The organism is Microcoleus sp. K5-D4 (genome assembly GCF_036704575.1).
Classification (GTDB): domain Bacteria; phylum Cyanobacteriota; class Cyanobacteriia; order Cyanobacteriales; family Microcoleaceae; genus Microcoleus.
In genome coordinates this window covers 1-42,649 of sequence record NZ_JAUBSD010000007.1, presented here as the reverse complement: position 1 = coordinate 42,649, position 42,649 = coordinate 1, and the positions used below count along the sequence as shown (strand labels likewise).

Annotated in this window: 39 protein-coding genes and 2 pseudogenes; 22 read left to right on the top strand and 19 right to left on the bottom strand. The window is 45.6% G+C overall.

All coding sequences use genetic code 11. From position 1 onward, the window contains the following. On the bottom strand, positions 1-3,234 hold a 3,234-nt coding region (locus tag QUA77_RS04055), incomplete at its 3' end, for a HEAT repeat domain-containing protein (RefSeq protein ID WP_333449327.1). A gap of 521 nt (positions 3,235-3,755) precedes the next feature. Here QUA77_RS04055 and gor point away from each other — a divergent pair. The 8 genes from gor (at position 3,756) to QUA77_RS04015 (ending at position 11,347) form a co-directional block, all read left to right on the top strand. Beyond that, positions 3,756-5,099 (top strand): glutathione-disulfide reductase, encoded by a 1,344-nt coding sequence (gene gor / locus QUA77_RS04050; protein ID WP_333449326.1) that lies wholly within the window; start codon positions 3,756-3,758, stop codon positions 5,097-5,099. Positions 5,100-5,198: 99 nt separating this feature from the next. Then, complete coding sequence (locus QUA77_RS04045; protein WP_333449325.1) at positions 5,199-5,735, top strand: opioid growth factor receptor-related protein; 537 nt, start codon at positions 5,199-5,201, stop codon at positions 5,733-5,735. Between the two features lie 274 nt (positions 5,736-6,009). Further along, complete coding sequence (locus QUA77_RS04040) at positions 6,010-6,600, top strand: sigma-70 family RNA polymerase sigma factor (RefSeq protein WP_333035709.1); 591 nt, start codon at positions 6,010-6,012, stop codon at positions 6,598-6,600. Then, positions 6,597-7,043: a hypothetical protein gene (locus QUA77_RS04035; protein WP_333035710.1), complete on the top strand. Its 447-nt coding sequence runs from the start codon at positions 6,597-6,599 to the stop codon at positions 7,041-7,043. The genes QUA77_RS04040 and QUA77_RS04035 overlap by 4 nt, the downstream gene beginning before the upstream one ends. A 19-nt stretch (positions 7,044-7,062) precedes the next feature. Next, positions 7,063-7,548: a Spy/CpxP family protein refolding chaperone gene (locus QUA77_RS04030; protein WP_333035712.1), complete on the top strand. Its 486-nt coding sequence runs from the start codon at positions 7,063-7,065 to the stop codon at positions 7,546-7,548. A 503-nt stretch (positions 7,549-8,051) separates the two neighbouring features. Continuing rightward, positions 8,052-9,710: an ABC transporter substrate-binding protein gene (locus QUA77_RS04025; protein ID WP_333449324.1), complete on the top strand. Its 1,659-nt coding sequence runs from the start codon at positions 8,052-8,054 to the stop codon at positions 9,708-9,710. A 65-nt stretch (positions 9,711-9,775) separates the two neighbouring features. Further along, positions 9,776-10,327 carry an AAA family ATPase gene (locus QUA77_RS04020; protein WP_333449323.1) on the top strand — a complete coding sequence of 184 codons (552 nt, stop codon included), beginning with the start codon at positions 9,776-9,778 and terminating at the stop codon, positions 10,325-10,327. Between the two features lie 9 nt (positions 10,328-10,336). After that, positions 10,337-11,347 (top strand): ABC transporter permease, encoded by a 1,011-nt coding sequence (locus tag QUA77_RS04015; protein WP_333449322.1) that lies wholly within the window; start codon positions 10,337-10,339, stop codon positions 11,345-11,347. 11 nt (positions 11,348-11,358) lie between these two features. Here the strand turns inward: QUA77_RS04015 and QUA77_RS04010 are convergent, their stop codons facing one another. Then, complete coding sequence (locus QUA77_RS04010) at positions 11,359-11,769, bottom strand: hypothetical protein (RefSeq protein ID WP_333035717.1); 411 nt, start codon at positions 11,767-11,769, stop codon at positions 11,359-11,361. A gap of 517 nt (positions 11,770-12,286) precedes the next feature. On the opposite strand from QUA77_RS04010, the gene QUA77_RS04005 reads away from it, so the two are divergent. From QUA77_RS04005 to QUA77_RS03990, 4 genes are all read left to right on the top strand, one after another. Continuing rightward, positions 12,287-14,155, top strand: coding sequence for an efflux RND transporter periplasmic adaptor subunit (locus QUA77_RS04005; protein ID WP_333449321.1), 1,869 nt, complete (start codon positions 12,287-12,289; stop codon positions 14,153-14,155). Positions 14,156-14,441: 286 nt separating this feature from the next. Beyond that, the gene (locus tag QUA77_RS04000; protein WP_333449320.1) at positions 14,442-15,659 is read left to right on the top strand and encodes an ABC transporter permease; all 1,218 of its coding nucleotides are present in this window, start codon (positions 14,442-14,444) and stop codon (positions 15,657-15,659) included. A gap of 165 nt (positions 15,660-15,824) precedes the next feature. Then, positions 15,825-17,045, top strand: a complete 1,221-nt coding sequence (locus tag QUA77_RS03995) for an ABC transporter permease (protein ID WP_333035721.1) — start codon at positions 15,825-15,827, stop codon at positions 17,043-17,045. Between the two features lie 321 nt (positions 17,046-17,366). Beyond that, entirely contained in the window at positions 17,367-19,097 is a 1,731-nt protein-coding gene (locus QUA77_RS03990; protein ID WP_333449319.1) for a chemotaxis protein CheB, read from the top strand. A gap of 143 nt (positions 19,098-19,240) precedes the next feature. Here the strand turns inward: QUA77_RS03990 and QUA77_RS03985 are convergent, their stop codons facing one another. Beyond that, positions 19,241-22,150 carry a glycerol-3-phosphate acyltransferase gene (locus tag QUA77_RS03985; RefSeq protein WP_333449318.1) on the bottom strand — a complete coding sequence of 970 codons (2,910 nt, stop codon included), beginning with the start codon at positions 22,148-22,150 and terminating at the stop codon, positions 19,241-19,243. Positions 22,151-22,361: 211 nt separating this feature from the next. On the opposite strand from QUA77_RS03985, the gene psb35 reads away from it, so the two are divergent. Then, a complete protein-coding gene (psb35, locus tag QUA77_RS03980) occupies positions 22,362-22,574 on the top strand; it encodes a photosystem II assembly protein Psb35 (RefSeq protein WP_333035758.1) in 213 nt (70 codons plus the stop codon). 241 nt (positions 22,575-22,815) lie between these two features. On the opposite strand, the gene QUA77_RS03975 is transcribed toward psb35, so the two are convergent. Further along, positions 22,816-22,938: a hypothetical protein gene (locus tag QUA77_RS03975; RefSeq protein ID WP_333449317.1), complete on the bottom strand. Its 123-nt coding sequence runs from the start codon at positions 22,936-22,938 to the stop codon at positions 22,816-22,818. A gap of 68 nt (positions 22,939-23,006) precedes the next feature. Then, entirely contained in the window at positions 23,007-23,303 is a 297-nt protein-coding gene (locus tag QUA77_RS03970; protein WP_333449362.1) for a SpoIIE family protein phosphatase, read from the bottom strand. A gap of 543 nt (positions 23,304-23,846) precedes the next feature. On the opposite strand from QUA77_RS03970, the pseudogene QUA77_RS03965 reads away from it, so the two are divergent. After that, positions 23,847-23,966: pseudogene (locus QUA77_RS03965) on the top strand (histidine kinase); the annotation flags it as partial. Between the two features lie 233 nt (positions 23,967-24,199). Here the strand turns inward: QUA77_RS03965 and QUA77_RS03960 are convergent. Together QUA77_RS03960 and QUA77_RS03955 are read right to left on the bottom strand one after the other, a co-directional pair. Beyond that, positions 24,200-24,772: a DUF6658 family protein gene (locus QUA77_RS03960; protein WP_333449316.1), complete on the bottom strand. Its 573-nt coding sequence runs from the start codon at positions 24,770-24,772 to the stop codon at positions 24,200-24,202. A gap of 234 nt (positions 24,773-25,006) precedes the next feature. Then, entirely contained in the window at positions 25,007-25,744 is a 738-nt protein-coding gene (locus QUA77_RS03955) for a DUF2993 domain-containing protein (protein ID WP_333449315.1), read from the bottom strand. Positions 25,745-26,020: 276 nt separating this feature from the next. Here QUA77_RS03955 and QUA77_RS03950 point away from each other — a divergent pair, with 276 nt between their 5' ends. The 5 genes from QUA77_RS03950 (at position 26,021) to QUA77_RS03930 (ending at position 30,179) form a co-directional block, all read left to right on the top strand. Then, positions 26,021-27,430, top strand: coding sequence for an HD domain-containing phosphohydrolase (locus tag QUA77_RS03950; RefSeq protein WP_333035728.1), 1,410 nt, complete (start codon positions 26,021-26,023; stop codon positions 27,428-27,430). Between the two features lie 101 nt (positions 27,431-27,531). Next, positions 27,532-28,125: a pentapeptide repeat-containing protein gene (locus QUA77_RS03945; RefSeq protein WP_333035729.1), complete on the top strand. Its 594-nt coding sequence runs from the start codon at positions 27,532-27,534 to the stop codon at positions 28,123-28,125. 127 nt (positions 28,126-28,252) lie between these two features. Continuing rightward, the gene (locus tag QUA77_RS03940; RefSeq protein WP_333035730.1) at positions 28,253-29,008 is read left to right on the top strand and encodes a DUF2993 domain-containing protein; all 756 of its coding nucleotides are present in this window, start codon (positions 28,253-28,255) and stop codon (positions 29,006-29,008) included. Between the two features lie 235 nt (positions 29,009-29,243). Continuing rightward, positions 29,244-29,534 carry a DUF1816 domain-containing protein gene (locus QUA77_RS03935; protein ID WP_333035732.1) on the top strand — a complete coding sequence of 97 codons (291 nt, stop codon included), beginning with the start codon at positions 29,244-29,246 and terminating at the stop codon, positions 29,532-29,534. Between the two features lie 369 nt (positions 29,535-29,903). Next, positions 29,904-30,179 (top strand): DUF1816 domain-containing protein, encoded by a 276-nt coding sequence (locus QUA77_RS03930; protein ID WP_333035734.1) that lies wholly within the window; start codon positions 29,904-29,906, stop codon positions 30,177-30,179. A gap of 162 nt (positions 30,180-30,341) precedes the next feature. On the opposite strand, the gene QUA77_RS03925 is transcribed toward QUA77_RS03930, so the two are convergent. From QUA77_RS03925 to QUA77_RS03915, 3 genes are all read right to left on the bottom strand, one after another. After that, positions 30,342-31,352, bottom strand: a complete 1,011-nt coding sequence (locus tag QUA77_RS03925) for a J domain-containing protein (protein WP_333035736.1) — start codon at positions 31,350-31,352, stop codon at positions 30,342-30,344. Between the two features lie 86 nt (positions 31,353-31,438). Further along, positions 31,439-31,666, bottom strand: coding sequence for a hypothetical protein (locus QUA77_RS03920; RefSeq protein ID WP_333449314.1), 228 nt, complete (start codon positions 31,664-31,666; stop codon positions 31,439-31,441). Positions 31,667-32,648: 982 nt separating this feature from the next. Continuing rightward, complete coding sequence (locus tag QUA77_RS03915; RefSeq protein WP_333035737.1) at positions 32,649-33,938, bottom strand: glucose-1-phosphate adenylyltransferase; 1,290 nt, start codon at positions 33,936-33,938, stop codon at positions 32,649-32,651. Positions 33,939-34,705: 767 nt separating this feature from the next. Between QUA77_RS03915 and QUA77_RS03910 the strand changes: the two genes are divergently transcribed. After that, positions 34,706-36,172 (top strand): glycoside hydrolase family 13 protein, encoded by a 1,467-nt coding sequence (locus QUA77_RS03910; RefSeq protein WP_333035738.1) that lies wholly within the window; start codon positions 34,706-34,708, stop codon positions 36,170-36,172. A 189-nt stretch (positions 36,173-36,361) separates the two neighbouring features. Here QUA77_RS03910 and QUA77_RS03905 read toward each other — a convergent pair whose 3' ends face one another. Beyond that, positions 36,362-36,775, bottom strand: coding sequence for a fasciclin domain-containing protein (locus tag QUA77_RS03905; RefSeq protein WP_333182001.1), 414 nt, complete (start codon positions 36,773-36,775; stop codon positions 36,362-36,364). 163 nt (positions 36,776-36,938) lie between these two features. Continuing rightward, entirely contained in the window at positions 36,939-37,364 is a 426-nt protein-coding gene (locus QUA77_RS03900; RefSeq protein WP_333035761.1) for a DUF2358 domain-containing protein, read from the bottom strand. Positions 37,365-37,422: 58 nt separating this feature from the next. Between QUA77_RS03900 and QUA77_RS03895 the strand changes: the two genes are divergently transcribed. Continuing rightward, the gene (locus QUA77_RS03895; protein ID WP_333035741.1) at positions 37,423-38,001 is read left to right on the top strand and encodes a hypothetical protein; all 579 of its coding nucleotides are present in this window, start codon (positions 37,423-37,425) and stop codon (positions 37,999-38,001) included. A gap of 34 nt (positions 38,002-38,035) precedes the next feature. Here QUA77_RS03895 and QUA77_RS03890 read toward each other — a convergent pair whose 3' ends face one another. Next, on the bottom strand, positions 38,036-38,431 hold the full coding sequence (locus tag QUA77_RS03890) for a VOC family protein (protein ID WP_333035742.1): 396 nt from the start codon (positions 38,429-38,431) through the stop codon (positions 38,036-38,038). 53 nt (positions 38,432-38,484) lie between these two features. Further along, a complete protein-coding gene (locus tag QUA77_RS03885; protein ID WP_333035744.1) occupies positions 38,485-39,672 on the bottom strand; it encodes a histidinol-phosphate transaminase in 1,188 nt (395 codons plus the stop codon). Positions 39,673-39,854: 182 nt separating this feature from the next. Here QUA77_RS03885 and QUA77_RS03880 point away from each other — a divergent pair, with 182 nt between their 5' ends. Then, positions 39,855-40,139: a WGxxGxxG family protein gene (locus QUA77_RS03880; protein WP_333119608.1), complete on the top strand. Its 285-nt coding sequence runs from the start codon at positions 39,855-39,857 to the stop codon at positions 40,137-40,139. A gap of 154 nt (positions 40,140-40,293) precedes the next feature. On the opposite strand, the gene QUA77_RS03875 is transcribed toward QUA77_RS03880, so the two are convergent. The 5 genes and pseudogenes from QUA77_RS03875 to QUA77_RS03855 all read right to left on the bottom strand — a co-directional run bounded on the left by QUA77_RS03875 (position 40,294) and on the right by QUA77_RS03855 (position 42,378). Next, positions 40,294-41,001 (bottom strand): ROK family protein, encoded by a 708-nt coding sequence (locus QUA77_RS03875; protein WP_333449313.1) that lies wholly within the window; start codon positions 40,999-41,001, stop codon positions 40,294-40,296. A 32-nt stretch (positions 41,002-41,033) separates the two neighbouring features. Continuing rightward, positions 41,034-41,183 carry a hypothetical protein gene (locus QUA77_RS03870; RefSeq protein ID WP_333449312.1) on the bottom strand — a complete coding sequence of 50 codons (150 nt, stop codon included), beginning with the start codon at positions 41,181-41,183 and terminating at the stop codon, positions 41,034-41,036. Positions 41,184-41,283: 100 nt separating this feature from the next. Continuing rightward, positions 41,284-41,382, bottom strand: a pseudogene (locus QUA77_RS03865) (HNH endonuclease); the annotation flags it as partial. Between the two features lie 267 nt (positions 41,383-41,649). Beyond that, complete coding sequence (locus QUA77_RS03860; RefSeq protein WP_333449361.1) at positions 41,650-41,802, bottom strand: group II intron maturase-specific domain-containing protein; 153 nt, start codon at positions 41,800-41,802, stop codon at positions 41,650-41,652. Positions 41,803-42,066: 264 nt separating this feature from the next. After that, positions 42,067-42,378, bottom strand: a complete 312-nt coding sequence (locus QUA77_RS03855) for a reverse transcriptase domain-containing protein (protein WP_333449360.1) — start codon at positions 42,376-42,378, stop codon at positions 42,067-42,069. Positions 42,379-42,649: the final 271 nt, after the last annotated feature.

The window sequence follows — 42,649 nt, the reverse complement described above, 5'->3', positions numbered from 1 at the left end:
ATTATCATCAGATTGAGCCAGTTGTTTGAGGAGAGGTAAGGTTTCCGGGTCATCTTTCCACCCCCGTGCTAATTCTTGGACTGCTGTACGTCGCACAGCCGAATCATCATCAGATTGAGCCAGTTGTTTGAGGAGAGGTAAGGTTTCTGGGTCATCTTTCGATCCCTCTGCTAATTCTAGGACTGATACCTGCCGCACACACAAATCATCATTTGATTGAGCCAGTTGTTTGAGCCAAGGTAAGGTTGTCAGGTCATCTTTCCACCCCCGGGCTAATTCTTGGACTGCTGCCACTCGCCCAGCATAATTACCATCAGATTGAACCAGTTGTTTGAGCCAAGGTAAGGTTTTAGGATCATTTTTCCACACCAGTGCTAATTCTTGGACGGCTAAAAATGCCACAATCGGGTGATGATTCGATTGAGCCATTTCTTTGAGCCAAGGTAAGGTTTCCGGGTCATCTTTCCACCCCCGTGCTAATTCTTTTACTGCTACATACTGCACAGTATTAGTATCATTAAATTGAGCAATTTCTTTGAGCCAAGGTAAGGTTTCCGGGTCATCTTTCCACCCCCGTGCTAATTCTTGGACTGTTGCCAATCGCATAGTTTTATTATCATTAAATTGAGCCAGTTGTTGGAGGAAAGGTAAGGTTTCCGGGTCATTTTTTCCGCATCGTGCTAATTCTTTGACTGCTGCAAGTTGCACAGTATCATTATCATCAGATTGAGCCAGTTGTTTGAGGATAGGTAAGACTGCTGGGTCATCTTCCCACCACCGCGCTAATTCTAGGACTGCTGCAAGTCGCACATCCGAATTTTCATCAAATTGAGCCAGTTGTTTGAGGATAGGTAAGGTTGCTGGGTCATCTTTCCACCCCCCTGCTAATTCTAGGACTGCGACAAGTCGCACAGCCCAATTATCATCAGATTGAGCCAGTTGTTTGAGCCAAGGTAAGGTTTCTGGGTTATTTTTCCAAGTATAGGCGATCGCACTTACTGCTTGAGTGCAAATTTGAGTAACTAGCGTTCTCTCTTCTTCATAAGCCTCATAATAATAATTGAGGTCGTATTTGATTAATTCTTTTAACCGTTCAAGCAATTGACTCTCAACCCCAGCAATCTCTTTTCTATCCCTCACCTCATTCAAACACTTCGCTGCCACAAACAGATTGCTGAAGTTTTTGGCTTCCCCATCCTGTTCAATCAAAAACTCAATCAATTTCCCGGTCAAGTTTCCCGCAATCAATCCGGCAATCAAGCACAAAACTTCCTGCCAAGATTCATCATCCCAGTGCTTGCCAAAAACCTCGGTTTTTAACTCCTCCAGTAAAATTTCTGGTGTCTTATAAAGCCTTTCCACCACCTCCGACGCACAGAAATATTCCAAAAAAGTTCGATGCACAAACCCATAAGTATCCGCACCCAAAAAACATAAAATAAAGTTGCGAGTTCGCAGTTGGTTAATTATCAACTTTGCCCGCTCTTTCGGTCGATCGAAATCTTTATTCTTCAGATATGCTGTCAGGGTATTCTCCAAATCTTCCGCACTAATAATATTGCCAGCCAACCCTTCAGGTGCTGCTTGCATCTTGTAAGCGACTCGCCGCAGCATTTCTTGCTTATCTTTAGCATCAATAGTTTTCGGATCGAGCCTGCTATCCTCTACTAAAGACCTTTCCACATCCCATTGATAAAGCAATACCCGCGAAGCTTGATTGTAAAGTTCCGCCCTGTCTCTCGGCAATTCTTGCCCGCGATTTAAAATCGCCATAATCGTCAACAATAACGGATTACCCGCTAAATCTCGAATCGTTGATGAATACGCTAATGCTCTTTCCATGCGATCGCGAATTCGCGCTTTTTCCCCAGAATCAGTAAAAGTTAATTCGTGCCAGCGGTGAACAAAATCCTGAATTTGTTCCGCATTCAAATCTTGGAGAATAAAGTGATGAAACTCTGCATCTTGCAAGCGTTGAGGTTTGTAACCAATAATCCGAGACGTGACAATCACTGGCACGCGGGGATACTCATTGGTAAACCGATGAATCGCCGTAATTACATCTTCTCGTTTCCCGGCATCGAAAATTTCATCTAACCCGTCGAACATCACCACAGCCTCGCCTGCTTTTAGCTGTCCCTGCAATTGATGCTGATTCAAGTGACAAATTGAACCCGGACTTTGATGAAAAAATTCCAGGAAATTCTTGCAATGTCCTGATTCCCCGCTGCGAATGTAAGTCCGCAATTCTATTAGCAGCGGAATCGGCAGAGATGTCACGCTATTTAAGGGCGATCGCGCCCAGTTTAAAGCTAAATATTGTAACAGAGTAGATTTGCCCGAACCCGGATCGCCTAAAATCACAATGTAGGGATAATTTTGCCGATCATTGATAACATCTAACACGGATACGATCGGCTGAGAAAAATAACCGCGCCGATATTTCTCTAAATTTTCAAGCTCGATCGCGTCTAATTGATTGCTGTCTTGCAGCCGCCGTTGATGTTCTTTAGGAATTTCGTAAGCTTGGGGCAGAAATGATTCGTAAATCGATCGCACATCTTGAAAAATAAAGATTTGCCAAACCTTCAGCTTTTCGCGATAATCGTAGGTATTGGGATCGACGCTGCTTAAATTGAGATTGCTGTAACGCTCGCACAGAGCTTCTTGATATTGCCTCAAGTCAAAATCGGGGATAATCCCCGCCGTTTCTTGAGTATTTTTATGAATGCTATCCAGCTTTTGATCCCTCAAGATATCGCGCAACTCTTTTGAGTCAAAGAGAATTTCTTGAACTTCTGCCAGATACTGATTGGCGATGGTTTGCCACTTAAATCTTGCGGGTAAAGAAGTTAAACCTAGTTTATCCCAGGTTTGTTCGAGAAGTTTTGCATCGAGAGATTCGCGATCGCTCTCAAAAGCCTTACCCAAAATTTCCTTAACAGACTTGTTATTTATAAACTGTTTAACATCTTTAATATACAGCTTTCTTTGCTCTGGGGAAAGTCCGCCAATTTTTAACTGCTGTTCTACCAACTTCAAAAACTTTGTGATCGCTTTGCCCGCTGCGACTTGTCGCGGGTCTTTTTCGCCAAATAAGACGTTTTTTAGGGAATCTTTAAAAAAATCTTTTACCAAATCCTTCGCGCCGTCTACTGCCAACTCTTCTAAGATGGGTTTGACGAGAATGCCAACTCCCTGCGCCACTCCCCAGATCACAAGCCACTCGCTCATAAAGCTAGCCCGATAATTAATTTATGTTTATAATATAGCAATTATCAAGGATTGATGAAATTATCAAAAACTGTAGGGTAATCTCCCGTGATTGCCCCGATAGGTTAGGGTAGTATCAGTTTTCTATCGCTGGGCTGCGATTAGCCCTGCTCCCGCCTGATTGTTGCCCCCTACTACCACTTAAAAATCGGGAAGAGCATCTAAGTTGCGCTTTTTTACAGGGATTTACGGGAGTTCGACTCGACTATAACGAGCGATCGACAATTAGGTCCTTCCTTCTTGGTAGCGCTCTCAAAAGAGTAAAATTTTTATATTTTTTTGTCGTTCGATTGTGTTATACTCTAATAATGGGATTGTGAGCAAATTAATATTAACACACAGATTCCTATTATTTAATAATACCTGGTTCAGGGCAAAAAGTAAAGTAGTTGACTCCAAAAAAAACAAAAAATTTTTGAGATATCATTAAGAAAAGTAAAGCGTAAAATTGGTAAGTTGGCGATAAAAAGGTACAGACAATTATGACATACGACTACGACTTGTTTGTGATAGGTGCGGGTTCCGGCGGATTGGCGAGTTCCAAGCGAGCAGCATCCTACGGCGCAAAAGTGGCGATCGCCGAAAATGACTTAGTAGGCGGAACCTGCGTAATTCGCGGCTGTGTCCCCAAAAAACTCATGGTGTACGCCTCAACATTTTCGCACCTTTATGAAGATGCGGTGGGCTACGGTTGGAGTCCAGTAGAAAGCAGCTTTGATTGGGAAAAACTTGTCACCACCGTAGATGCAGAAGTGCGGCGGCTGAGCAAACTGCACATCAGCTTCCTCGAAAAAGCCGGAGTCGAATTAATCTCAGGATACGCCAAATTTATTGATCCCCACACCGTCGAAGTTGGTGACAAGAAATTTACCGCAGCCAAAATCTTAATTGCAGTCGGCGGAGAAGCGCAAAGAGTCCCAATTGTCGGCATCGAACACGCGATTACCTCTCGCGAAATATTCCTCCTAAAAGAGCAGCCAAAACGGCTGGCAATTTGGGGCGGCGGCTACATCGGCGTCGAATTTGCTTGCATTATGAACGGATTGGGGAGCCAAGTAACTCAAATCATCCGCCGCGACTTAATTTTGAACGAATTTGACACAGAAATTCGCACCAACGTGCAAGAAGGAATGATTAAGCACGGAATAAACATTTTGACAGAAAGCTCAATCAACCACATTGAGAAAACCCCAGAAGGCTTAAAATTAACTCTGTCGGGGACATCCGAAGGAACGCTAATAGTAGACGCGCTGTTGTGCGCTACCGGGCGTCAGCCTAATTTAGAAAAATTGGGTTTAGAAAATGCGGGAGTAGAAACAGATAAAGGTGCGATCGCAGTTACCAAAGACAGCCGCACCAGTCAGCCGCACATTTTTGCAGTCGGAGATTGCACCAACCGCATCAATTTAACGCCAATTGCGATCGCCGAAGGACGCGCTTTTGCAGATACTGAATTTGGCAACAATCCGAGAGCAATCACTCACGAAAATGTCCCGTCAGCGGTATTTTCCCAGCCGGAAGCTGCTACAGTCGGCTTAAACGAAGTGCAGGCTAGAGCAAAGTTTCCCGACTCAATTAAGTGCTATACAGCCAAGTTTCGACCGATGTTTCACGCTTTGACAGGTGCAGACGAGAAAACTTTTGTTAAGTTAATTGTTGAGACTAATACTGACAGAGTTTTGGGCGTGCACATGGTGGGGAAAGACGCGGGCGAGATTATTCAAGGAATGGCGATCGCTGTTAATATGGGAGCTACGAAGAAAGACTTCGACGCGACTATTGGCATTCACCCATCGACTGCTGAAGAGTTTGTTACTTTGCGGTAAAGCGGGGGAAGCAGCCAGGGGTTTAAACCCCTGGCTAATAGCTAAAGTCGCTTTTAACCGACTGAATATCATTGTTTTGATGTTTTGTATAGCAGATTAATGAGTGATTCAACCAAACACAACAAAATTTTAGCATTCTATCTCGGTCAGCAGCCTGATTCACAAGGTCGGGCGATAGAGCATATTTGGTCGTGGGATTACCAGAAGCTGGAATCTGTGCACAATTACATTCAATGGCTGTTTCCGCTGAGGGAAAAGAGTCGCTTTAATTCCACTGCTCCTACTTTAAATGATGAGGTGATTCAAGCTTTTAGAACAAGTGAAGAGTTGACAAATCGCTTACTCCATTCGTTCAAAGTCATGCTGGCGTTTTACGGATTGGAATGCCACGAAGGGGACAACGCAGAAATTGTAATTGCCAAATCCGCCGAATATTTCTCAAGAAAAAGAGAGTGGATTGAAAAAATTAATCACAATTACTTGCGGCTGAGTAGGATTCTTACAAGTTTGACCGAGTTGGGATTGAAAAATTACGCTTTAGCTCTTTTCAAGTGTTTAGATGAGATTTATAATGAAGACAAAGAAAGTATTGGTTTAGAAACTTATACTTATTGGAAAAAAGCTGTAAATAGTTAGAATTTATATTGGGGACTTGCCGCCATAGCCAACCATACGCCCCACAAAAAAATTAAATTTTTGTAGAACGGGCCGGAGAACTTGTTCAGACCCACGACCCACAATCTGCTGTATTGGTTTTGGAAGAGGCCGGAAAGCCTGTTACTGACCTTGGTGCAGCTTTCCGCCCCAGACGGATTAATGCTCAAAATAATATTTTAAATAATTTGAACCTTTTTTAGAGCTGTCCTGTCTAAACACTTCAGATAACGAACTGGTGAGGGAGACTTCACAGGTGTTAGGTGTGCCAGCCAATGTTTTAACCGATGACTGTTCCGACTCCGACTTAGTTGCTGAGTGTCTAAAGGGCGATCGCACTTGCTTTCGCTACCTTTACAAACGCTACCAACACAAAGTCAGGTCAACCCTTTACCAACTCTGCGGCCCGTCACTTCTTGACGATTTAGCACAAGAAGTATTTCTGCGAGTGTGGAAAGGATTGCCCAAACTCAAGCACCAGGAAAACTTTTCTACTTGGCTTTATCGAATCACTTGGAATGTGGCTTCCGACCAAAGACAAGCATTTGCTAAACAGCATTCTTTTGACTCCCAACTCAAAAATCAAGAAACAATGGATCGGGTTATTGTCAAAGATAACACATCGGACTTGATGCAGTTGCACTATCAAGATTTAGTGCAGCGGGGACTGGATCAATTGAGCTTTGAACACCGCAGCGTTTTGGTGCTGCACGACTTAGAAGACATCCCGCAAAAAGAAGTAGCCCAAATTTTGGGACTGCCTGCAGGAACCGTCAAATCTCGCGTGTTTTATGCCCGAAATGCTGTGCGGCAATTTTTGCAAAAAGAAGGTGTCAGCGAGCTATGAATAATCCAAGCAGCGACCAAGAGTTAGTTAATTTCTTGAAGCGACATCGCCCCAATATTCCTGAAGCTGTACCAGATTTAGAGCAAAAAATTCTAGCAGCCATCGAAAGTAATCAGGCGAGTGTTTTCCATGAAACCCACCGCCAAAAAACGCGAGCCAGTGCCTCAGCTAAGTCTGATGACAGGTTAAAAATATCCTCTGTTTCTAAGTGGGCTTTATCGTCGGCGATTGCTGCTACCCTGCTAGTTTTTTGGTCGGGCTACCGTCCGTTTGAGACTGCACAATTGCCAGATAAGGAAACAGCTCAGTTAGAAGCATTTTTAGTTACTAACTGGGAGGGCGTACTGCATGATTCTCCCCAAGAAAATATGACCGATCGCTCACAAACAGACTGGTTGACTTTCAGCCAGGGTGCTGACAGTGAACCGCCAACAAATAAGTAATATCAAAGAGGCAATCTTCATGTCAATTCGTCGTATTTCTGCCCTAGCCGTTTTAATGCTGACTCTCGGTAGCACAGCAGCAGCAATAGCAGTTCCTAATCCCCTAGAACCCCAAACACTTGCACAAAATCAGCGTCCCAATCGACCAGGTGGCAGGGAAGGTGGGATGTTCGAGAAACTTAATTTAAGCGCAGACCAAAAGCAGCAAATGCAGGCAGTTCGCGATCGCTACAAAGACCAAGTTTCCCAGCGGATGCAAGCAGTCCGCCAAGCCAGACAAGAATTGGACACGATGATGTCCGGCACAGCAAATGCCAGCGAAATCCGTGAAAAACACCGTCAAATAATGGGATTGAGACAGCAGTTTGAAGAGGTGCAATTTGAAATTACACTCGCAATGCGAGAAGTGCTCACTGCCGAACAGCGCAGCCAATTAGCTCAAATGATGCAGCAGCGCCGGCAAAATGCTAAAAACCGGATGCAAAACGGTCAAAAACCGCAGTAATTGACGAGTAGTTTTGAGTGAATCGCAGGGTGCTTACGCACTCTGCGATTTATTAGTTCAAGCTCCCAGATTGGAAGCATCTCAATGAAAGCAGCTAAGCTAGAAAGTGGAGTTTTGAGGCAGGAGGCAGAAGGAAACAGGAAGAAGAAAGAAGAAAGAAGTCATAAGAAGTGTTTTTACAAATATGAGATGCTCTCCCAGATTCATGGAGTAAATCTAAAATCTAAAATCTAAAACCTAAAATCGAATGACCCCTCTAGCTGGGGCGAAACGTTAGCTTTCATGCTGGTTCCGTCGCCGAATGTAAAGGTGTGGGTTGAGATTTTCCCCTCCAGCATGATATCATCAGGCTGCTATATTTGGTTTGTTAATTTAGACGGGCTTTTAATATAGAATTTACTAAATGAACTGCCGAGAAGGCAGAAACTACAGAGGTGAGAGAAAGATCCAATTAGAAATTTATTGATATGAGTACAATTTTCTATTAAACCGGAGCTATTGAGATGAGATTGTTAAAATCCTGGCGTTTATTTTTATTAAGTCTAGTTTTTGGGATGGCTGTAATTTTATCAAATTGCGGCACGCCCTCAAACACGGTTAGCAATAATTCTCCAACTCCGACAACTCCTGCTGCGGTTCCGGCTGGGGCTTTAGTTTACGGTGCGGGCGGGCAGCCGGTCAATCTGGAACCGGGAAATATTACTGATGGCAATTCGGTGATTGTTATCGACCAAATTTACAATCGTTTGACTGATTTTAAACCGGGAACTGTGGAACCTGAGCCGAGTCTCGCTACTGAATGGTCAAGTTCTAAAGATGGCAAAACTTGGACTTTTAAGTTGCGATCGGGGGTAAAGTTTCACGACGGTACGGATTTTGACGCGGAATCTGTAAAGTTTAATGTGGAGCGCTGGTGGGATGCGAAAAATCCTAACGGTTATCGAGAATCTGGCAAAACTTATCCAATTTGGAAGAATTTTTTTGGTGGTTTTAAGGGAGATAAAAATTCCCTGGTAAAAGATGTGGCAGTTGTTGATAAGTTTACAATTAAGTTTGTTTTAAATCAACCTTTTGCTGCTTTTCCCTCGGCGATTGGGTCTGGTTATTTCGGGATGGCGAGTCCGGCGGCGGTGAAAAAAGCGGGTGCTAACTACGGCACTCCGGGGTCGCTGGCGGTGGGTACGGGGCCTTTTGTGTTTAAGGAATGGCGATCGGGCGATCGCATTGTTTTAGAGAAAAATCCTAATTATTGGAAAACTGGGACGCCAAAAGTCAATCAATTGGTAATTCGTTTTGTTGACGATCCGGCGGCGAGACTGGCTCAGTTGCGAGCTGGTCAACTTGATTTTACTGTGGATTTAACGCCGGATCAACTGAAAGAGGTTGAGGGAGATGCTAATTTAGAAGCTGTTGTGCGACCTTCTTTTAATGTCGGTTATTTAGCGTTAAATCCGAGTTACGAACCTTTGTCAAAACCCGAAGTCAGGCGGGCGATCGCCCAAACAATTAACAAGCCAGCAATAGTGCAAGCTTTCTGGGGAGAACTCGGAAAACATGATTCGCAATTTATCCCGCCTGCGCTGAATTGGGCGGCGTCCGATAGAGTTAAAGATTATGAATTTAACCCGCAGCAAGCTAAAGCAATTCTCGCAAAAGCCGGTTATCCGAACGGTTTTGATTTGGATTTGTGGTATATGCCCGTCAGCCGTCCCTATTTTCCCACGCCGAAGCCGATTGCTGAGGCTTTGGCGGCGGATTTGAGCGCGATCGGGATTCGGGTAAAATTGCTGACAAAGGATTGGTCTGCTTATTTAGCCGATCGGCTCAAACCTCCCGGCTTTCAAGCTTTTATGATGGGTTGGACTGGAGATTATGGCGATCCAGACAATTTTTATTATCCTCACTTCGGACCTGGTTCCACGGGGGATTTGGGAAATTGGAAAAATCCTAAAGTTCTGGAACTTTTGGAACAGGGGAGAGCGAGTGGCGATAAAGCAGCTAGGGCGAAAATTTATGCGCAAGTTAGCGAGATTTTGCACGAGGAAGCTGTGCGTTTGCCGATCGTACATTCGCAGCCGCTTTTAGGGAAACGCAAGAATATTCAAGGTTGGATTCCGAGTCCTTTGGGTTCTGAGTCTTTTGAGGAAGTGAGCAAAAATTGAGAGTTTAGATCGAGACACCTCTCCGGGGTTATCATACTTTACATGAATTTACCTTAACAAACGGTATGGAGAGCAATCAGCAACCTGCAAATCATCAGCCACAAATTATTTTGATTACCGGGAACATGGCTGCCGGAAAATCAAGTGTGGCCCAATCACTTGCCGAACGGTTGCCCAAAAGTGTCCACCTTCGCGGCGATATCTTTCGTCGCATGATTGTGAATGGACAGGCGGAAATGACGTTAAATTTGTCAGCAGAGGCATATCAGCAGCTTCAACTGCGGTATAACCTGGCAGCAATGGCAGCGCGACACTACCTCCAGGCTGGTTTTACGGTCGTTTATCAAGACATCATCATTGGTTCGGCACTGGCTGAGGTACTTGCCACTTTCCACGATGTGCCGTTGTCCGCGATCGTTCTGTGTCCCAATGCAGAAGTTGTAGCGGCACGGGATGTAGCAAGAACGAAAACCGGATATGCCAACGAAACAATGGTTTATGCCTTCGATCGCATTCTCCGTACCGAAACTCCTCGCCTTGGCTACTGGCTGGATTCAACCCATCTAACGGTAGAAGAAACGGTCGATCGGATTTTGGCAAACTTGCAAAGTGAATGAGATCAACTGATGTTTCAATATATTGTTAAACGTTTGCTGGGACTATTGCCAGTCCTTTTCGGAATCACTCTGCTAGTATTTATATTTTTGCATTTGATACCGGGAGACCCAGCTACAGTGCTTTTGGGAGAACGGGGAACTCCCGAACAGGTGGAAATTTTGAGAGCAAAATTAGGTTTAAATCAGCCTTTACCTTTGCAATATTTGGCTTTTTTATGGAGTTTACTTCGCTTTGACTTGGGAAATAGTATTATTAGCGGTATTCCCATAATTGATGAAATTACAAGTCGCTGGCCTGCTACTTTTGAACTGTCTGTGGTGGCGATGTTGGTGGCACTTTTAATCGGAATTCCGGCGGGAATTGTGGCGGCGGTTCGGAAAAATAGCTGGCTAGACAATCTCGCGATGAGCGGTTCCTTAATTGGCGTATCTTTGCCGGTGTATTGGTTGGGATTGATGTTGATTTATTTGTTTGCTGTTTATTTGAAATGGCTGCCCCCTAGCGGGCGGATTAGTGTAGATTTGGGGTTTGGTTTTAAGTCGATTACGGGTGTTTATATTTTGGATTCTTTGCTGAGGTGGGATTTCGTTGCTTTGCGAGATGCGATCGCCCATTTAATCCTGCCAGCTTTGACTTTAGGAACTATTCCTCTGGCTATTATAGCTCGCATCACTCGTTCTGCGATGCTGGAAGTGCTTTCTCAAGATTACATCCGCACTGCAAGGGCTAAGGGATTGCCGGAATATTGGGTGATTTTGAAACACGCTTTGAAAAATGCGTTTTTACCGATCGTCACAACTATCGGTTTGCAGTTCGGCACTCTTTTAGGTGGCGCTATTCTGACTGAAACGATTTTCTCGTGGCCGGGAATTGGTTCTTGGATTTATAGCGGTATTCTGACGCGGGATTACCCAATTGTCCAAGGAGGAGTAATTTTTGTGGCTGTGAATTTTGTACTGATTAATCTGGCGGTTGATATTTCCTATGCTTTTTTCGATCCGAGAATTCAGTACCGTTAATGAAAAGGAAATCAGACACGAAATGCTTGTTTAACATCCGGCCGCAGCAGGTAGTAAATGCTAGCCACTGCAAAACCCAGAGTTAAAAAATTGACTGCTGTACCGCCGCTGCCCAACATTTTGACAATTTGCGTGAGGGTGGCAAGGATATGGACAATTAACGTTCCCGTCCATGCCCAATTTTTGAGTTGAAACAAACCCCAAGTTAAGAGTAAGGAGAGGAGGCCTAAAATAAAACTTATCGCAGCAAAAATTGCAATGAAACCACCGATTACCGTGCCAACTTTTGCCCCGCCGAAAGCCGCACCAAGACCGCCAAAAATGCCAGCAAAAAGTAAGATGAACAAGCCGTCAAGGAGGCTGAAGACGCCGCTAATTAGCTGCAATATTGCCAAAACAGTAACGCTTTGAGGACGATTCATTGTTTTTTTTGTCCATTTTTAACGAATTTGAAAAATATTTTAACCTGTTGTGGACACAGGGCGGATATGTATTCAGGACTTACGCACCGCTATCCGTGAAACTGGGTTTATGAGAATTAAGTGTGTCCATACTGTATCGTTACGAGCTTAGGACTGGCAGATCCCGCTGCGATCGCTATCACGAGTCCGCAATTACCTAGTGACGGTCGATCGCCCGCTGCCAGATCGGCTTTTCTTGCTGGTGAGGAGCGCGCTCCTAGATCCCAAAAATGATATTTTTGCTAAAATATATTTTTTTTTGCAGCAACCGGAAGCGATTCTGTTTGATCCCACCTCTTTAGGCTGAAAAAACTTAACATTTTTTAATAACTTGCAAAGATTAGCTATAATTGTTTACAGGTGCTGGTTGGGGAACTTTTTTAAATTCACCCGATCGGATGAGTCTGAAAGACGATGCCAAGCATCAGCAAAAATTTTACCTTTAAGGTAATCCTGAGATTAAATTAGGTGAGTCGGTATGATCGTTAGCCCTAAAAAGGAAACTGCTCAGGTCAAAGTGGAAGATTCTCAGACTCTAGACACCAAGGCCGCAGAGACCAAAATTGCAGATAATAAAACCGCCCAAAAGCAGTCTCCGAAGAAACCCGCGCGCAAACCGCAGCGGTGGGCGATTGGGTTGGTTGCAGCCGGGTTGCTAGCTGTACCGACCACTATATATGTAGCAAAAAGTCGATCGCAGCCCAAAGTAGATGCGATCGCCACTATGACAGTGCCGGTGGAAGCGCAAGACCTCACGGTGCGGATCACGTCCAGCGGGACGGTGCAGCCCGTACAGCGCGTGAATCTCAGCCCCAAAGGCTCCGGCAGGATCGCAGAATTATTTGTCGAACAGGGCGATAAAGTCGAAGCAGGACAAATCGTTGCTCGCATGGAAAGCCGCGATGTAGAAGCTCAACTAGCTCAAGCTAAAGCCCGCGAAGCCAGCGTGCGAGCCAAACTCGCAAAAATCGAAGCCGGGAATCGATCGGAAGACATCGCCAGCGCCCGAGCGCGCTTAGATCAAGCCCAGGCCAGTCTCGCGCAAGCCCAAGCCGGCAGCCGCGTTGAAGAAGTTGCAGGAGCCAGAGCCCGCTTGCAGCAAACTCAAGCTGGCTTGCAGCGACTGCGAGCCGGCAGCCGCGTTGAAGAAGTCAGCCAAGCGCGAGCTCGTTTAGCCCAAGCTCAAGCTCGTTTAGCAGACGCTCAAACCGGCAGTGTCAAACAAGAAATTGCCCAAGCACAAACGCAAATTGACTCGAGTAAAGCCCAAGCCGAACTAACCGCTCAACGGGTGGAACGCAATCGGCCGCTAGTGGAAGAAGGTGCTCTTGCTAAAGATAAACTGGATGAATTAATTAAAGAAAATCGTACAGCCCAAGCTAAATTAATAGAATCTCAAAGACGCCTGCAACAACTGCAAGAAAATCGGCTGTCGCAAATTCAGCAACTGCAAGCTGCTGTGCAAGTCGAGCAGCAAGCCTTGAACCAATTGCAAAACGGCACGCGATCGGAAGAAATTGCCAAAGCCGAAGCAGAAGTTGCCGAAGCTAAAAGCAAATTAGCGCAAGTAGAAAACGGCAACCGTCCAGAAGAAATCGCCAAAGCCGAAGCAGCAGTTGCTGAAGCAAAAAGCCAATTGGCAGCACAAGAAAATGGTTCTCGCCCGGAAGAAATAGCTCAAGCTCAAGCTGAATTAGAGGAAGCTCAAGCTCAAGTCCGCTTTCAAGAAGTGCAGTTAGAAGATACGAAAGTTCGCGCTCCTTTTGCTGGAATTATTACCCAAAGATACGCCATCCAAGGAGCTTTTGTAACTCCGGCAACTTCGGCCTCGGAAGCTACTTCGGCAACTTCGACATCGATTGTCGCTTTGGCTAGAGATGTGGAAGTTTTGGCGAAAGTCCCGGAGGCTGATATCAGTCAAATTAAACCCGGTCAAGAAGTTGAAATAGTCGCCGATGCTTATCCAGATAAAGTGTTTAAAGGCCGCGTTAAGTTAATTGCGCCGGAAGCAGTTAAGGAACGGGATGTGACGCTATTTCAAGTGCGAGTTGCCATTGATACGGGCAAAGAGTCGCTGCAATCGGGGATGAATGTAGATTTGAGATTTGTCGGTCAAAAGCTGAGCAATGCTTTAGTTGTGCCTACGGTGGCAATTGTCACTAATAAAGGTCAAACGGGTGTGCTAGTTCCTGATGAGAAACAACAGCCGAAGTTTAAACCTGTTACCGTTGGCTCGACTATTGGCAACAAGATTCAGATTTTAGAGGGTGCAAAAGCGGGCGATCGCGTTTTTACCGAACTTCCTCAAGGTAAAAAGCTGGAGGATATTATCAAGAATCAGAAATAGGGCATGGGGCATGGGGCATGGGGCATGGGGCATAGGGCATGGGGCATAGGGCATGGGGGATTATTTATATCGAGCGCTCTAGGGTGTTTTCCAACCCCGATATGCCCCCTAAAACCCCTTAATAAGGGGGGGACAAGAGTATTCAAAGTCCCCCTTATTAAGGGGGATTTAGGGGGATCGAGACTCGACTACAAGCGAGATTTATTATGGGTTTAAATATTAAGTTGACACCAATAATCCCAATTCCCTAATCTAAAATCTAAAATCCCAAATCTAAAATCGAATTATGGATATTGTTGAAAGCGTCAAAATGGCCGTCACAACTTTGATGGCAAACAAGCTTCGCAGCACCTTGACGATGTTAGGAATTATCATAGGCAATGCTTCTGTCATTTCGATGATCGGTATCGGAGAAGGAGCTCAAACATTTATCGAGGGACAAGTTAACTCTCTGGGTTCAAACTTGCTATTTATTATTCCCGGCAGTCCTGAAGCGCAAAGCCGGCCGGTGATTCCGCCCCAGACTTTAGTAGTGGAAGATGCAGAGGCGATCGCATCTCAAGTTCCTTCTGTCCAAGAAGTCGCACCAACTCTCAATGACAGTCAAATCGTTACTTACCGCAATAAAAATGTCTCATCTTCCATTGTCGGAACTACCCCAGAATTTCTGACCGTCAGAAGCTTTGATGTGGGTCAAGGTCGTTTTTTAAACAAATTAGATTTAGAAAGACAAGAAAATGTGGTTGCTTTAGGATCGGAAGCAGCCGAACAATTATTTGGCAATACACAGCCAGTTGGTCAATACATTCGCATCAAAAACTCGACCTTTCAAGTGATTGGAGTCATGCAGGCAAAAGGTTCCAGCTTTGGCGACAATCAAGATATGAATGTTTATTTACCGCTGACAACAATGGCAAACCGGATCGTAGGTCGCTCATCTCCCTACGGTACAAAAGTAACATTTATTTCGGTCGCTATTAAAGATGAAACTATGATGCCAGCGGCCCAATTTCAAATAGAAAATCTGCTCAGATTGCGTCATAAAATCACTAAAGAGGATGATTTTACTGTCCGAAATCAGAAAGATTTGATGAATACTTTGGGAAGTATTACTGGTGCTTTGACGTTGATGTTGGCTTTTGTGGCAGCAATTTCGCTGTTTGTCGGTGGCATCGGAATTATGAATATCATGCTGGTTTCTGTTACCGAACGCACGAAGGAAATTGGGCTGAGAAAGGCGATCGGAGCTTCTCAGCAAGATATCTTAATTCAGTTTATGATCGAGTCTGTGATTTTGTCGGCGGCAGGCGGGGCGATCGGCACTGGATTCGGTATCGGCGGCGTGCTTTTAGTAGGTGCTTTTACTCCTCTGCAAGCTAGCGTTTCCCCAGTGGCGATCGCACTTGCAGTCGGTGTTTCCGGCAGCATCGGCTTATTTTTCGGCATCGTACCTGCAAAACAAGCTGCTAAATTAGACCCGATTGTGGCATTGAGAAGTGCTTAATCAGTTTGTTGACGGTTGACGGTTGACTGTTGACTGTAGTAATTCATTATTAAGTGTGTCATGGTTTGCTGTGCGTCGCAATCCCAATCACCTGGGATTTGGACGCACAGCAAACCATGACATTGGCCTGTTTTTCTTCTTCCTTCTTGTTCATTTAAAGAAAATATGAATTTTATTGAAAGCGTCAAAATGGCAGGTCAAACACTGCTAGCAAACAAAACTCGCAGCAGTTTAACAATGATTGGCATGATTGTCGGCAACGCCTCAGTAATTGCCATGATTGGAATTGGAGAAGGAGCTCAAAAATTTGTAGCAGGACAAGTTCAATCCCTGGGTACAAACGTATTAATCGTGAGGCCGGGAGTACCGAACGCTAGGCGAAGTACCATCTCAAGTGCGCCTCAAACTCTCGTACTGCCAGACGCAAAGGCGATCGCAACTCAAGTCCCATCCGTTCAAGGCGTGTCAGCAGAACTTAACAGTTCAGAGATTGTTCGCTACAGCAACAAAAATGTTTCGGCCCTAATTTTTGGTACGATTCCAGAATTTTTAGAAGTCAGAAGCTTTGAAATGGCAAAAGGGCGGTTTCTGACCGAACTAGATGTTAAGCAAAGTAATCAAGTTGTAGTTCTCGGTTCAGAATTAGCGGAGAAACTTTTTGGCAATACAAATCCCTTGGGCGAACAGGTGCGTATCCAAAATGTCAGCCTCAAAGTAATTGGAGTATTGGCGCCCAAAGGCACATCTTTTGGTACGAATTTTGATAATTCCGCCGCTGTGCCGATCGCCACAATGGCAAACCGCATTGTCGGGCGGAAATCTCCCTACGGTTTAGCTGTCACGTCGATGTATATTTCTATTAAAGATGAATCGCAAATGGATGCGGCGCAATTTCAGGTGGAAAACCTGCTGAGACTGCGGCACAAAATTACTACCGAAGATGACTTTACTGTCAGAAATCAGAAGGATTTAATGGCAAGAATGGGGGCCATTTCCGGCGCTTTGACTCTGATGTTAACTGCTGTTGCCAGCATTTCCCTATTAGTCGGTGGCATTGGCATTATGAACATTATGCTGGTATCCGTTAGCGAACGCACTCAGGAAATTGGACTCAGAAAGGCGATCGGCGCATCTCAACAAGATATCTTATTTCAATTTATTGTCGAAGCTGTGATTTTATCCGCTGCCGGAGGGATAGTCGGTACTTGCGTAGGTGTCGGTGGTATCTTGCTTGTAGGTAATTTCACGCCCTTGCAAGCTGGAATATCACCCGTGGCGATCGCCCTTGCTGTCAGCGTATCCGGTGCAGTCGGCCTGTTCTTCGGCGTTGTCCCCGCCCGCCAAGCCGCCAAACTCGACCCGATCGCAGCTTTGAGGAGTGCTTAATAAATATATACTTAGTCGGTTACACAATCCGCGCCTTTTATGCTGGTAAAAAGTATCTTGCTCTAAATATAAAAAAAAACTGTTTTTTTGTGAAAAATTAGCAACCTTGCAGTATCTTAGTCAGTTTTAATGTCTGTATATTTACGCATATTCAAAGCGCAAAAATTCATAAAAAGCCCGTTAAATATTAAATAAAGCTTGGTTGTGGCGTTTACGTCTCAACCAGAAAGTTTAATATTATTAAATAAGGGGTAAACACACCTAAGCATCTACAGATGGTACGAACCTTTGCGCTTTAATCAAAATATCCAATAAATAAACATGGCATCCCTCACCCCTAGTCCTAAATTTGACTATCTTGAAGGAACCACCCAACCAGACAGATTTAACGCCTTCGAGGGCAACGACATAATTTATGCCAACAGCGGAGACGACTATCTCGAAGGCGATGCAGGTAAAGACAAAATCTGCGGCGACCAAGGCAACGATACGATTGTTGGTGGTGCAGACGACGACATCCTCTGGGGGGGCAAAAGCAGCGACCTAATTAGTGGCGATTCCGGCAACGATCTCATCTATGCGGGCGCAGGTAGCGATACCGTGAGCGCCGGCACAGGCGATGATATCTTTGCCATTGCTAAAGGCAGCGGTGGCCCAACTGTAGCTACAGCCGACTACATCGCCGACTTCGGCAACGGCAATGACAAAATTCGATTGCTAGACGGCCTCACCTTTGAAGATTTAAACATCCAACAAGGCACCGGCGTCAACAGCAACAGCACCGTAATTCAAGACAAACTCACGGGCGAGTATTTAGTAGTATTGGCGGGAGTCAACAGCAACACAATCAACCGCGACCAATTCACAAATCAGCTATCGGGAAACCCTGTCATTGAGTGGAACGGAGTCATTCTGAATGCAGTGCGAACAGCCAGTACCGCGCCTCCCCTCGCCTCCCGCAACATGGCAATGGTTCACGCAGCCATTTACGATGCTGTTAACTCGATCAGCAAAAAATACACCCCTTACCTCGTGGAAATAGACCCACCCGCAGGTACATCAGCAGAAGCGGCGACAGCAGCCGCAGCCCACCGCACCCTAGTCAGCCTCTACCCAGCGCAAGCAGCCACATTCAACGAAGTATACGCATCGTCTTTAGCTAAAATTACCGACGGCAAAGCCAAACAAGACGGGATTGCCCTCGGACAGCAAGTTGCCGACCAAATTATCAGTTCGCGCAGTACAGACGGCATCACCAAAGTAGTGGAGTACATCCCCTCAACTAACCTTGGCAGTTGGGCGCCGACTCCCCCCGCCCTTGCCCCGGCGCTGGCGCCACACTGGGCCAAAGTTACTCCCTTTGCCATGACTAGCGGTTCTCAGTTCCGCCCGCCCGGCCCGCCCGCCCTTGACAGCGCCAAGTACGCAGAGGAACTTAACTATGTCAAAGAAATCGGCAAAAGTGACAGCCTCACGCGCACCCCAGACCAAACAGCGATCGCCAAATTCTGGGCCAACGGCGCTGGGACGTTTACGCCTCCGGGTCACTGGAACCAAATCGCCGAAGAAACTGCAAATCTCACCGGCACATCCCTCGAAGATAGCGCCCGCTTGTTCGCCCTGCTAAATTTTGCCCTCGCCGATGCAGCTATTAGCTGCTGGGATGCTAAGTACCAATACAATTTATGGCGGCCGGTGACAGCTATCCGCCAAGCTGACACGGACAACAACGCCAACACGACAGCCGACGCCGAGTGGACGCCGCTGCTAACTACTCCGCCCTTCCCTGAGTACACATCAGGCCACAGTACATTCAGCGGTGCAGCCGATGCCGTTATGAGTTCTGTATTTGGTTCGGATTACGGCTTTGGAGATCGGGGAGACAGGAGTGTCAACAGTTTGCAAACCTACGAGAACTTCAGGGAAGCGGCCGATGAATCGGGCATGAGTCGCCTTTACGGAGGCATTCATTTCATGAGTGCTAATGTAAACGGCTTGAGTGCGGGTAGAAATGTGGGGAACTATGTTGTCCAGAATTTCTTAAAGGCTTAGGAAAGCTTTTTTGTGGGGTGGGGGCGGGTTTACGAGATTGCTGAGATGTTGTACCCTTTTCAATAATCTTTTTATGAACAGGCAAGATGCCTGTTCCACAAGAAATCAACTCTTTGTGGAACAGGCATCTTGCCTGTTGCTAATTATTCGAGCAATTCTACAGTACCGAGATACCCATCTACTCGGACTTTTTGACCGTCTCGCAAGCGAGTTGTAGCTTCAGCAATATTCATGACTGCGGGAATTTTGTACTCGCGAGCGATAATTGCTCCGTGAGATAATTGGCCGCCAACTTCGGCGATAATTGCTGTTGCTCCTAATAGCAGCGGTGCCCAACCTGCATCGGTGTAAGGAACTACTGCGATCGCATTTTCTCCTAAATCCGTGCTGGCGGTGCGGCAAATCTTGACAAAGCCTTCGACACGACCAATACTTGCTGGAATTCCCTGGATGATATTAGTTTCCGATGTTGCAAGTTCGATCGCCCTTGTCTGAGAATTTGGCAGCAAATTGCCGTAGACAACAGGGGGAATCGGGCGATCGCGATCGGCTAGCAGGCGATCGCGCCTTTCCCTAATTGTCTCCTGAAAAGAAACACTCGCGCCGCTGCGAATCCACTGCTGAATTTCGCCAAATTCCAGATAAAAAATATCCCCGCTTTCCTGAAACACCTGCATTGCCAATCCGCAAGCTTCAATCTCCAAAAAAGTCCAGCGCAGGTGAGCCAACAACCGCGCGTAAATTTCGCTAATTTCGTTTTTGACAAGCGCTCTTTCTTGACATTTATCTAATCGCCACTTCTGCGAAAAAGTCAAGCTTTGTTTCCGCTTTTCGACTAAATTAATTTCGGCTTTTTGAGCCATACTTAGTAGCAGTTTTTGGTAAACTTCCGGTTGTTCTCGCCAAGTAGGAACAGCGATATCCGTTCCCACCTCGCTCAAATATCCGTAAGTATCAAGCCACTTTTTAAATTCTGCTTGTAAAGCCGGACTTTCGGCAAATATCTGTGCTAAATGTGCGACTGCAACAGTTTCGTCAGGCTGGGAAACAGCAGCTTGTCGCAATTTATGAGCCAACTGCTGTAAAGCTCGCACCGAAGCAATTTCAGGAGCGCTGTCATTAGCCAGCCAGTCATCATCAACGCGAAAAATTGCCTTGCGAATAGCCAGCCCGATCGGCCCTAATATATTGTAGTAAGTAATCGGTTTCAGCCACTCCTGAATTTGCTCCGCTCTCTCCAACAATTCCGTTAAATCCGTTGCCGAACTTCCCTCTTTTTTCTCCAGGCTTTGGAGTGCGGGGAGGAAAATAGAAGTACGATCGCCCTTAAATTCTGCATTGAGCGCCCTCTCCCGCTGCACCAGACGCCACAAACCAGGCAAATTCGGCAAAATCTTCCCCAAAGGCGGCTTGCCCATCTTTTGCCCTCTGAGCAAAAATTCCAAACCCTGCTCCGGCAATCCCATCATCCGAAAAATTTCGCCCAACAAAGTCGCATTAAAATAGGCGTGAGAACCCAGCAAAGTTGCCGTTTCATTAAAGTTTAAGCCGATCGCGCGATCGCCCAAAACCACCTGAAAAATCTCTCCCCAAACCCCGCAAGTCAGGGGCCGGTTAATCGACCAAGTTAGGGGGCGAATTGCACCGGGAATCACTTCCGCTGCAATAGTGCGCGTCCAAAAAGGCTGCAAATTAGTAATTGGGCGGCTTTGCAAAATCCAAACTTTTTCACCGTCCCAACTCCACTCAATATCCTGCGGGATTCCGTGAAAAAATGCTTCAATTGCTTGGGCTTGTTTCACCAATTCTGCTAAAATCGATTGAGCAATAATTGAATTACTTTGAAGTTCAGTTAATTTTTTTTCTAATGATTCAGCTTGACTAAAATCTATTTCTAAATGAACCGGAGTACATTGTCCGCCGACAACAGCTTCGGCTCCTCCCGGTAAAGCTTCTATAATTACCTGGGAACCACCATCTAAAGGATTGCGACTGAACATGACTCCCGCAAATTCGCTGTCAATATAAGGCTGAATTAATACAGCCATTTGGGTGTCGGGCAATTGTCGCTGTCGGCGGTAAGCCACAGCTTCGGAAGTCCAATAAGACTGGCGACAGCGATTAATTGCATCGAGCAATTCTGCTTCAGTGAAAACAGGGCCAATAGTTTGATATTGTCCGGCGGCGGAACTGGTATCGCCATCTTCTCCCGCAGCAGAAGAACGGACAATTATGCGATTTTGGATTTTGGATTTTAGATTTTGAATGAAAGCATTGGGAATTGACAATTCATCACTATTTCCTCGATGCCCGATGCCCGATGCCCGATGCCCGATGCCCGCTTTTTGTGATAATATCCAACCAGAGGGTACATTAAACCCGGCTCGTTTGAGTTGAGACAATTTAGCTGCTTTATCGCCACAGATTGCAGAATCTAACGAGTCATCAAGAGAAAACAATTGGTCTGATTTAGATAAAGCCATATCATCACCCTGACGAAGACTAATTGTGAAGAGTAAAAAGGCTAATCCTGCTGCTGCTAAAAATTCGGGCATTGATTGTCGCCACACCCAAACCCAGATTGGGGTACACAGACACCCGCAACGGGAAGCAAAGAGTCTCGCCCGATCGCCCTCACCCCACCACCGCTGTGCCAAACCCCACACCAGCAGCCCCCAAAGGCCCGACGATACAGCCACCGGCGGCGAAAATACCAAAAGACCCCAAACCGCGTTGGTCACGCCTCCACCTCGGGCGATCACATATCTGCCCGCAACTAGAGGAATTAACAGGGCGATCGCGATCGCAGGTGCATCCGGGAAGCAAAATCGCCCCGCCAAAACCGGCAAAATACCCCTGGCTATTTCCGCCAACACCGCAGCAATTCCCGCTAATTTCCCCCCGTGAATGAAAGCAGCAGACACGCCCACATTCCCCGTACCCAGGGCCCTCAAATCTCGGCGGCTAAACACTCGCACTGCCCATCCCGTTAGCGGTAAAGCACCCAAGCTGAAACTAGCAGCCAACAGCAATGCTATTGTCCCCAACGGCATAAAACCAGCTCTCCTATTTTCAAGCTCTAAACATTATGACCGCAATTCTGCCAATTTTTCAGCCTTCAGATATATCAACCAAACGTCCTTAGCACTTAAAATAATGTAAAAGTAGAGTAGATAAGGATTTAGCCTAATGATAGATATCAGCTTGACCACTCCCATAGCAGTTGTTGTTGCACCCATCAAGCGAGTAATGATTGAGCTGCTCATGCAGCAGCCAGTGCCGGAATCAAGTGTCAGCTTGACCGCTCCAATAGCAGTTCTTGGTGTTGGCTTTGTTGCTGCAGTTACGATCGGCTCGATCGCCTGGTATAACTCCAAGCGCCCCCCCGGTTGGGAATCCAAAGAACGCCCTGATTTTGTACCCAAAGTTGATAAAGACGATTTGATTGCTGATGTTTCTGAGTCAAAGAAAAAATAGAATAAAGCTGTTTTAGCTCGGAAAAAGCTTTGAGAGGAATAGGAATTACCCTGGCCAATCGATCCGGTAGGGTGCGCCTTGGCGCGCCTTACGCTATGTAGAAAGGCTTTGAGTGAATAGTTTTAATTGACCGAAAGCACTAATGTCAATAAAGGGAGCGCTCATCCCACGATCGATCGCTTTCTTTACATTGATGCAATATATCATTAGATAGATTTAATCATAAAAATTTAGAAGTTGACTACAGCTTTGGAGTTCTCTGGAAATTAAACCTCTTTTGGGGGCTGCGTTTGAGATATCTCACCACCTCTTCGTAAATTTGACTGCTAAGGCGATCGCCCCGCCGACCATTTTCCCGTTTCATGTCATAATTTTATTTTTTGAGGTATTGGCGATCGCTCTAAAGCAATGCGGTGACTGGAGGCTGTGACTTTACTTTTTTTCTAGACCTAATTCCCTCCGCTTCAAAACCAAAAATGTGATGTCATCAAACACTTTTTGATAGCCGATATGTCGCCGCACATCGTCAATCACCGCTGGCTTGATTACTTGTGCCGATAAGTGCCAGTTTTTGCTCAAGACTTCACACATCGGCTCCACGCCATATTGTTTTTTGTGAATGTCTTTTGCTTCGGGAATACCATCGGTATATAGTACGATACCATCTCCTAGCTGAAGCTCAATTGAAATCTGACTGATGAACTCAGCAATCTCATCGTGGAGGGCGATAGGAAAAAGTTTTCCCTCGCAAGCGACACCAATCTGTCGGGAGATATCAGGGCAAAACTTCTGGGTAGTGCCCTAAAGGTAAGGATGGTTGAAATTCCTTGGCAGTCTGGAGTTCATTGATTTACTACCGTGTACAAAGATCCAAGTATCTGCTCAGGACAGGGTTCAAAGTGCTGATTATTTCGTTAATGTCTTGGCTTTGTAGCTGCAAAAGCATTAAAAAAGCCTAGATACTTCAGGTCTGTAAGGTTGGCTCCAAGCTCTGAAAGCCTTACATGAAAAGAGCTATGTCCACCCTTACCTAAATAGGACTACCAACTTCTGATATAGAAAGATTCAATACCACCCTGATGCCCATGATATCTCCCTATTGTAAGAAAAACTCGGTCATTTTATAAAAAGCTTTCCAATAATGTGGGAGCTATCGGGTCTTTTATCCATCATTACAATCCTTCTTTACGCCTAAAAGTGTTGGGTTTTTTTATTTAGCAGTAAAATACTTTTAAGATTTAAGTTTTGTAACGGAACTTTCGTTGGCATCGTCAGCTAATTCACTCCGAACAAATGTCGAGTTTAACACAGTTAGTCGCTGGAGTCGCTCACGAAATTAACAACCCAGTCAGTTTAATTTATGATAAAATAGTTCATGTTGCTCAATATGTTTGAGATTTATTCAACCTGATTGAAACTTACCAAAAATACTGTTGGAAATTCGCCGCCGAAATCCCATAAAATGTAAAATATATTGCTCTGCATCATATCAAAAAAGCATAAAAAACGTAAATCTTGTAGAGCAGGTAGCAGCTCTAAAAGCGTTGATAGGGTTTCAATAAATTATATTATTTATGGAGGGGCTAGTTTCATACAGCCCCTACATAAATTTTGGTTCTGCTAGCTTATTTTTGCAGCGGATTGAGTTTCGTAACGGAACTTTCCTTGGCATCTTCAGCGCTATCTTTGAGGAAACCAGAAGCATCCTTAAACGCTGCGCCTACTCTCTCTAAAATATTGGCATCGGGATCGCTGCGGTCGAATACGGGTTGAGCCTTAGCCGGCTGTCCGTCTGGCGCTTCTAACAGAGTTTTATCTCCGCCGAGTTCGAGGTCGAACTTGTCAGTTTCCATCGGTGCAGAACCAGGATAAAGCAGTTTTGAGGAATTAGATTCAGCGGTAGTCGAGGCCAGGAGACGATCGCCCACGAGCGACAAATCAGCCCGATTCTTTTCTGCTTGAGCAGGCGACTGATTTACTTTAGGATCGGTGGATGTTTTATAATTCGTGTATCCATCACCGCCACCCTTGTGAGGATTATTCATTCCTCCAGCTTGAACGGGAGGATTGTCAGGCCGAGCACCTCGAACATCGCCCGAATTGCAAGCGGTGCTGGTAAACAGCAGGACACCTGCCATAAATACAGTCAAAAATTGACCGATACGCAGTCTTTTAAAAAAAGCAGTTACAGTCTTCACAAAATTTTTCCGATTTTTTACTACCACTTGTTAAGAGTAAAAGTAAACTCCCCATGCCTGCCTCTAACGGCGGTGATATTTTGGTGCGGGTTGCTATCTACTCTTTTATAACTTTAGAGGGATTTCATAAACGGCGGAGTTTTTTCCAAAGCAAAGCATAATGGTAGGGTGCCTCAGTTCCAATAGTTGCTGGAATTGAAGAGCTTTTTTGTTTCTGACACACCCTAGAACCTCCTAATTAGGGAATTGTTCTACTTTCGCTTCAGCTTGCAAAGTCAGCAAACCAGCTTCCACATTTAGCTGCTGAACCCGCAGGGACATTCCCTCAATTTCAAAATTTCGCAAGTTTAAAACTTCACCAGCTTTGTCCGCCAAAGCTTCAGTTAACTCCGGCGAAAATTCCTTGTTTTCAGGATACTCGACATCCTGAAGAGAAATTGCCCAACCGTCCGCTGCGATCTGAGGTTTTGCTGTAAAATAATTTTTTTCTGTTGAGGCAGTTTCCCGCACCAATACCTCAGCATTTAAAGCTATTTTTCCGGCTAGCAATTGGCACTCAATAGTTTTAACGTCTATTGTCTGCTGTTGCCCCTCAACAGTAATTTTTAAGTTTTTCAGTTTCCTGCTGATGTATTCGGAATTAAAAGCGCGGTTGATATCGCTTTCTGTTAAAACTGCGCGCGCGCCACCGAAGGCAGGCCCGTTCAGTTCAATTTTGCCAAACATAGCGGTGAGGGGATTTACAGCAATATCCTTGACGTGGATTTGCAATTCTTCCACGCGCAAATCTTGTTGCATTACCAATCCTTTGCCCTCCACGGCAACGGCCTCTACTGAACCCTGCGCGAGCTGAATCGGATCGGTGTTAACTGTCACAGACAAAGTTTCGGATTCGTCTAATTTGCTAGCAATAGCAATCTCGGCCACTTTGTCGATCGCCTGTTCCCCTAAACTTCTATTTTGTTGAAGCACGCTCAGAATTCCTAATAATCTTGTTTAAAAAATAGTAGTTAATACCTAAGTCATTTACCGTCTTCCTCCCGGCAGGTTTATCGTCTGAAAAAAAACTCAGCCAAAGACAGAGGGTTTTCAGAAAATTACTAAAATTAATCAGGTACTCTTCGGCGCACTCTAGATTGACTCGGTTGCGAAGCGGTGAAAAATCAAAAACTCGGATTTTTGCCAAAAGTCTTTTCGAGAAGTTCGATCGCCCGCTACAATAAGTAAGAGCCGGCACCGCTTTTTGCAATGAATTCAGAATCAACTCTCGCTAGACTACAAGCTACACTTCCCGACGGAAAACTGCCTTCTAGCTACGGGGTATACTTCAAAAACACCCTAGTAGCCCTATGTCACGCCCTAGAAGACCACATTTTGCAAACCAGTGGCGGGGACAAGAGCGAACTCCAACCCTTAGTTTTGGTGACGTTTCAGCAGGGTAAATGGTATTTACAGGAAGCCGATCGCTACCTAGATATTGCTAATGCCTCTCGGCGCGTTGTCATAGGTGCAGTAGCCGACAGCGGTTTCGCTACCCACAAAACCGGGCAATTAGAAAATGTATCTTTAATAAATCTCGATGAGAACGACCCCATAATCCAAGAATGGAATTTAATCATCCTCGCCCCGACATACAAAGCAATGGTGCTTTGTCGCGAACTTTCAGACCAGGAATACTTGCCCGAGGGCAAGCCTGAAGTAGATACAGAACGAAAGTTCTACGGTTTGTGGTCGTTCGACCAGTCTTTGGTGTCGGCTGCTGCGGAAATTTTTATAGAACAGACGCGATATTACAACTCTCCCTTGGCCGACAGTTTGCTGGAAATGTACCACGAAATCCTGGCTACCAAAGGCCCGCCCTTGGCAGACATTAGTGGCGTGGTATCGCGGATAGTCACTTACCTGCAAAGTTCTCAGCAGCAAATGGTAGCAATTAACCGCCAAACCCGCGAGTTGTGGGAATTGGAAGGTCAAGCTTTGCGCGTCAGCCGCAATTTGAACGCTAACAAACTTCAAGCTTTTCTGCGAATGGCCCAGCGCGTGGACGAACGCGATACCTCAAATCCTACAGCGTCTTTGCAGGTGGCGGCTTTGTCGGAAACTTTGGGTCAAATGCTGGATTTGCCGGCTTTGCAGTTGCGGAGGCTGCGGCTGGCTGGATTGCTATTTCGAGTCGGCTTAGTTTCGGCCCCGAATGAGGTGTTCGATCGCACTCCCGATGCTTTTGACGAAGCAACTTTCTCGTTTTGGCGTGATCGCAGTTTCATTGGTTCCCAACTGCTGCAAGCAATGCCGGAATTAGCACCCGTAGCGGAAATTGTCAAGCATAAACTCGAATATTGGGACGGCAGCGGCAGGCCAGAGGGTTTGCGAGCCGAAGCGATACCGATGACTTCGCGGATTTTGGGGTTGGTCGCTTATTTTCAAGAACTGACTCAACCGCGTGGCGATCGTCCGGCTTTGAGTTTGAGCGAAGCTTTGGAAGAGTGCCGCGAACTGTCGGGCACTCGCTTCGATCCGGCTTTGCTGGAAACTCTCAGCAACGTCGTCAGACTGACAGAAATGGGTTTGATGGAGTTACCAACTCGCCCGAGCCAACTGCCTAACGTGTGGTTGGAGGAGGGCGATCGAACGACCTCGGCCGCTCCGGCATTATAAAATAACTCGACTGTTGACTGTTGACTGTTGACTGTTGACTGTTGACTGTTGACTGTTGACTGTTAACCAACAACTGACAACCAACAACTGACAACTGACTAATGACTAATGACCTCGAAGCCATACGCAAAGGCAAAATTTTGATGTTGGTCGGCACTGATTTAGCCGGCAAAGACTTAGCGGGAGCGGATCTCGCGGGTGCTAACTTGTCTCAAGCCAACTTGAGTGGAGCTAATCTCGCCGGCGCTAACTTGCAGCGGGCAGTATTGCGAGCCAACCTCCGCGGCGCTGACTTGAGCGGCGCTGACTTGCGAGGCGCAGATTTTCGCAATGCCGATTTGCGGGGCGCTTCCTTCGCTAACGCTTTAGTCCGCGACGCAAGTTTTGGGGGTGCTTTTTTGACGGCGGCATCCATCGGCAATTTGGATTTGAGCGGTGTCGATTTTCGCGGCGCAGATTTGCGGGGCGCTGCTTTGGCTAGGGCAATTTTGCTTGGTGCCGATTTGAGCCATGCCAATTTGTCCGGCGCTGATTTGTCAGGAGCTGACTTGGAAGAAGCGATCCTGAATGGAGCCGTACTGCGGGGCGCTAACCTGACGGGAGCTAATTTGCTTTGCGCCATGATGGAAAAAACCCTTTGGGATGGAGCTTTGCTCGATCGCGCCTGTCTCCAAGGCACCCCCCTGAGCGTTTAAATTTCAACAATGTTGTTTTGAAGACAGACAAAAAACAAGATCTGCTTATGAGGTGAATAAGCACAAGCGATTTTTACATTTCTTAATATGAGGTTATAATGGCGACTGTAGATGAGCAAACGAATAAATGGTAGCAGCTTTGTTTAGCGGTACATCCTTTCAAGGTCAAAGTGGCGATCGCCTTGTTAGTAAAGTAGCAGGAGCTGCGATCGCAGCCTTATTCAAGCGTTCTGAAAAGGCCGAGGCCAACATCCGAGTCGAACCAGTAGCCAAACTCTTGCAGGGAAGCATCGACGGTTTCGACTTCGTTGGCAAAGGTATGTTGATGTACAACGGCCTTCGCATAGAAGTGATGGAACTCTACCTGCAAGCACTCTCCATTGATTTTGGAGCGATTTTTGCAGGTCAAGTGAAATTGCGGCAGCCTACCCAGGCAAATATGCGAGTAGTCTTAAGTCGATCGGATTTAACCACCTCATTCAATACACCTTTTGTAGTTGAAAAACTCCAGAAGCTGAAGTACCAAGAGCAATCTCTGCACTTTCAAAACACTGAAGTCAGCTTCGGAACTGACAAATCAATTCGGCTTCAGTCCGAAATTACCGTAGGCGATGCCAGCGAACCGGTCAAAATAGATATTACTGCTCAATTGCAAGTAGAAGACAGACGCAAAATCCAATTTGTCAGCGTTACTTACGGCGGTGACGAGCAAGCAGTAGACTTGGGCCAAGCTATAATTGCCCACGTAAATAACTTGCTAGACTTAGACAAATTTGCCTTAGAAGGCACTCAACTGCGAGTAGACCGCTGCCGAGTTCAGAACGACGAGCTGGTTTTCTACGGTTGGGCTGGTATCGAACAGTTCCCCAAAGGCAAGCGCTAAACCTCAGCAGGCTGAGGTTTGCCCAGCCATCTAGTTCGGAAAAAGAGCATTTTTCAGTTAGCAAACAACCCGCACCGGCGGGTTTTGCTTTAGGTTTTAGATGGGAAGAAAAATCTAATATCTAAAATCTCGCATCTAAAGTCGATCGAGGCAAAATCAGCACTGAGGTTGATTCGATCGGACAAATTATTTTGATAGATTTAAATAATAAATTAAACCTCCCTCAAGAATAAAGATGCTCGGATTTTATTTATTTTGTATCTACGTCGCAGTCTTGTCCGTGTTTGCCGGGCCAAGCCACCGCCGGTCTGAGAAATGGTGGGTAGAAATTGTCACCGATTTGCCCCACTGTACCTACTATTTTGGCCCCTTCGACACCGACAAAGAAGCCTCAAGCAATACTCCAGGCTACATCGAAGACTTGGAAAGCGAGGGAGCTAAAAGGGTTAGTATCCGCATCAAACGCTGTCAGCCTTCGGAACTCACGATTTGCGATAGTGAATTTTCAGAGGGTATCGCGGCTTAAGAATTTTGATACTCCAGGGGGCAGAAACCGGGTTTTTTGACGAAAATACTCGGTCTATAGCGAGGGGTATGGGTTAAGCAACGCGGTTTCTGAGCGTCAAGAGTGTGTAAGTTCTGTTTGAATTTTTCATTAACTGAAGCCTCAACAATAATATTAAGCATCGTCTTGTCCTAGTCCTTACCGGGCGGACTTTGTATTTGTAGTGGTGGCTTCAAAGTCGGCATCTTCTCCACCAAAATGCAGAGTTTAGCCAGCATTAACTGCCCAAAATTATCGGGATCAAATCAGCACTGAGGACGAGCCGATCGCTCCCGTTGCCTTGATAAATTGAGAATAGTAAAAACTACTTAAGTATTCCCCGAGGTAAATATGTTTGAAATCTCTATGTTGGGTATGTTTTTCACGGCTTTTTGGGTGCTAGCTCAACCTGCTAGCAGCACTCGACGCGACGAATGGTGGGTAGAAGTGGATACAGATTCGCCCAAGGGTACCTATTACTTTGGGCCCTATGACAGCAGACAGGAAGCTTCTGACAGATCGACCGGCTACATCCGAGATCTGGAGAACAAAGGAGCTAAAAAAATTACCATCAACCTCAAACAAGGTAGTCAACCTACTCAGCTAAGAGCTAGCGAAGAGTCTTGAGAAGGTTGGAAAGTGCAAATTACGGGCGAAGAAAAGTTGAGTTATTAACAGGGTATTTTTCAAATGAGAGCGCGCTTGCATACAGTAGGGACACAACAATGCTGTGTCCCGAGGAAATAGTGAAGAAAGAATCTTATTTGCGCCCGAGAAATGCACGCTTTTTCAAAGCACCATCTGATTGAGATTACTGCGAGGATTAAAAGTACGGTTTGCTTGGATTTTCTCGTAGCACTCGCGTTCGACAGTGGTGAGTTCTTTCGGTGGCACGATCGCAATTTTTACTAACAAATCAGTCCGCTCGTCTTTCTTGGGTTTCGGCCATCCTTTGCCCCGCAACCGCAAAGACTGACCCGAACGAATCCCGGCTGGAAATTTCACAGTGATCATACCTTCAGGCGCCGGCACTTCAATGGAAGCTCCCAACACCGCTTCATCGGGAGTTATAGGCACTTCGCAGACCAAATTTTCTCCCTCAAACTGGAAGAAAGCGTGAGGCAAAACTTCTAATTTTAGGTACAAATCTCCCTGCTGCTTCGTGTAGGGGTCAACTTGACCTTTGCCTTTTATCCGAATTTTACTGCCGGTTTTCACTCCGGCTGGAATTGAAACTTCCCCCGTGGCGACTCGCTTGGAAGTTCCCCGAAATGCTTCCCCCAGAGTCAGGGAAATGGCGACCTCGGTGTCGAGAGAGCTTCCTGCGGTGCGGTTTTCGTACCCCGCGAAATCTTCAAATCCGCCAAAACCTGTGGGCCCGCCGCTGGTGCTGCGGTAGTTGCTGTAATTCCACTTGGCATTGCGGGCACTACCGGGACTACTACCTGCGCGGCCTAGCAAGGCATTGATAAATTCGTCAAAACTGCCGTACTCGCTGAAGTCAACCCCGCCAAAGTCTACATTCGTACTGCCCCCCCCCGGCCATCCGCCTGGAGTGGTGGCAGCTTGCTTCCAGTATTGACCGTATTGGTCGTATTTTTTGCGTTTTTCAGGGTCTGAGAGCACTTCGTAAGCTTCGTTTACTTCTTTAAAACGAGCTTCGGCTTCTTTGTTGCCGGGGTTCATGTCCGGGTGATATTTGCGGGCTAGTTTGCGGAAAGTTTTTTTAATTTCGTCAGAACTGGCAGTTTTGTTGAGTCCCAAAATAGCGTAATAGTCTTTAAAATCTGTTGCAGCCATTAAGCAATCCCCTCTTTATTAGTTGTTATTTGTTAGTTGTTAGTTGTTAGAAAGAATAAATCCCAAATTAGCCGCAGGATGGCGCATTAGTATAATGCCAGGAGCCGAAGTGCCTGCGGCATCTCATTCAAATTATAGGTTATCAAAGGTTTGGACTCGATCGAGTTCGGTTGTTGCTTGGCGTTCGATCGCAATTTCCGCACTCCGCTGCTGTTTAAGATTTTATAGCATTCGGATCTCTCGTGCTGAAGGGAGCCAGAGCAGCCGCCTCTAGAAATGCTTTTGGGATTCGACAGCAAAAACAATGCTTTCATCAATTAAGAACGTCCTTACCCTAGATGCCCTTGCTATACCTGTGAGCTGTGAGACGGGGAAACTCCTGCGACGAAAACTTTGTGGGGAGTTATGAGGCTTAGGGCTGTCGAGAGGCAGCAGCCCGGTTGAGATGAGGCGGGGAAAGCTGCTGCTGTTGCGGGCGGGAGACCAGGAGGGTTGACTGGCGCGGACGATCGATCTTTTTGGTCTTTTTTTCCGGGGCGCGGTGCGATCTAACTTCTCGATCTGAGCTTTATCACCCCATCCAAATCTTAGCAGGTTTTCATCAGCAAGTTCGATCCAATCTGATGTCTAAATTGTGACTATATAATACCCTAAATTGCGCCGTTATCCCACAAAATTTCTAGATATTTTTTATTAACCCCAGACCCGTCCTATAAAATTTTATTTTTACAACCTTTGAAGAGATTTAAATCCCAGTAATATAACAGAATTTCTCCGCTGTCTGTTAGCTACATCACACACTTGTATAAAACATTAAGATAGGATAGTAGAGCGATAAGCTTTTAACGCTACTAGGGTGCTAACATTATGAATTATTTGCTAAGTTGGCCTTGTGGCTGCTGCGACGATTGGAAAGATAGTTCCGAGAGTTCTGTTTTACTCAGAAACGGGCAGCGCATTTGCCAGTCGTGCTACCAGCGCAAATACAAGAATCAGAAGCTATTCGCCAGACGCAGGCGAGCGGACATATCTGTATCACGGCAGACAGTAACAGAGAAGGTCGCTTATTAATAATGCGCGAGCCTTTGAATAAAGCCAAGTATTTCGACAACCTCGCATCAGCGGTGGAAATTAATAATCAACAAAAAAAGAATGAATTTTGTCATCAGTCATCAGTCATCGGTCATTGGTGATCTGTCACTAATTTCATTATTTATAATCAGTCACTTGAAAAGCAGGTAACAGATTTTAACTTAAAAAACTAATGACTGACGACTAATGACTAATGACTAATAACTAAATGATAGTTCCATCAGGAATCGTGGCATTTTTCAGGACTACGATAATGCCGCTGCGGATGTAAAAACCTTGGTTTTCGCGGTTTGCTTCTTCCACTCGGTCTTTATTAATTATTTGAACATTGCGGCCAATGCGGGCATTTTTATCCACAATCGCGCGGCGAATTGTAGTATCTGCACCGATACCGAGGGCGACGCCGCCGCTGTCCAAACTCGAATGCCGTTCGGCGTCGGGTTCGTAGAAGTCAGCACCCAGGACCAGGGTGTCTTGAATCGTACATCCAGCTTCAATGCGCGATCGAACTCCCAACACAGAATGGTCGATCCGGCACTCTTTGAGAATGCAGCCTTCAGCAATAATCGATTCAGTCACGTGAGTATTTAAAAGCTTAGTCGGCGGCAAGAAACGCGGGCGAGTATAAATCGGCGCCTTTTCATCGTAGAAACTGAAAGGCGGCTTAGGCTGTTTTGTCAGAGCCAAGTTAGCCTCGTAAAAAGCCTCAATGGTTCCGATATCTTCCCAGTAATCGTCAAACAAATAAGCTTGAACGTTGTGGTCTTTTGCAGAATTCGGAATTATCTCTTTACCAAAATCAGTTTGATTTGGAGATTCTTTCAGGAGTTTAATCAGAACTTCTCTTTTGAAGACGTAAATCCCCATCGAAGCAATGTAAGGACTTTCCTGAGCCTGCTGCGCTGTTAGTCCCAGTGTAGTAGTATCCACCTGCATTTGTTTGAGCGCATCGCCTTTTGGCTTTTCGCTGAAAGAAACAATGCGGCCGGTGTCGTCGATTTTCATCAAACCAAAATCCGAGGCCCGCTTCTCGTCCATTGGCAAAACCGAGAGGGTGATATCCGCGTTGGTTTCGCGGTGTCTCTGCACAAACTTCTGGTAGTCCATGCGATAGAGGTGATCGCCCGAAAGAATCAAGTATTCATCAACGTCCCACTGTTCTAGCAGCGAGAGATATTGGCGAACTGCGTCGGCTGTCCCTTGAAACCAGTTGGGGTTTTCCTGAGTTTGCTGGGCGGCGAGTACCTCAACAAATCCCTCGGTGAAGCCGGAAAACTGGTAGGTGCGAGAGATGTGACGGTTGAGGGATGCCGAGTTGAATTGGGTGAGGACGTAGATTTTGACTATTTCCGAGTTTATGCAGTTGCTGACAGGAATATCGATGAGGCGATATTTGCCTGCGAGGGGAACTGCGGGTTTGGCTCGCAGTTTGGTTAGGGGGTAAAGGCGGGTGCCTACACCGCCACCGAGGATGATGGCTAAGACTTTTTTCAAGGAACTTTCTCCCTAGGGTCGATTAACTCTCCAAGTACAGTGTCGGATGGTGAGGGCTTCTTGACAAGGGGGGGGAGCAAGGAAGTTTTGAGTTTTGAGTTATCAGTTGAGTCGCCTACACAGAAACCGGGTTGTTTAATCCAAATACTTCTTCAAATCCTCAATAACAGTTAAAAAACCCGGTTTAGAAGAGTTGGAGTGCGTCCGGGACTGGAGTTAGGAGTTTTGAGTTGTGAGTTAAAATACCCATCTATCCAGAATGGATATTTAAAAAAGTTTTGAGTTGTGACTTAAAATACCCTTCAATAAATAAACGCAGTTTAAGGAAAGAATAAGGTTCGGGGTTTGGGCTGTTAATAATAAGTCTTTTGGGTAAATTCCCCGTTTTCACAATTTATCAATCGAGGTTCATGGCGCTGTTGTTCTTTTTCAAGGCAGGTCGATCGCGCCACCACGGGCGCTGACGCTCTGTATGGGCCCTTCTTCGCGCTCTGGTTCTGCTTGAGTTTGAGCCGGTTTTTTTTGCGGGCGTTTTTGTTATTTGAGTTTGTCCGACTCCACAGCACTCAGGAAGCGCCCCCCGTCGGGACGATAAATTTCTTCTAGGTAGAGTCAGTTTTCTATTTTAAGATTGACCGCAAATTTGTGTAATATTTTACAATTTGTCGATCGACCAAATGGGATAAAATGTCTATTCTCTACCAAAAGCTAGATCCGCAACAAACATCTGCTACTGTAGCCTAACCCCTAAAAGCTAAAAAAAGTGTATGCAAATTCAAACGCCAGACTGGGTTAAACACGCGGTATTCTACCAAATATTCCCCGATCGCTTCGCCAAAAGCAAACAGCCTCGCAAACGCCTGCTGCAAAACTTCATGTGGGAAGAATGGCACGAAATCCCCACCCTGCAAGGCTACAAAGGCGGCGACTTGTGGGGCGTGATGGAACAGCTAGACTACTTGCAAGACTTAGGCATTAACGCAATTTATTTCACCCCCATATTTCAGTCGGCCAGCAATCACCGCTACCACACCCACGACTACTATCAAGTCGATCCGATGTTGGGTGGCAATCCGGCTTTTAAAGAGCTTCTAGACGCCGCTCACGATCGCAACATCAAAATCGTCCTCGACGGCGTATTCAACCACGCCAGCCGCGGCTTTTTCTTTTTTCACGACATCCTCGAAAACGGCCCCCATTCTCCTTGGGTAGATTGGTTTAAAATTGAAGGCTGGCCCCTATCTGCCTACGACGGCAATTTTCCTGCTAATTATGCCGGTTGGGATGGAAATCGAGCACTTCCTGAATTCAATCACGATAATCCAGAAGTGCGAGAATACATCATGGAAATCGCCGAATATTGGATAAAATTCGGCATTGATGGCTGGCGGCTGGACGTTCCTTTTGAAATTAAAACCCCTGGATTTTGGCAAGAATTTAGAGACCGAGTTAAAGCCATTAATCCCGAAGCTTATATTGTTGGCGAAGTTTGGGAAGATGCGAGAGAATGGCTCGACGGCAGTCAATTTGACGGAGTAATGAATTATCTTTTTGCTGCGCCGACTATTGCTTTTACAGCCGGCGATAGAGTTGATTTAGCTCAAATTGAAGGTCGTTCTTACCATCCCTATCCGCCGCTTTTTGCTAAAGAGTACGGCGACAAAATTCAGCACGTTTTGGAACTCTACCCGTGGCCGATACAGCTAACTCAACTTAATTTGTTGGCTAGTCACGATACAGCTAGGTTGCTGTCAATTGCTGGGGGCGATAAAGCTAGCGTCGAACTCGCTACTTTGCTGCTGTTAACTTTTCCGGGAGCTCCTAGCATTTACTACGGCGATGAAGTTGGTTTACCCGGTGCTCTAGACCCCGATTCTCGCCGCGGTTTTCCCTTACAATCTCGCTGGGAACTTGATGTTTTAGATTATCATAAGCAGTTGATAGCTTTGCGGCACAAATACGCGGCCCTCCGCACTGGATCGTACCAAGTTCTGTTTGCTGAAGGAACGGTTTACGTTTTTGCCAGAATTTTGGGGGATGAGGAAATAGTTGTTGCGATCAATGTCGCGACCGAAGAAGCTAATATTAGCTTTGAGGCAGCTAATTTGAAATCTCCTCACGAGAAATTGCTGTTTGGGAAAGGCGAGTTTGTATGGAAAGGTGACGGGGAAAATCGGCTTTTAGAATTGATGCTGCCGGCGCGCTCAGGATTGATTTTAGGTTCGGATAATTAGTTCAGCAATTACGCAAGTGTCACGATCAAATCGACTTGTAGGGTGCGTCCGACCGAGTTATGGACGGATGAGCTATGGTTTGGGTTATGACGCACCTTACTAATTGTAACACTTGCGTAAGTTCTATAGTTTAAAATGTCAGGTGCGCCCATAAGCACCCTACTAAATTTAGAGATGTCACAAGTTTGGTTATGCTGCAAGCAATGTTGGTATTAGCACCGCATCAATGATATGAATGACGCCATTGTCGGCAAGAATATCTGAAGTGAGAACTTTAGCATCATTCACTTTAATGCCGTCAGAAGTATCAATTCCCACTACAGAACCTTCCACTGTTTCAGCAGAACTTAACTCAAGCAAATTCTCACTTAGTACCTCGCCAAACAGAATGTGATAAGTCAGAATTTTCTTGAGCTTGGGTATATCTTCCAGCCAAGAGGTAATAGTGTTCGTACGAATTTTGGCAAATGCCTCATCAGTTGGTGCTAAGACGGTATAAGGTCCCGGACTTTGCAATAAATCTAACAAACCAGCCGCTTCAATAACAGTCACGAGGGTTTTGAAAGAGCTGGCATTGGTGGCAGTCTGGACAATATCAGCCATGATGTTTTTCAGGAGTGCAAATAGCAGAAAATGAATCAGAGGCGACAATCATTTTAGCAATTTACAAATAGCAGAAAATGAATCGGAGGGATGATGATTATTTTAGCCATTATAAGTTAATTGGGTGGCTGGCCCTGAGCTCGGCACGATCGACCTTTTTGGCTTATACTTGGGTCGCCTCATCCCCCTTGCGGAAAAACTGCTTTAAAATCTCTCCGGGCTCTCTGTCCCAGGTGTCGATATGTTCGTAAATTAAGCCATCTTTATCCAGTTTATAAGTAGAGTAGCCGTTAAAAAAAATCCGAGCTTTCCAGGGAACCCGCAGTTTCCCGCGAACAGTCCAATTTGCCACAATAGTATCATGGGCTGTCTGACCTACGTCGTGCAGGTCGAAGTAAATCTCGTTAAAGAATAGCTGCCCGTGAAATCGAAGAGTCCAAAAGATAATGCGATAGTTAATTTTTCCTTTAAATTTGTTAACCGGGTCTTGAAAATAAACATCTTTTGTGTAGATGTCGTAGGAGATGTCTTTTTCAAAAAGCGTCGGGAGATCCGCTTTCAGGGTGTCTACTGCTTGTTCTACTTGCATTTGATATTCGATCGCGCTCAAACTACCACCTTGTGACAGTATTAATTTATGACTTTAAATGAATAATCTCGATCGGCAGCGGGATGAGAAAAAAATTGATACTTCATCCAGCTCTAATATTACCTCTAATTATATTGTCCGCGCCGGCCTTTCTGCTGGCCCGGACTTGCGACATCGAAACCTTGGCACAGATTTGACAGAATACCCCCACTCCTCTGACATTCTCGCAGAAATCAACAGCGGTAAGCTGTTGATGGTAGATAGCCGTCGCCGGAACGGCCTAATTTTGATTAAACGCTTCCACGCGGAGTTTGCCGGACCTGGGGCTGCCGTTGGGGGCGTTTTTGATGTTGACTCTCAGCAGGCGATTCCCGTGGGCGATTTTTGTTTGGTTTGCCCTCAATCTCCCGAAGAAATACAGAAAGCTTTTGGAATTCGGCGGCAGTGGGTGCGGTTAATGGAACAGTTAACGGCAAAGCCTACAGCTTTGGAACGCGCACAAATGGTTTTAACTCAGTTTGAACAATATTTGGATTCGGAAATAGTGGCACAAATTCCCGATGAAGCTTTGGCACTTTTAGTAGGCGTATTTCCCCAAACCATTCGGGCGGCACGGCAAGGAAATGATCAGTTATAAATTGGTGTAGATACCTTAGGCTGCGATCGGGCTGCTACAAGCTCCACTCGGCATTCTGCAAAACGACTCGATAGCCATCTGGGTCTTCAAAGGTCACTCCATCTTTGTCCCAGTAAGGATTGTAGGAGTTTACAGGATCAAATCCCATTGCTTTCATTCGCTCAACAGCCTGCTGCCATTCTTGTTGGTTAGGAAGGTAAAAGACGATAAGATTGTCTTGAGTTGGAGCGCCACCTACAATATGTCCCCGTTGATGGATGAATTCAAAGTGGTGGCTTTCTCCTGGCATCCCAACCATTACTCCGTCAAAACCTTCATGGTTTTCAAAACGATCGAGGATTTGCAGCCCTAAACCCTCTGTGTAGAAATGAACAACTCGATCGAGGCAATCCGTTGGACGAGCAACCCGTAAAACCTTTCCTTGAAGCATATATACCTTCTCCAAAGTTATTTTTGTGTTAAGCAGAAACTGGAGACAGAATATTATGAGTTGTCAAAAATTTCTCCTATTCGATCGACTGTTCGCTGATTTTCCTCCGGGCTACCCACCGTAATTCGCAAACCTCCCCCAGTATGGCGAATTAAAGTACCTCGCTCTTTTAGCTGCTGCATGATTTGTTTGTGTTCAGTTTCTGCTAAATTACGATCGCCAGCTTTCACCCGCAGGTAGACGAAGTTAGCCGCACTCGGCCAAACTTGCAATTTTTGATGCTGAGTTAGCGCTGCAATTAATTGCGATCTCTCTGCTATAATTTCGGGAATTACTGCCAGCAATAACTGCCGCTGCGCTAGGGCAAACTCGGCTGCGGTTTGCGAGAAACTGGGGAGGTTGTAGGGGAGGCGAATTTTTTCTAAGGCGGCTGCCAGTTCGCGATGGGCGATCGCATATCCGACTCTCATTGACGCTAACCGAAATGCTTTGGAAAATGTGCGTAAAATTATCCAATTCGGGTGATTGTGCAATTGGTCTGCTAAAGTATTTTGGCTGAATTCAAAATAGGCTTCGTCAATTACTACTAATATCTCTTCGGGTAAATTTGACAACCATTCTATTTCATCTGGTGTCAAAGCATTGGCTGTGGGAGAATTGGGATGAACGACAAAGACGGCGCGCACTGGGGGATTTTGATTTTGGGCGATCGCCTTTTTAGCCGCCTCGATATCGATTTCAAAATTCTCCTCTTTTCGCGGAACACTCACAACGGGAATACCGAGGGTTTGGGCAATTATTCCATACATCGAAAAGGTAGGATTCGCAACCAAAATAGAGCCGGTACCGCCTAAACAAGTAGCTATTAAGATGGATCTAATTAGTTCGTCGGAACCGTTGCCCACAGAAATATTGTCGGCTGTAATGGCGGTTTTGGGCAGTGTAACCCCCCCTAGCCCCCCCTTGTTAAGGGCGGGGACATTTAGGGATTCATTGACGTATTCGGCGAGATCCTCTTTGAGGGCTGCGTGCCCTCCGTCGGGATAGCGATTTGTCTCAATTAATTGCTGGTAAGTCCAAGCTAGCTTTTTTTTTAATTCCTCTGGCAACTCGTAGGGGCATTCGTTGGTATCAAGGCGATCGATCGCACTTTCGGAATGCGCTGGTTCTCCTGATGTGCCGCCCGGATGGGGAGTGTATGCGGTAAGTTCGGCTAAATCTTTTCGGATAAAGGGAAGCATGGTATAGTTTACGACTTTTTATTTTAGATAATCTGCTTAGAAGCATCTGAACTTAGCATAGAGCGTCTTCTATCTCGAAAGCAAGAGGAGAGGGGGATTTAGTTTCTGTCGCTCGATTGATGCCGGGGGCGCGCCCAATTGATTATTCTTAGAAAGTAACTGCTAATATGTGGAAACCAAGTATGAAAGTCAAGCCGTCAGAGATCTCTAAAAATGCCGCCGCTACCCTCATAGCTTTGAGTTTGGCTATTCTCCCTTCAGCTATGCCTGCCTCAGCTCAAACCGAGTCAGCTCCGACCCAAAACAATACTGATTCTAATGGAGTCGTTCTCGACAGAACTCCCTTTCAAGAAAGCAAAAACGACAACAATCATTGGGGTGCTTTGGGTTTGTTGGGCATACTCGGTTTGGCTAATCTGTTTCGCAAGGATGAACCTAAACGCTACCGCGATCCGATGGGCGAATAATTTTTTAAACGACCATCGCACAAGCCAAAAACCAAATCAACCGTCGTGGATTCAGAAACCGGGTTTTTTACCTAAAGAGTGGATTATTTCCTTTAATCCGAGCAAAAAATCCGGTTTCTTTGATATTGATGGGAATTTTTGCCACCAAGTTTACTCAATCACGCCACAAAGCAATCCCGCCCAATAAACCGCTCACATTTGGTACTATTTTAACCTGTGGCGGTAACTCAAAAGCAATCTTTTTAGTATTGCCACCGCCGATGTAAATGCGATCGCAGTTAAAGAGATTTTGCACAGAGGTGAGCGCTTTTTCTAGACGGCGATTCCATCTTTTGGAACCGACTGTATCTAATCCCGATCGCCCTAATTGCTGTTCGTAAGTTTCCCCTTTGCGAAACGGGTGATGTCCTAATTCTAAATTGGGTACCAAGATACCATCGACAAATAAGGCAGAACCGAAACCTGTACCCAGGGTAATTACTAATTCTACCCCCGTCCCAGCAATTGCTCCCAATCCTTGAATATCCGCATCGTTAGCCACTCGCACAGGTTTTCCCAAGCGATCTTTGAGGGTAGTTTGTAAGTCAAAATCTATCCAAGACGGATCTAAATTCACTGCGGTTTTGATGACGCCTAGACGCACGACGCCTGGGAAGCCGACGGATACTCGGTCAAATTCCCCTTGTCCGCTTGCTAAAGAGGCGATCGCCTCTAGTACGGGTTCCGGTTTCGGCGGTTGAGGCGTTTCTAAACGGCTGCGTTCCGTTTGGGGCTCACCTTCATTGTCCAAAACCATAACTTTGATGCCACTTCCGCCAATGTCAACGGCTAAGGTGCGAGTCGATCTATCTTGTTCAGTCATTTGATTGTTAAGACTTGAAAGTTGGTCAGGTTTTAATTTTTGAATTGGCAAAAATTTTGAATCGCTTCCCACCTTTCCGCTAGGAAAGTTTCCACAGAATGATCATCTTCTAATTCGATTAATTGCACCCAGGGACGGTTAGCGGCAAAATTTATGCTAGCTGTTAGATTCGATAGGGGCATTTCTCCACCTACCTCTACTTCAGAACCCGACGTGAAACTTTCGCCTCATCCGGATCCTTGATATCTTCACCCTTGTTATGGGTACCGTTCAAAACGGGTTTTAATCATGGTTCTTGTGGAAGGAACCGTCTTTTTCCGTTTTTGTGTCGTGACAGTGTTTATGTAGAAGTTGGAGGTTTTTAAATTTATCTTTGCCACCTAGGGAGGTGGGTTAGATATGGTCAACTTCTACAATGTCTGTAGGTGTAAAGTACAAACCACAGTGGCTACATTTACCTTTTTATTTCTTAATGAGTATTCCTACTATTGTTGGTGTGTCATGGTATTCTCCAAGTCGTTTACTTCAGTAAATCTACTGACTATTATAGGGTGTTGAATTGCCTTTTACGTTTACGTGCCTTACGATATTCGTTGTTGCATATTGGACTCACTCAAAACCTATTTCTGTCCTGACACACCAATTTAGTTAGCTTACTGTTCGCCAGTATTTGTCTTTGTTGATGTTACCTTTTTCTCGTCGTTTTGCCCATCCTCTTAGCTTGTGATCAGCAAGATTATCTAATTTTTGGAAGATTTTCTTACTTACTAATGCTGAGTAATAGTCTGACAATCCCCGGATGATTGCATTTTACCTCTTAATTAATACAGATTGAGGGGAGTGTTTATAGCAATCTATTACTTCAGCTCTTTTTACGATATGAGCCTGGATTTTTGGTTGGGACGGGGTGATTATTGTCTTTAAACCTAGTGGCTTTCCATTTGTACTTTTGGCATCTCTATAGTTACCTACGGGATACTGTTGTATATGGAATCCTAAAAACTAAAACCCAACATTTCCATTATATTTGTTGAGAAGGTGGGTTAATTTTGTTGGATTTGGTTTCTACTCTAAGGCAATATCACTCCACCAGTAGGCAATTATCTTCTGACAGGTGAGTATTACGTCAATGTCTTTGTAAATTATCACAAAATCATCGTCGTATCGGGTTAAACTTAGGGAACATTGTTTCTCTTTTTTATTGATTCGTGAGTACCCTTTTGTTAGCGTTTCCGCATATTGCTTAATCCTTTCTTCCATTCCGTGTAGGGCCATGTTAGCCAGCAGCGGGGAAATAACCCCTCCGGGTGGCTTAGCTTCCTTGGTAGAAAAAATTTTACCTTGGTCTAACAGGCCACTTTTAAGCCACGACTTAATTTGTTATCGGAGTCGTGAATAAGTATTTATTTTGTCAAGTAACGCTTTGTGATTAATGGGGTCAAAGCATTTGGCAATATCAGCATATAGCACATATTTGGCTTTATATCTGATACTGTTAAAGATTGATCCTATCGCATCGTGACATGACCTATTAAACTCAACGAGACTGTCACCAGCCCCGTTGGTCTTCAAAACCGTGCATGAGACTTTCACCTCACACGGCTCCTCAATGTTTTGGTGCTTGTCACGCATACCTCATTACCCATTT

Coding starts and splice junctions, on each gene's coding strand:
- QUA77_RS03905 (WP_333182001.1), bottom strand. CDS start 36,775: ATGGCTGATATTGTCCAGACTGCCACCAATGCCAGCTCTTTCAAAACC.
- QUA77_RS03890 (WP_333035742.1), bottom strand. CDS start 38,431: ATGCTTCAAGGAAAGGTTTTACGGGTTGCTCGTCCAACGGATTGCCTC.
- QUA77_RS03995 (WP_333035721.1), top strand. CDS start 15,825: ATGAATTTTATTGAAAGCGTCAAAATGGCAGGTCAAACACTGCTAGCA.
- QUA77_RS04045 (WP_333449325.1), top strand. CDS start 5,199: ATGAGTGATTCAACCAAACACAACAAAATTTTAGCATTCTATCTCGGT.
- QUA77_RS03930 (WP_333035734.1), top strand. CDS start 29,904: ATGTTTGAAATCTCTATGTTGGGTATGTTTTTCACGGCTTTTTGGGTG.
- gor (WP_333449326.1), top strand. CDS start 3,756: ATGACATACGACTACGACTTGTTTGTGATAGGTGCGGGTTCCGGCGGA.
- QUA77_RS03870 (WP_333449312.1), bottom strand. CDS start 41,183: ATGCCCCTATCGAATCTAACAGCTAGCATAAATTTTGCCGCTAACCGT.
- QUA77_RS03880 (WP_333119608.1), top strand. CDS start 39,855: ATGAAAGTCAAGCCGTCAGAGATCTCTAAAAATGCCGCCGCTACCCTC.
- QUA77_RS03985 (WP_333449318.1), bottom strand. CDS start 22,150: ATGCCGTTGGGGACAATAGCATTGCTGTTGGCTGCTAGTTTCAGCTTG.
- QUA77_RS03940 (WP_333035730.1), top strand. CDS start 28,253: ATGGTAGCAGCTTTGTTTAGCGGTACATCCTTTCAAGGTCAAAGTGGC.
- QUA77_RS03925 (WP_333035736.1), bottom strand. CDS start 31,352: ATGGCTGCAACAGATTTTAAAGACTATTACGCTATTTTGGGACTCAAC.
- QUA77_RS04015 (WP_333449322.1), top strand. CDS start 10,337: ATGTTTCAATATATTGTTAAACGTTTGCTGGGACTATTGCCAGTCCTT.
- QUA77_RS04000 (WP_333449320.1), top strand. CDS start 14,442: ATGGATATTGTTGAAAGCGTCAAAATGGCCGTCACAACTTTGATGGCA.
- QUA77_RS04030 (WP_333035712.1), top strand. CDS start 7,063: ATGTCAATTCGTCGTATTTCTGCCCTAGCCGTTTTAATGCTGACTCTC.
- QUA77_RS03895 (WP_333035741.1), top strand. CDS start 37,423: ATGAATAATCTCGATCGGCAGCGGGATGAGAAAAAAATTGATACTTCA.
- QUA77_RS03900 (WP_333035761.1), bottom strand. CDS start 37,364: ATGCAAGTAGAACAAGCAGTAGACACCCTGAAAGCGGATCTCCCGACG.
- QUA77_RS03875 (WP_333449313.1), bottom strand. CDS start 41,001: ATGACTGAACAAGATAGATCGACTCGCACCTTAGCCGTTGACATTGGC.
- QUA77_RS04005 (WP_333449321.1), top strand. CDS start 12,287: ATGATCGTTAGCCCTAAAAAGGAAACTGCTCAGGTCAAAGTGGAAGAT.
- QUA77_RS03910 (WP_333035738.1), top strand. CDS start 34,706: ATGCAAATTCAAACGCCAGACTGGGTTAAACACGCGGTATTCTACCAA.
- QUA77_RS04035 (WP_333035710.1), top strand. CDS start 6,597: ATGAATAATCCAAGCAGCGACCAAGAGTTAGTTAATTTCTTGAAGCGA.
- QUA77_RS04020 (WP_333449323.1), top strand. CDS start 9,776: ATGGAGAGCAATCAGCAACCTGCAAATCATCAGCCACAAATTATTTTG.
- QUA77_RS03990 (WP_333449319.1), top strand. CDS start 17,367: ATGGCATCCCTCACCCCTAGTCCTAAATTTGACTATCTTGAAGGAACC.
- psb35 (WP_333035758.1), top strand. CDS start 22,362: ATGCAGCAGCCAGTGCCGGAATCAAGTGTCAGCTTGACCGCTCCAATA.
- QUA77_RS03920 (WP_333449314.1), bottom strand. CDS start 31,666: ATGAAAGCATTGTTTTTGCTGTCGAATCCCAAAAGCATTTCTAGAGGC.
- QUA77_RS03945 (WP_333035729.1), top strand. CDS start 27,532: ATGACTAATGACCTCGAAGCCATACGCAAAGGCAAAATTTTGATGTTG.
- QUA77_RS03885 (WP_333035744.1), bottom strand. CDS start 39,672: ATGCTTCCCTTTATCCGAAAAGATTTAGCCGAACTTACCGCATACACT.
- QUA77_RS04010 (WP_333035717.1), bottom strand. CDS start 11,769: ATGAATCGTCCTCAAAGCGTTACTGTTTTGGCAATATTGCAGCTAATT.
- QUA77_RS03935 (WP_333035732.1), top strand. CDS start 29,244: ATGCTCGGATTTTATTTATTTTGTATCTACGTCGCAGTCTTGTCCGTG.
- QUA77_RS03950 (WP_333035728.1), top strand. CDS start 26,021: ATGAATTCAGAATCAACTCTCGCTAGACTACAAGCTACACTTCCCGAC.
- QUA77_RS04025 (WP_333449324.1), top strand. CDS start 8,052: ATGAGATTGTTAAAATCCTGGCGTTTATTTTTATTAAGTCTAGTTTTT.
- QUA77_RS03975 (WP_333449317.1), bottom strand. CDS start 22,938: ATGAAACGGGAAAATGGTCGGCGGGGCGATCGCCTTAGCAGTCAAATT.